The sequence below is a fragment of the Bacteroides sp. Marseille-P8574 genome (assembly GCF_902825465.1).
GTDB classification, from domain to species: Bacteria; Bacteroidota; Bacteroidia; order Bacteroidales; family Bacteroidaceae; genus Bacteroides; species Bacteroides uniformis.
In genome coordinates this window covers 1153433-1211103 of sequence record NZ_CADEBE010000001.1, presented here as the reverse complement: position 1 = coordinate 1211103, position 57671 = coordinate 1153433, and the positions used below count along the sequence as shown (strand labels likewise).

At 47.1% G+C, this 57671-nt stretch carries 44 protein-coding genes (2 of these 44 running past the window's edge); 33 read left to right on the top strand and 11 right to left on the bottom strand.

Going from position 1 to position 57671, the window contains the following annotated elements; translation table 11 throughout:
* The 11 genes from HUX74_RS05180 to HUX74_RS05130 form a co-directional block, all read left to right on the top strand.
* A protein-coding gene (locus HUX74_RS05180; protein ID WP_174646321.1) for a transglutaminase domain-containing protein crosses the window boundary here: on the top strand, nucleotides 1-1733 show its 3' portion. The gene continues 226 nt to the left of window position 1, outside the view; 1733 of the gene's 1959 nt are visible here — the last part of the coding sequence; its start codon lies off the left edge, out of view; its stop codon occupies nucleotides 1731-1733.
* A gap of 34 nt (nucleotides 1734-1767) precedes the next feature.
* Entirely contained in the window at nucleotides 1768-3450 is a 1683-nt protein-coding gene (locus HUX74_RS05175; RefSeq protein ID WP_174646320.1) for an O-antigen ligase family protein, read from the top strand.
* Between the two features lie 124 nt (nucleotides 3451-3574).
* Entirely contained in the window at nucleotides 3575-4648 is a 1074-nt protein-coding gene (locus HUX74_RS05170; protein WP_034529001.1) for an efflux RND transporter periplasmic adaptor subunit, read from the top strand.
* A gap of 36 nt (nucleotides 4649-4684) precedes the next feature.
* Nucleotides 4685-7756, top strand: a complete 3072-nt coding sequence (locus tag HUX74_RS05165; RefSeq protein ID WP_174646319.1) for an efflux RND transporter permease subunit — start codon at nucleotides 4685-4687, stop codon at nucleotides 7754-7756.
* Nucleotides 7753-9225, top strand: a complete 1473-nt coding sequence (locus HUX74_RS05160) for a TolC family protein (protein ID WP_174646318.1) — start codon at nucleotides 7753-7755, stop codon at nucleotides 9223-9225. The genes HUX74_RS05165 and HUX74_RS05160 overlap by 4 nt, the downstream gene beginning before the upstream one ends.
* Nucleotides 9225-12431 (top strand): efflux RND transporter permease subunit, encoded by a 3207-nt coding sequence (locus HUX74_RS05155; protein ID WP_174646317.1) that lies wholly within the window; start codon nucleotides 9225-9227, stop codon nucleotides 12429-12431. Before HUX74_RS05160 ends, HUX74_RS05155 begins: the two co-directional genes overlap by 1 nt.
* A gap of 48 nt (nucleotides 12432-12479) precedes the next feature.
* Entirely contained in the window at nucleotides 12480-13130 is a 651-nt protein-coding gene (locus HUX74_RS05150; RefSeq protein WP_005823861.1) for a hypothetical protein, read from the top strand.
* A gap of 526 nt (nucleotides 13131-13656) precedes the next feature.
* Entirely contained in the window at nucleotides 13657-13845 is a 189-nt protein-coding gene (locus tag HUX74_RS05145; protein WP_140403462.1) for a hypothetical protein, read from the top strand.
* The gene (locus HUX74_RS05140; protein WP_070100535.1) at nucleotides 13842-15593 is read left to right on the top strand and encodes a tetratricopeptide repeat protein; all 1752 of its coding nucleotides are present in this window, start codon (nucleotides 13842-13844) and stop codon (nucleotides 15591-15593) included. The genes HUX74_RS05145 and HUX74_RS05140 overlap by 4 nt, the downstream gene beginning before the upstream one ends.
* A gap of 115 nt (nucleotides 15594-15708) precedes the next feature.
* Complete coding sequence (locus HUX74_RS20665) at nucleotides 15709-15942, top strand: hypothetical protein (protein ID WP_254592830.1); 234 nt, start codon at nucleotides 15709-15711, stop codon at nucleotides 15940-15942.
* 466 nt (nucleotides 15943-16408) lie between these two features.
* The gene (locus HUX74_RS05130) at nucleotides 16409-17605 is read left to right on the top strand and encodes a 6-bladed beta-propeller (protein WP_254592829.1); all 1197 of its coding nucleotides are present in this window, start codon (nucleotides 16409-16411) and stop codon (nucleotides 17603-17605) included.
* A 4-nt stretch (nucleotides 17606-17609) separates the two neighbouring features.
* On the opposite strand, the gene HUX74_RS05125 is transcribed toward HUX74_RS05130, so the two are convergent.
* The 4 genes from HUX74_RS05125 to HUX74_RS05110 form a co-directional block, all read right to left on the bottom strand.
* The gene (locus tag HUX74_RS05125; protein WP_151852995.1) at nucleotides 17610-18632 is read right to left on the bottom strand and encodes an AI-2E family transporter; all 1023 of its coding nucleotides are present in this window, start codon (nucleotides 18630-18632) and stop codon (nucleotides 17610-17612) included.
* A 76-nt stretch (nucleotides 18633-18708) separates the two neighbouring features.
* The gene (locus tag HUX74_RS05120; protein ID WP_138345042.1) at nucleotides 18709-19323 is read right to left on the bottom strand and encodes an L-threonylcarbamoyladenylate synthase; all 615 of its coding nucleotides are present in this window, start codon (nucleotides 19321-19323) and stop codon (nucleotides 18709-18711) included.
* 68 nt (nucleotides 19324-19391) lie between these two features.
* Nucleotides 19392-21134, bottom strand: a complete 1743-nt coding sequence (locus tag HUX74_RS05115; protein WP_009037121.1) for an ATP-dependent RecD-like DNA helicase — start codon at nucleotides 21132-21134, stop codon at nucleotides 19392-19394.
* A gap of 12 nt (nucleotides 21135-21146) precedes the next feature.
* The gene (locus HUX74_RS05110; RefSeq protein ID WP_034525323.1) at nucleotides 21147-21947 is read right to left on the bottom strand and encodes a Cof-type HAD-IIB family hydrolase; all 801 of its coding nucleotides are present in this window, start codon (nucleotides 21945-21947) and stop codon (nucleotides 21147-21149) included.
* Between the two features lie 87 nt (nucleotides 21948-22034).
* Here HUX74_RS05110 and HUX74_RS05105 point away from each other — a divergent pair, with 87 nt between their 5' ends.
* From HUX74_RS05105 to ccsA, 17 genes are all read left to right on the top strand, one after another.
* Nucleotides 22035-22928 (top strand): prenyltransferase, encoded by an 894-nt coding sequence (locus HUX74_RS05105; RefSeq protein ID WP_034525322.1) that lies wholly within the window; start codon nucleotides 22035-22037, stop codon nucleotides 22926-22928.
* On the top strand, nucleotides 22925-23539 hold the full coding sequence (locus HUX74_RS05100) for a CPBP family intramembrane glutamic endopeptidase (protein ID WP_009037118.1): 615 nt from the start codon (nucleotides 22925-22927) through the stop codon (nucleotides 23537-23539). Before HUX74_RS05105 ends, HUX74_RS05100 begins: the two co-directional genes overlap by 4 nt.
* Before the next feature lie 85 nt (nucleotides 23540-23624).
* A complete protein-coding gene (locus tag HUX74_RS05095; protein ID WP_005835307.1) occupies nucleotides 23625-24794 on the top strand; it encodes a MalY/PatB family protein in 1170 nt (389 codons plus the stop codon).
* Between the two features lie 25 nt (nucleotides 24795-24819).
* Nucleotides 24820-26454 carry a hypothetical protein gene (locus HUX74_RS05090; RefSeq protein ID WP_174646316.1) on the top strand — a complete coding sequence of 545 codons (1635 nt, stop codon included), beginning with the start codon at nucleotides 24820-24822 and terminating at the stop codon, nucleotides 26452-26454.
* A 172-nt stretch (nucleotides 26455-26626) separates the two neighbouring features.
* Nucleotides 26627-29032, top strand: coding sequence for a TonB-dependent receptor domain-containing protein (locus tag HUX74_RS05085; protein WP_174646740.1), 2406 nt, complete (start codon nucleotides 26627-26629; stop codon nucleotides 29030-29032).
* Nucleotides 29033-29120: 88 nt separating this feature from the next.
* Nucleotides 29121-31715 (top strand): xylan 1,4-beta-xylosidase, encoded by a 2595-nt coding sequence (xyl3A, locus tag HUX74_RS05080; RefSeq protein ID WP_174646739.1) that lies wholly within the window; start codon nucleotides 29121-29123, stop codon nucleotides 31713-31715.
* Nucleotides 31716-31912: 197 nt separating this feature from the next.
* The gene (locus tag HUX74_RS05075) at nucleotides 31913-32869 is read left to right on the top strand and encodes an SPFH domain-containing protein (protein ID WP_174646315.1); all 957 of its coding nucleotides are present in this window, start codon (nucleotides 31913-31915) and stop codon (nucleotides 32867-32869) included.
* Nucleotides 32870-32881: 12 nt separating this feature from the next.
* Nucleotides 32882-34240, top strand: coding sequence for an alpha/beta fold hydrolase (locus tag HUX74_RS05070; protein WP_174646314.1), 1359 nt, complete (start codon nucleotides 32882-32884; stop codon nucleotides 34238-34240).
* Between the two features lie 66 nt (nucleotides 34241-34306).
* Complete coding sequence (locus HUX74_RS05065) at nucleotides 34307-34516, top strand: hypothetical protein (RefSeq protein WP_005835322.1); 210 nt, start codon at nucleotides 34307-34309, stop codon at nucleotides 34514-34516.
* 25 nt (nucleotides 34517-34541) lie between these two features.
* A complete protein-coding gene (locus HUX74_RS05060) occupies nucleotides 34542-35000 on the top strand; it encodes a hypothetical protein (protein WP_087332951.1) in 459 nt (152 codons plus the stop codon).
* Between the two features lie 179 nt (nucleotides 35001-35179).
* Nucleotides 35180-36562 (top strand): hypothetical protein, encoded by a 1383-nt coding sequence (locus HUX74_RS05055; RefSeq protein WP_174646313.1) that lies wholly within the window; start codon nucleotides 35180-35182, stop codon nucleotides 36560-36562.
* 29 nt (nucleotides 36563-36591) lie between these two features.
* A complete protein-coding gene (locus HUX74_RS05050; protein ID WP_174646312.1) occupies nucleotides 36592-37743 on the top strand; it encodes an imelysin family protein in 1152 nt (383 codons plus the stop codon).
* A 109-nt stretch (nucleotides 37744-37852) separates the two neighbouring features.
* The gene (locus tag HUX74_RS05045) at nucleotides 37853-39286 is read left to right on the top strand and encodes a di-heme oxidoredictase family protein (protein ID WP_034523352.1); all 1434 of its coding nucleotides are present in this window, start codon (nucleotides 37853-37855) and stop codon (nucleotides 39284-39286) included.
* Between the two features lie 29 nt (nucleotides 39287-39315).
* The gene (locus tag HUX74_RS05040; protein WP_087332953.1) at nucleotides 39316-40527 is read left to right on the top strand and encodes a porin; all 1212 of its coding nucleotides are present in this window, start codon (nucleotides 39316-39318) and stop codon (nucleotides 40525-40527) included.
* A gap of 24 nt (nucleotides 40528-40551) precedes the next feature.
* Nucleotides 40552-41268, top strand: coding sequence for a hypothetical protein (locus tag HUX74_RS05035; RefSeq protein WP_174646311.1), 717 nt, complete (start codon nucleotides 40552-40554; stop codon nucleotides 41266-41268).
* 65 nt (nucleotides 41269-41333) lie between these two features.
* Nucleotides 41334-42488, top strand: coding sequence for a Rid family hydrolase (locus tag HUX74_RS05030; protein ID WP_005835334.1), 1155 nt, complete (start codon nucleotides 41334-41336; stop codon nucleotides 42486-42488).
* Between the two features lie 28 nt (nucleotides 42489-42516).
* On the top strand, nucleotides 42517-44568 hold the full coding sequence (gene ccsA, locus HUX74_RS05025) for a cytochrome c biogenesis protein CcsA (protein WP_174646310.1): 2052 nt from the start codon (nucleotides 42517-42519) through the stop codon (nucleotides 44566-44568).
* 431 nt (nucleotides 44569-44999) lie between these two features.
* On the opposite strand, the gene HUX74_RS05020 is transcribed toward ccsA, so the two are convergent.
* Together HUX74_RS05020 and HUX74_RS05015 are read right to left on the bottom strand one after the other, a co-directional pair.
* Nucleotides 45000-45614: a response regulator transcription factor gene (locus HUX74_RS05020; RefSeq protein ID WP_174646309.1), complete on the bottom strand. Its 615-nt coding sequence runs from the start codon at nucleotides 45612-45614 to the stop codon at nucleotides 45000-45002.
* Entirely contained in the window at nucleotides 45604-46308 is a 705-nt protein-coding gene (locus tag HUX74_RS05015) for a hemerythrin domain-containing protein (RefSeq protein WP_008665531.1), read from the bottom strand. Before HUX74_RS05015 ends, HUX74_RS05020 begins: the two co-directional genes overlap by 11 nt.
* 210 nt (nucleotides 46309-46518) lie before the next feature.
* On the opposite strand from HUX74_RS05015, the gene HUX74_RS05010 reads away from it, so the two are divergent.
* The 5 genes from HUX74_RS05010 to HUX74_RS04990 all read left to right on the top strand — a co-directional run bounded on the left by HUX74_RS05010 (nucleotide 46519) and on the right by HUX74_RS04990 (nucleotide 53028).
* Nucleotides 46519-46881, top strand: coding sequence for a BlaI/MecI/CopY family transcriptional regulator (locus HUX74_RS05010; protein ID WP_117599411.1), 363 nt, complete (start codon nucleotides 46519-46521; stop codon nucleotides 46879-46881).
* 29 nt (nucleotides 46882-46910) lie between these two features.
* Entirely contained in the window at nucleotides 46911-48776 is a 1866-nt protein-coding gene (locus HUX74_RS05005; RefSeq protein ID WP_174646308.1) for a TlpA disulfide reductase family protein, read from the top strand.
* A gap of 43 nt (nucleotides 48777-48819) precedes the next feature.
* Complete coding sequence (locus HUX74_RS05000) at nucleotides 48820-50901, top strand: M56 family metallopeptidase (RefSeq protein ID WP_174646307.1); 2082 nt, start codon at nucleotides 48820-48822, stop codon at nucleotides 50899-50901.
* Nucleotides 50902-50913: 12 nt separating this feature from the next.
* Nucleotides 50914-51684, top strand: coding sequence for a TlpA disulfide reductase family protein (locus HUX74_RS04995; protein ID WP_174646306.1), 771 nt, complete (start codon nucleotides 50914-50916; stop codon nucleotides 51682-51684).
* A gap of 102 nt (nucleotides 51685-51786) precedes the next feature.
* On the top strand, nucleotides 51787-53028 hold the full coding sequence (locus tag HUX74_RS04990; RefSeq protein WP_174646305.1) for a carcinine hydrolase/isopenicillin-N N-acyltransferase family protein: 1242 nt from the start codon (nucleotides 51787-51789) through the stop codon (nucleotides 53026-53028).
* Here the strand turns inward: HUX74_RS04990 and miaA are convergent.
* The 5 genes from miaA to lpxD form a co-directional block, all read right to left on the bottom strand.
* Nucleotides 53004-53909 (bottom strand): tRNA (adenosine(37)-N6)-dimethylallyltransferase MiaA, encoded by a 906-nt coding sequence (gene miaA, locus HUX74_RS04985; RefSeq protein WP_117599416.1) that lies wholly within the window; start codon nucleotides 53907-53909, stop codon nucleotides 53004-53006. The genes HUX74_RS04990 and miaA overlap by 25 nt on opposite strands.
* A gap of 65 nt (nucleotides 53910-53974) precedes the next feature.
* A complete protein-coding gene (locus tag HUX74_RS04980) occupies nucleotides 53975-54529 on the bottom strand; it encodes a hypothetical protein (protein WP_057282010.1) in 555 nt (184 codons plus the stop codon).
* Between the two features lie 55 nt (nucleotides 54530-54584).
* Nucleotides 54585-55361 carry an acyl-ACP--UDP-N-acetylglucosamine O-acyltransferase gene (gene lpxA / locus HUX74_RS04975; protein WP_009037103.1) on the bottom strand — a complete coding sequence of 259 codons (777 nt, stop codon included), beginning with the start codon at nucleotides 55359-55361 and terminating at the stop codon, nucleotides 54585-54587.
* A gap of 137 nt (nucleotides 55362-55498) precedes the next feature.
* Nucleotides 55499-56884 carry a bifunctional UDP-3-O-[3-hydroxymyristoyl] N-acetylglucosamine deacetylase/3-hydroxyacyl-ACP dehydratase gene (locus tag HUX74_RS04970; protein WP_174646304.1) on the bottom strand — a complete coding sequence of 462 codons (1386 nt, stop codon included), beginning with the start codon at nucleotides 56882-56884 and terminating at the stop codon, nucleotides 55499-55501.
* A 3-nt stretch (nucleotides 56885-56887) separates the two neighbouring features.
* Nucleotides 56888-57671 carry the 3' portion of a UDP-3-O-(3-hydroxymyristoyl)glucosamine N-acyltransferase gene (gene lpxD, locus HUX74_RS04965; RefSeq protein ID WP_174646303.1) on the bottom strand. The gene runs 257 nt beyond the window's last position, so 784 of the gene's 1041 nt are visible here — the last part of the coding sequence; its start codon lies beyond the right edge, outside the window; its stop codon occupies nucleotides 56888-56890.

Here is a 57671-nt window from a genome sequence, read left to right as displayed (position 1 = left end):
AGAATTACAGGAAGTATTTCAGTGAATACGTTTCATTTCCTTATTCCAGGCATGTGCAAGAGTTGATTGATTCCTTGAAAAGAGCAGATGGAGAATTTTCTATAAATCAATTGACTTATAAGAGGGACATTATGACGGTGGATTCCGCTTTTTTGGTCAATCATATAGAATGGGCATTCAAAGTCTGGCGGGAGCAACCTTGGGGAAAGCATGTTGATTTTGATACTTTCTGCGAATATATATTGCCTTATAGAATAGGGGATGAGCCGCTTTCTCTCTGGCGCAAAGAAATTTATGAGTGCTATAGCCCGATTTTGGATGAATTCAGGAAGACAGATGAGGCTGATAATCCTAAGGTTGCCGCCCAGTTGTTGATGGATACGTTGCGGAAAGCGAACTACCGGAATACGGCTCTTTTTCCGGTGGGGCCTCATTTGGGACCGGATGTACTGAAATGGCATACGGGCAGTTGCCGAGAGTTTACGGATGCCATGATATATGTGTTGCGGGCATTGGGCATTCCGTGCGGAGTAGATAGGGTGATGGTATTAGGAGACAACAATGCCTCTCATTTCTGGAATTTTGTTTTGGATAAGGAAGGAAAGGCATACATTGCAAATCTTCCTTATGAAGAAGTATGGAGCAAAGCGGAAGAATATAGCATTTCGAGGGGAAAAATGTACCGGGCAACCTATAGTATTGATAAGGAGGCGGTACGGAAACTGGGGAAATATTCCGATGTTTACCTGGCATTCCGACGTCCGTTCTTCCGCGATGTCACTGCACTTTATACCGGTAGCAGGAATTGGACTGTAGCTCTTCCGGATTCTTTGCTTTCCGGACAGTTTCGTGAGGGGGATATGGTGTATTTGTGCCTTGCCAACAGACTACAATGGCAACCTATAGGATATACTTTCTTTAAAAAGCGGGAGGCTCGTTTTGAGGATGTGGGAGGCGGGGCGGTCTTTACGCTGGCTGCCTGGAACGGAAAGGAATACGCTGCAGTATCTTCTCCTTTTCTTCTGGAGCGTGAAACCGGAAAGATACGGTTCATTGTTCCGGAAGCTGAAAAGCAGGAATTGGTCTTGTATAGGAAGTGCCATCTTACTTTGAGTGTTCTTTTCAATGACCGGATGATTGGGGGAGTAGTGGAAGGAAGCGACCGGGCAGACTTTGGGTGGAAGGATACTCTACTTTTGATAAAGGAGGCTCCGTATCGGCTATATACTGTGGCCCGGTTGAAGTCTGATAAACCGTATCGGTATATGCGCTATAAGGGTGCTGACGGATGTTTCTGTAATATCTCGGAACTGGCTTTTTATGAGAATACGGAAGATACCATACCTCTATATGGGGAAATCATAGGTACTCCGGGAAGTTTTGAAGACAATACACATGAATATTTGAACGCATTTGACGGTAATCCGGATACTTCATTTGATTATATACATCCGGATGGAGGATGGACCGGGATGGACTTTGGAAGTCCCCATCGTGTGGAGAAGGTGGTGTATACTCCTCGTAATGAGGTGAATTTTATTTATAAAGGTAATTTGTATGAATTGTTTTATTGGGGTGGAGGAAAATGGAATTCTGTCGGGCGGCAAATGGCTGTGTCAGATTCTATTGTCTATTCAGGGTTTCAAGGTGCTTTATTTTATCTGAAGAATCACACAGCCGGTAAAGATGAACGGATTTTTGAATATAAAGACGGGAAACAAATCTTTTGGTGAATTATAGAATACTATTGAATATTTGATAGATAGAATGAATAATGTACGTAATCTATTGACTGGAAGTTTGGTCTACATTGCTTGTATAGTTTTATTGTCTTTGGCATGTAACGTTTCTTCCGGACTTCCTGTAGCTGATGTTATAGGGCAATGGCTCTATTTCGATAAAAGTGCATTGGTAGTTGCAGGATGTCTGTTGATGGCTGGATTGATGATGGAAAAAAGGTATTTTCTTTTTATACCGGTTTCGTGGGTATTGGTAATGCTGGGGGGCATTGAGGCTGTTTGGGGATTGAGGCAGCTTTATGGTTATGCTGTGTCCAACCATTCCTTGTATGTATTGACAGGTTCTTTCTTCAATCCGGGGCCTTATTCCGGCTATTTGGCCATGATACTTCCGGTCTGTCTGCATCAATGGCTGACCAAGAGGGGGGAGATTCTCTGCTCTGACCGGAATGACGGGAAAGGATGGAAAAAGGTGATGGATAAAGTTGGAGCTATGGTTGCCGGTGGCGTGATGCTGCTTATCTTTTGTGTGCTTCCGGCAGGAATGAGCCGTTCGGCATGGTTGGCGGCAGGAGTTTCCTGTCTGTGTGTATATGCTTGGCATATGGATTGGACGGATAAGTTCAGATTATTATGGCAGCAGCAAAGGCAGCGTGTGGTGATGGTAGTGGTCGGTGGATTCTGTGTCTTGCTATTGGCGGGCTATTTACTGTTTGTCTTGAAACCCGATTCTGTACGTGGCCGTCTTTTCATGTGGAAGATAACTTGTCGTGCCATTGCAGAAAAGCCGTTGACCGGATATGGGATTCATAATTTCGCAGCAGCCTATGGAAATGCGCAGGAAACTTATTTTGCAGCAGGTGATTATGAACCGTGGGAGGAACGTGTGGCGGGAAGTCCAGAATATGCATTCAATGAATATCTGCAGGCTGCGGTCGAACTGGGCATTCCTTTGGCTGTATGTCTATTGGTTGTGGTCGTGCTGTGTTTGTATAGGGGAGTCCGTAAAGGACGTTATGGTATCTGTGGGGCTATTCTTTCTTTGATGATATTCTCTTTTTCCTCCTATCCGCTACAACTTCCGGTATTTATCGTTACATTTGGAGGATTGCTTGTAGCGTGCTTGTTCGGTGCCGACCGTTGGCAATGGTTGGGGGTGGCTGTATTAGTAGGCATCATTGGCGGTTTTCGCCTGAAGAATGACTTGCGAGTGGAGCAGGCTTGCCGGGAGTGGATGAATGCGCGTGTGTTGTATAGTGCAGGTGCGTATCAATCGGCAGAGAAAGAGTACGGGCGCCTTTATCCTCTGTTGAGGGACCGGGCATCTTTCTTGTTCGAATATGGGCATGGATTGCACAAGCAGCAGCAGTTCGGTAAATCCAACCGTATTTTGAAAGAAGCTTTACTGCGTAGTTGTGACCCCATGATACTGAATGTGATAGGCAAGAACTATCAGCAGATGGGTGACTGCTTATCAGCGGAAGACTGGTTTATCCGTTCCACCCATCGTTTGCCGGGGCGTATTTACCCCTATTATCTGCTTGCGAAGCTTTATGCGGAACCAGGATTCAGACAATCGGACAAGTTTGAAAAAATGAAGCGGATGGTATTGACGAAAGAGCCGAAAGTGCATTCTACGGCAATACGACAGATGAGGGAGGAAATAAAAAAGATTCAGCTTATTTTTGTCCATATCAAAAAAAATGAATAAAAACGGAAAGTGTTAATAATGAGCGAACTAATTGCTAAAGTGCTATGAAAAAAGTGTCCACATGCAAATATCGGTTCGTTTTTTTGAAACGATTAATTTTATCAATTTATAATTGAGTATGAATATGAAGACACAGAACTATCGATACCTGCTATGCATGGCCGTTGCCCTGCTTGCCGCCTGCTCCGATGCCGGAAAGGGAAAAGAGTCCGAGGAAGGGGTGGCAACCGTCCTGCCAAGTGAAAGCAATGAAGTGACCGTGAAAGTCCTGAAGCGGGCGACCTTTGAGCATGAACTGGTGAGCAACGGAAAAGTTACCGCCGGTGCCATGGCGGATTTGCGTTTTGAGACCACCGGTGTAGTGGCACACATCTACGTGAAGAACGGTGACCCGGTGCGCAAAGGGCAGAAACTTGCCGAACTGGATAAGTTCCGCCTGAAGAACAAGACCGCGCAGGCCAAGGATGCCTTGGAAAAAGCGGAACTTGAGTTGCAGGATGTATTGATAGGGCAAGGCTATCCGGTGGGGGATGCCTCCAAAGTACCTGCTGACATCATGAAGCTGGCCCGCGTGAGGAGCGGTTACGACCAGAGCCTCGCCCAGTATGAGCTTGCCGCGTATGAAGAGGAACACGCCACGCTGGTTGCGCCTTTTGACGGGGTAGTGGCGAACCTGTTCTCCAAACCGTTCAACGAGGCAAGTACCTCGGAAGCCTTCTGCTCCATTATCGGTACTCAAGGTATGGAGGTGGACTTCACGGTGCTGGAAAGCGAACTGCCGTTGATAAAGAGTGGCGACAAGGTGATTGTTACCCCTTATTCGGATGCCGGCTTTAGGCAGGAGGGGCGCATCACCCAAATCAATCCTCTGGTGGATGACAAGGGGATGGTTAAGGTGAAGGCTGCCGTCAATGGCAAGGGACGGCTGTTCAGTGGGATGAACGTGAGGGTGAACGTGCACCGCTCTCTGGGCGGACAGCTTGTAATCCCGAAGAGTGCCGTGGTGTTGCGTTCGGGCAAGCAGGTGGTGTTTACCCTGAAAGACGGAAAGGCGCAGTGGAACTATGTGCAGACCGGTCTGGAGAATGCGGAAAGCTATAGTATGGCCGACGATGCCCTGAAAGAAGGCGATACGGTCATTGTGACGGGAAATGTGAATCTGGCACATGAAGCATCGGTGAAGGTGGTTGATAGATAATGAGTGATAAGTGGTAATTCAAAATTCATAGTTCAATTGATAAAGTTTTTGATACAGCGGCCTATTGCCGTACTGATGGCATTTATAGCATGCTTCATTGTCGGGCTGGTGACTTACTTCACCTTGCCGGTATCCTTGCTGCCCGATATTGCCATCCCGGAAATTACAGTGCAGGTGTCGGCGCAGAATACCTCGGCGCGTGAATTAGAGAATACGGTGGTGAAACCTCTGCGGCAGCAGCTCATCCAGGTGGCGAAACTGAAGGACATGGACAGCGAGACGCGCGATGGTGCAGGCATCATCCGCCTGGGCTTCGACTTCGGTACGAATACCGACCTTGCCTTCATAGAAGTGAACGAGAAGATTGACGCCGCCATGAACTATCTGCCCAAGGATGCCGAACGCCCGAAGGTGATAAAGGCAAGTGCGACGGACATTCCTGTCTTCTACCTCAACCTGACCCTAAAAAACGACAGTGCATACGGCAAGACGGACGAACGTGCGTTTCTTGATTTGTGCGAGTTTGCCGAAAATGTCATAAAGCGTCGCATCGAGCAGTTGGCAGAAGTGGCAATGGTGGATGTCACGGGTTTGGTCGAACGCCAGTTACAGATTGTGCCCGACCCGGATAAGCTTGCTGTGTTGGGGCTCTCCATTGAAGACATAGAAAACGTGCTGGCGCAAAACAACGTGGAGCCGGGCAGCATGACTGTGCGCGACGGCTACTACGAATACAACATTAAGTTCTCCACCCTGCTGCGGACAGAGGAGGACGTGAAGGGCATCCTGCTGCGAAAGGAAGGACGTATCATCCGCTTGGGAGACTTCTGCCGGGTAGAGATTGTTCCTGCCAAGGAGAAAGGTGTCTCCATGAGCAATGGCAAGCGTGCCGTTACCCTTGCCGTCATCAAGCAGGCGGACGAGAATATGGAAGACATGAAGCTTGCCATCAACAGCACGATGGACTACTTCAAGAAAGTATATCCCGACATTGATTTTAGCATCAGCCGTAACCAGACGGAGTTGCTGGACTATACCATCTCCAATCTGCAGCAGAACTTGTCGTTGGGTTTCCTGTTCATCTGCATTGTGGCGGTACTCTTCTTGGGTGACATCAAATCACCGTTCATCATCGGGTTGAGTATGGTGGTATCTATTGTCATCTGCTTCCTGTTCTTCTACTTGTTCAAGATGTCACTCAATATCATTTCTTTGTCGGGATTAATCCTGGCGTTGGGTATGATGATTGACAGCAGCATCATTGTGACGGAGAACATTTCGCAGTATCGCGAACGGGGCTATTCGTTGCGGCGGGCTTGCGTGACGGGAACGAGTGAGGTGATTACGCCCATGCTGAGTTCGTCGCTGACCACTATTGCCGTATTTGTGCCGCTGATATTCATGAGCGGCATTGCAGGGGCGTTGTTCTACGACCAGGCATTCTCTGTTACGGTGGGGTTGCTGGTTTCCTACTTCACGGGTATCATGCTGCTGCCGGTCCTCTATATGCTGGTCTACCGGACGGGGTTGCGCGGCAGGTCGTGGTTCTCCCGCATCCGTATCAACAATCCGTTGAAGGAACATACGCTGGACCGTTTTTATGATGCGGGCATCGACTGGGTATTCTCCCACAAGACGGTAAGTAGCGTATTCTGTGTGGTTTCTATTCCTCTTTGTGTCTTTCTGTTCTATTCCATAGCCAAGGAGCGTATGCCGCAGATAGACCAGAATGAACTGATAGTCCACGTGGAATGGAACGAAAATATACATGTGGACGAGAACCGGCATCGTGTGAATGTGCTGTTCGGACAGTTGTTGGACAAGACTGTGGAACAGACGGCTGCCATAGGCCAGCAGGACTATCTGCTGAACCGTGAGCAGGCTCTCTCTTCTTCGGAGGCAGAATTGTATTTCAAGACTTCCTCGCCTGACGGGATTGCTCCCTTGCAGAAGCAGGCGGGCGAGTGGCTGACACGGGAATATCCGTTGGCGACAGTCTCCTTTTCTCCACCCGAAACCGTGTTCGAGAAGCTTTTCGTGACCGGGGAGGCCGATGTGGTGGCGGAACTTTATGCCCGTAACAAGGAGAAGGCGCCGGCGGCGGAAGAATTGCGCGGACTGGAACAACAGTTTGCGGAGCTTACGGGGACAGCGCCCGTAGGTATCGCTTTCGAGAACCAGCTTGACATAAGCATTTTGCAGGAAAAGCTGTTGCTCTATGACGTTTCGTATGACGAGCTTTACCGTACGTTGCGGACAGCGTTCAAGGAGAACAGCGTAGCTATGCTCCATTCCTACCAGCAATACCTGCCTATCAGCATTGTGGGCGAGGAGCGGACAGTGAATGAGGTGCTGCAGCAGACATTGATACAGACCCGTCCGGACAGTAAGGGCGAAGTGGAGCATATTCCGCTTCGGGAGCTGGTAAAGGTGCGTCCGGCCGAGGATTTGAAAACGATTACGGCAGGACGCAACGGTGAATATATACCGTTCCGTTTCTATGAAGTGGACGATGCTCCGGAGTTGATGGAAAAGGTGAAGCGGGAGGCAGATGCCACGGGTGACTGGGATACGGCCTTCTCCGGCAGTTTCTTCTCCAACCGCCAGATGCTGGACGAGTTGGTGGTGATTCTTTTCATCTCTATCCTGCTGATGTATTTCATTCTTGCCGCCCAGTTCGAAAGCTTCGTGCAGCCGCTCATCGTGCTGCTGGAAATTCCGATAGATGTGGCGTTTGCCCTGCTTCTGTTGTGGATATGCGGACATACCCTGAACCTGATGTCCGCCATCGGACTGATTGTGACGTGCGGTATCATCATCAACGACTCCATCCTGAAGCTGGATGCCATTAATGAATTACGGAAAGAGGGGATGCCGTTGCTCGAGGCCATCCACGAGGCGGGACGGAGAAGGCTCCGGCCCATCATCATGACATCGCTCACCACGATATTTGCCATGGTTCCGCTGCTGTTCTCGTTCGATATGGGGTCTGAGTTGCAAAAGCCGCTTTCCATAGCGATGATTGGGGCGATGTTCGTGGGGACACTGGTCAGTCTGTTCATCATCCCGTTGATATATTGGTTTATTTATAGAAAAGAAAGAACATGAAGAAATTAAGTCTTATACTTTTGTTCAGTCTGGGAGCCCTTTCCGCTTTTGCCCAACAGCGGATAACGCTCGATTTGCAGCAGACCATTGCCCTGGCGAATGACAGTTCGCTGGAAGCCTTCCGCACCAAGAACATGTATCTGGTCGGTTATTGGGAATACCGCACCTATAAGGCAAACCGCCTTCCCAGCCTGACGCTGAACATGACTCCGGCACAGTACAACCGTGATATCACCAAGCGTTACGACTCCGAACAGGACCTTGACATCTATCGCAGCCAGCAATCCTTCTATGCATACGGCAATCTTGCCGTCAGACAGAATTTCGACTTGACGGGCGGTACGTTCTATCTGGATACGGAGCTGGGCTATATGCGGAGCTTCGGTGGAAACAAGTATACCCAGTTCACCAGTGTCCCGGTTCGTTTGGGCTACTCGCAGAGTCTGGTCGGTTACAATCCTTTCCGTTGGGAACGCAGGATTGAGCCGCTGAAGTACGAAAAGGTGAAGAAGGAGTATATTTACAATGCAGAGCGAGTATCCGAGCAGGCCACTACCTATTTCTTTGCGCTTGCCATGGCACAGGCGGAATATGACTTGGCCAAGGACAATGCCGTCTCCACCGATACCCTCTACCGCATCGGCATGCAGCGCCTGAAAATAGCCGCCATCAGCCGTGCCGACCTGCTGACGCTGAAACTCGACGTGGTGAACGCCCGCAATACTTTGCAGAATGCCGCCAGTGCCTTGAAGCGCGCCATGTTTTCGTTGGCATCTTTCCTGAATATGGAGAAGAACACGGATATCAGGGTGTCGCTTCCGGGACGTCCGAGGGCGCTGACCATACCGGTTGATGAGGCTTTGCTGGCCGCTCAAGCCAACAATCCGGAATTTCTGGGGCTTCGTCAGGAAGTGCTGGAAGCCGAGCAGACAGTAGACAAGACGAAGAAGGAATCGCGCTTCAACGCCAGCATCAACGCCAGCGTCGGCTTCAACCAGGTGGCAGAGAAATTCGGTGAAGCATACAGGCATCCCATGCAGCAGGAGATGGTGTCGGTCAGTGTCTCCATTCCACTGGTGGACTGGGGCGTGAGGAAAGGCAAATACAACATGGCGAGGAACAATCTGAACGTGGTGAAGACTTCTGCCCGGCAGAGTGAAATCAGCATTGAGGAGGAGGTTATCATGACCGTCAGCGACTTCAACGTCCAGCAAGCCCTCGTCGCCAGTGCCGAAGAGGCCCTCGACCTTGCCATCCTGGCGTATAACGAAACCCGCCAGCGCTTCATTATCGGCAAGGCAGACATCAACAGCCTGACCCTCTCGCTGAACCGCCAGCAGGAAGCGCAACGCAATTACATCTCCGCCTTGCAGGACTACTGGCTGAATTATTACAAGATACGGAAACTGACGTTGCACGACTTTGCCAGCGGATTTTCGCTGTCGGAAAAATTTGATTATAATAACTGATGAAACGAGTTTCTTCCTTCACCGTCATAGTGGCGTTTGTCTGCCTTGCTTTGGTAGGGGTGGCGTTGATACCGCTGCTCCCCGTCAAGCTGAATCCGTCACGCAGCCTGCCCGGCTTCACGGTGGGTTTCAGCATGCCTGGCACTTCGTCGCGGGTGGTGGAGATGGAAGTGACCAGCAAGCTGGAATCCATGCTGGCGCGTATCCGCGGAGTGAAGCGGCTGAACTCCACCTCGGGCAACGGCTACGGCAACATTACTGTGGAGCTGGACAAGCATGCCGATGTCGAGGCAGTCCGCTTCGAAGCTTCCACCATCATCCGGCAGACGTGGCCCCAATTGCCCGAAGGTGTCAGCTATCCCACCATTCACATGAAAGTGCCCGACGAGAACGCCTCACGCCCTTTCATGTCCTTCACACTGAATGCCCCTTCCACTCCGATATTGATTCAGCAGTATGCCGAGGAGCATATCAAGCCGCGGCTGGCAAATATTCCGGGTATCTATAAGGTGGAACTCAGCGGTGCCACGCCCATGGAGTGGAGACTGGAATATGACAGTGAACAGTTGCGCTTGCTGGGTGTGACCCTATCGGACATCAGCGAGGCAGTACAGCGGCATTACCGGAAGGAATTTCTGGGTACGCACAATGTGGATACAGGTAACGGTAGCCGGGAATGGATACGCCTGGCACTGGTGCCGGAGAGCAACTCCCTTGGTTTTAATCCTGCTGCCATCACCGTGACGGCTACCGACGGGAAACTGCTCCGCTTGGACGAACTGGTGTCGGCTGTCCGTATGGAGGAGGAGCCGCAAAGCTATTACCGCATCAATGGGCTGAATTCCGTCTATCTATCCATTACTGCGGAAGAAACTGCCAACCAGTTGCAACTGAACCGTGCCGTGATGGACGAGATGGAAGCTGTTCGGCAGGTACTTCCTGTCGGATATGAAGTGCATACCAGCTATGATGCGACCGAGTACATACGGGAAGAACTGGACAAGATTTACTTCCGTACCGGTTTGACGGTACTCATCCTGCTTGTATTCGTATGGCTCATTACTCGTAAGTTGAAATATCTTTTTCTGATAGTTACCAGCCTGGCTGTAAATATAGCGGTGGCACTTATCTTCTACTACCTCTTCGGACTTGAGATGCAGCTTTATTCGCTGGCGGGTATCACTGTCTCGCTGAATCTGGTGATAGACAGCACCATTGTCATGACCGACCACATTCTGCATCGGCGTAATCTCAAGGCCTTCCTGTCGGTGTTGGCGGCAACCCTCACTACGATGGGTGCGCTTGTTATCATTTTCTTCCTTGACGAGAAGATACGGCTCAACCTGCAGGACTTTGCAGCGGTAGTGATCATCAATCTGGCTGTTTCCTTGATGGTGGCATTGTTCTTTGTTCCGTCGATGATTGAGAAGATAGGACTGGTGAGGCGGATTACGGGGAAGAAGAGGCGTCTTGTCTTGCCGGGGCTGACGCAAACATTCAAAACAAGGTTGGGACGGATTTTCAGCCGTTTCCCCGTTTATTTCTCCTGCTGCTACTCTGCTCTCATCCGTTTTCTGTGCCGTTGGCGCTGGGCTGTATGCCTGCTGTTACTGTTGGGTTTCGGTCTGCCCGTTTTTCTGTTGCCCGACAAACTGGAAGGAGGGGGAAAATGGGAAGCTGCTTACAATAAGGTATTCGGTTCGAATACCTATAAGGAGTCGGTGAAACCCATTGTGGACAAGGCGCTGGGCGGCAGCTTGCGGCTTTTCATACAGAAGGTGTACGAAGGCAGTTACTTCACCCGTAATGAGGAGGTGGTGCTCTATGCCAACGCCAACCTTCCCAATGGCAGCACCCTCGAGCAGATGAACACTTTGATGAAACGTATGGAGACCTACCTCAGCCGGTTCAAGGAAATCAGGCAGTTTCATACTTCCATCTACAGCCCCCGGCGTGCCAGTATGCAGATTTATTTCAAGAAGGAAGCCCGGAACAGCGGTTTTCCCTATACACTGAAAGCCAATATGATAAGCAAGGCACTGGAACTGGGAGGCGGCAGCTGGGGCATCTACGGATTGCAGGACCAGGGGTTCAGTAATGACGTCCGCGAGAGTGCCGGCTCCTACCGCATCAGGATGTACGGCTACAACTACGACGAACTCTATGAGTGGGCGGAGAAGCTGAAGGCCAAGCTGCTGACGCACCGGCGTATCAAGGAAGTGCTCATCAATTCGGAGTTCTCCTGGTGGAAGGATGACTATCAGGAATTCTACTTCAACCTGAACAAGGAGCGCATGGCGCAAGAGGGCATCGACGCGCAAGTGCTTTTCTCTGCGGTGCGCCCCATCTTCGGCAAGAATCTGGAGATTGGCTCGGTAGCGGCCGAGCAGGGAACGGAGAAAATCAAGCTCTCTTCCCGCCAGTCTGCCGAATATGACATCTGGGCGATGCAGTTCTTTCCCTATGGAGTAGGAAACGGCAAGCATTACAAGCTTTCCGAACTGACTACTGTGGAAAAGGGACAGATGCCGCAGGAGATTGCCAAAGAAAACCAGCAGTACCGCCTCTGCCTGCAATACGAATATATCGGCTCCAATGAGATGGGCAACAAGATACAGAAACGTGACCTGGAGGAGTTCAACAAACTGTTGCCGATGGGTTATACAGCCGAGTCGGACAGCAACAGTTGGTCATGGGGCGAGAAGGACAACCGCCAATACCTGCTTCTGCTGGTGGTGATAGCCATCATCTTCTTTACGACCAGCGTTCTGTTCAACTCCCTGAAGCAGCCGCTTGCCATCATCTTTGTGATTCCGGTTTCTTATATCGGGGTATTTCTTACTTTCTATTGGTTCCGGCTGAACTTCGACCAGGGCGGTTTTGCCTCGTTCGTCCTGCTGTGCGGCATCACGGTGAATGCCAGCATCTATGTCCTGAACGAGTACAACAGCATCCGACGTCGTTTCCCCCGTCTTTCCGCTCTTCGTGCCTACGTCAAGGCGTGGAATGCGAAGGTCGTTCCTATTTTCCTCACGGTAGTTTCTACCATTCTGGGATTTATCCCTTTCATGATAGGTGAGGACAAGGAGGCTTTCTGGTTTCCATTGGCGGCGGGTACCATTGGCGGACTGGTGATGTCCGTCATCGGTATCTTCTTTTTCCTGCCGGTTTTTGTGCTGAAACAGCGTGATTTTCTTAGGAAATGATTACTTTTGCTCGATTTTGTTACCTGAATGGATACTTGAATTTTAAATATGGAAAGTGCGGAGTACTCTTTGGATGAGTTATTATGTCAGTCTCTTCTGTTGTTTCGTCAGTATCGGTTTTATGATGCTCCAGAATGTGGAGAAAAGGCATTCCGGATATTGGAGGAAGCCCATGTATGGATGGGGCGTACGCAAGAGTGTGTGGATATGGCGAAATGGGGGTGCGTGATAGAGTGTCTTGCGCAGAAATACTACATAGAAGATGATACGGATGCGATTCTGGAAGAAATTGATGCTGCCTTGGTTGCGCATTGGAAGAGGATAGAGAAAATCCATGCAGAAGTCACCACCGTTTATTTATGGCTGGGGTACTATTTCCTGCTACGTTTCAGAAACCGGGAATCCCGTTCCCATTCCCGTTGTAAACAGATAATGTCCAGCTTGTTGTGTGCTTTGGTCGAAATCTTCCGTAAGGTGGAGAAGGGGGGAGCCCCGACAGAAGTCTTGTCACATCTTTCGGTAGATGTTTGGGGAGAGACCGTCTGCTGGATGGAGCAGGTACATGATTCCCGTCTTTGCGAGAAGCAGTCGTCAGCTTTGCTGGCACAACTCTATAACCTGAAAAGTGTGGAGTTGGAAAAAGGTCCGGGAAAGCAGGATGCTTTGCTCCAGCAGATTCTGGAGTTTTATTGCTTTTAAGGGAAAATTATCTCTGCTTAGTTTTATCATTTCTGCTTCCACACTTCCACCTACTTCCTGCATCCCTTTATTCATCGGCATTACAAGTGCTGTGGAAGCAACTCAAAAAGGTGGAAGCAACTTTTGCTTCCACAGCGGAAATACGCCGGAAAGTAAGTTAATGTCTTGTTTGTTAGTGTATTAATAGAATGTACAGCATTTTGCAAATATCTTGTTTACACGATATGCGTTTCGTGTAAACACGGTATTAACTTCGTAACAACGGGCATGAGGCACCTTGTTGACGGTCGTTAGTCGAGTGGTTGACGGCCGTTGGCAGAGCGCATCACGGCCGATAGGCGCTGATAACTCCGTACAGAAAATGGAAAGGAAGCCTATGTAAGGGGAAACAAGCTCTGAGCTATTTGTTTTGTTTGCCACATTTATCTTGTTTTTGTACATTATTGAAGCGGTTTTTTGTATCTTTGAAGGGAGGGGCTGTAAAAAGCTTGTTCTCATCCAAAGTTTAATTATATATACATGAATTATGAAGCGATGTATAGTGCTGTTCATAAGATTCTGCTGTACAGTTGTTTCTAATGCACAGACAAATGGCATTGTGACTGATGGGGAAAAAGGATTGCCGTTGGCTGGTGTGAATATTTATCTCCAAAAGGATTCTGTGGGCATAGAAGTTATACGTAATGATAATCTGGTAAAGAACATGTTCATATGAAAAAACTGCTATATCTTGGGCTTTTGTCCGTTTGCGTACTGTTAGGTTCTTGCGTAGAGAAGAACGTATCCAATGTTTTTGATAAGGTAGAGAGGTATATGGATGTATATCCTGACAGTGCATTGCTGCTGTTGGAACAAATTCCTCATCCGGAGGAGCTTCGTGGGAAGCAGCGGGCAGACTATGCATTGCTGCTGACACAAGCGCGTGATAAAAACTATCTGGATAGTTTGCAGTCGGATTCGTTGATAAAAATTGCGGTAGATTATTATAAGGATGATGGTGTAAAAGCAGGAAAGGCATTGTTTTATTATGGTAAAGTGGCAGCTTTGCAAGATAATGATACATTGGCTATACAAGCTTATTTGAGCGCTTTGGCTAAATTGGAGAAAACAGAAGAGTATAAGATGATGGCTTTGGTGCACCAATATGTAGGTAGGCTGAATGATGACTCGGAAATGTATGATATGGCACTTGACAACTATCGAAAATCTATTTTTTATAATAAAAAAGTCGGTGATACCTTGAAAATGGTGTATAGCTATCGTAATATCGCCTGGATTTATGAGGTTCGGAAAGAGTATGTTAATGCTGCACGATATGCGAAGATGGGAATGTCTTTGTTAAAGCAGGATAGTTTGTCTCCGGTATATTCTTCTTTGGCGCACTTTTTGGGCGAACAAGAAAAACGACAAGGAAATTATGTGAAAGCAGTTGAATTTTTTCATTCAGCCTTAAAGAATGAGCAAGTTTCTACTCTTATTCCTTATTATAATTTGTCATTGGGAGATGCCTATTTGCAGTTAGGGCAATTGGAAAGGGCAGAAATGTATGTGAGGAATGCTTTGTCTTCGGAAGATTGCTATACACAATCCGGTGCTTATCATTATCTTTATTTGTTGGAAAAGAAACGTGCTGAGTATGCTAAGGCTCTGCTTTATAAAGAAAAGTCTGATTCGTTGCAAAAAATAGCACAGGAGATGAATTTGCAGCACAAAATCTTTGAAATACAGCAAAAAAATGAGGCAGATAAATTGGTGGTGGAGAATAAATTGCTTATGCAAGAAAAGCAGATTCAGCTATATTTTTGGCTGCTACTGTCTTTATCCTTTATAGTTGTGGGATTTGTAGCATATCAGGAAATAAAAAAACAATATAGAAAGAGTTATAGAAAACGCCTTAAAAGGTTTATGGAGAAGGAGCTCAAAACTTATCAAGAGAATGAAAAGATAATAGAACAGTATATTTGTCAAATAGAGGAATTGAAGAAATGTAATCAGCAAGCACAAAAGGGAATGTTGTCTGAGGTACTTGTTAAGGAACAAATAGGAATCCTGGCCCAGAAGATACAGGTTTTGAAAAATGAGAATAAAGAAATACGTGAACATTCTCAGCAAGGTGCTTTGTTTCTTTTAGGACAGCTAAAAGAAGGAAATTTGAATGTGAAAAAATTGAGTGAAGAGGAATGGCTGAACATCTTTGGCTATATAGATTTATTGTCTGGCAATTTTGTGACTAACTTGCGACAGAAGTATAAATTGAACGAGCATAACCTTATGTTGGCTGTGTTGATAAAGTTGGGATTTTCTACAGCAGAGTTGGTCGCAGCTTTTGTTTGTGAGGAAAATTCTATTTTTAAAAAGAAACAACGTTTGAAGGAAAAGCTCCATTTAGGAAAACAAGATGATTTGAATGCGTTCTTTAAAACAAATCCGTTGTATTTGTCCATCCAGAAAAACAAACTATAGTATTTATTTAGTTGATTATTATATGATTAATTGAATTAGATTTTGTCCATGAGTGTTTTGTGTAATACACTGTATTTTGCGCTATTTTTATGCCATAAAATCAAACATGGGTACTATGAAAATGAAAAACTTTTTTTGTCTTTTAAGTCTATATGGCTTCTTGTCGATGAATGCCATAGCTGCCGTTTTTAATATTCTAGTTGTTAATACAGAAATAGTGTTGTCTGTTAATGATAGGCCTTTTACAAAGCCTCAAGGAGCAGGTCAAGAACCTCGTTCTATACCAATGGATGTTCCTTTCTCTGCATTCTTAAATGATGACTATTCCATTGACTTGGAGTTCTATTAATCTATAGGTGAGATTGAAATTGTAATTTCTCAGAATGGGGATGTTGTTTACTCTTCTACTGAGAATATTGACTTTCCAATATTGAGAAAAGTACAATTACAAAAAGGCTTAGTTGGTGATTTTTTACTTGAGATAAAAGGTTTGGATGGAGCTTATGCATTCGGTAGATTTACTATTCATTAACAATGGCTATATAGCACTATGAAACAAATCTCATTTTGCATCACTTGTATGAATCGGCTTAAACATTTACAAGAAACTTTGGAGAAGAATATTCTTGATAATTTCTTTGTAGATGAGGTAGAGTTTGTTGTGCTGGATTATAATTCGCAAGAATAAATTCTATTGTCTAATAATTGACTTTAGCTTTGTTGCTGTATCTTAAACGAACCTTTTGAGTTTTTTTAGAATCTCAAAAGTTTTTTATTCTTTTGTAAAATATTTCAATGGTAATAAAATGAGATGTATGTGGAAATTCTTTTTATTATTGATGTTGGTTGTAACTTCGTGTTCCGAAAAGCAGATTGATGGCAATGTAATTAATGTTGCGGAAGCAATGAGTAGATTGTCAGAAGGACAATCTGTACAAAATTTGTTTTCCAGCATAAGTTATATTCCTTTGGAGACTAATGAGCAGGCTATTATAGGAAAATATCCGGAGTGCATAATTATGGATAGTGCGATATTGGTATCTTCTGTCCATCAGAATCTGAAGCTTTTTGACCGTACTAACGGGAAGTATATTCGGGATATTGGACATGTAGGTACTGATCCGGAAGGATATGCAAAGGATTCATGGGGAAAAGTGAGCTTTTGGGCTGATGCGGTTCGGAGAACCGTTTATCTATTGGGATGGAATAATGATTTCCTACTATATGGATTTGATGGGAAATATAAGGATAGAATTCGATTGCAAGATACAGTCAATTGTATTCTGTCCCAAAATTACTATTTGATGGATGCGGACAGAATTTGGGGACATAATAAAATGAAACTCTCTCCGGAGACGCCATCAGTCTTTTATATGGATAGAAATACGATGTCATTGACCGGTATTGCTACATGGAATTTAGCCCTGCTTCCCATGGATGAGGTTTTGTCGGTTTCAAATTTGTTGGGGGGCAATGTTGCTTATGGAGGTGACTTGGCAATGGCAGAATTTGTTGGTGACCGGAAATATTATACGGCAATCAATAGCCCTTCGTTATGGAAATCTAAGGATGCCATCCGAGTGAAACAAGCTTTTAATGATACTATCTATACTATTTCAGAGCAGGGACTTACTCCATATCTGGTTTTTGAACTGGGTGAGTGGCACTGGAATGAGCAGCAGCAATTGGATGTAGAAGGATGTGATAAAAAAATAGCCATAGACTATATTCTGGAGAATGCAGAGTACATCTATTTCCATTTTCATACAAGCTTATATTTAGAAGAAAGTCAGTCATATTGTGGATTTTACCATAAGGAAAAGAAAACTGTTGTTTGCCAAAAGGGTGATAGCTTATTTGATAAAATGAATAATCAGCATATCCAAATCAGGGGAGTCACTTCGGATGGACATTTTTTTGCTTTGTTACAACCGGATGAACTCAGTGATGATAATCAACGGAGAATGGGAGTAGAAGAGGAAGGTAACCCTATTATGGTCATGCTTTATTAAGTACTTATTCCGTCGTCTTCCCCCTTGTATCCAAATACCCTCTTTTAAACATATCCACGAACAGAAAGAATAGTGACAAGAGCAGTGGCCCGAAGATGACACCCATGAATCCGAAAAGGGACAAGCCGATTACAACTCCGAAGACAGTGATAAGCGGATGAATGTCTGCCATTTTCTTCTGGATGATGAAGCGTATCAGGTTGTCGAGCTGTGAAATGACTGCACCGCCATAGATGGCCAGCCCGATAGCTTGAACCCAGTTGCCTATCAATGCCATGTAGACAGCTATCGGAAACCATACCAGCGCTGTTCCTACCATTGGGATGATGCTGGCGAAGCAGGTCAGGAAACCGGCGAACAATATGTTGGGAGCACCGAAAATCCAGTAGCCTATCATGGCTACTCCTCCTTGTATGACGGCGAGTAAGGGGATGCCGATGGCATTGGAGCGGACAATCATGTTGATTTCGTGGATGACGTTTTGTGTATTGTCATCGTTGAACGGCAGTAGGTCGTTGACGTACTGTTCCATCTTTTTGCCCCCTATCAACATGAAGTAGAGTACAAAGACCAGTACGAAGATGTTGACGGCAAAACTGCTGATACCTCCCATGATGGCTTGCCCGATGCGGGGAAGAATTGAAATGACGTATGCCACTGTGTCTTTCCCCAAGATATAGTAGCCGGTTTTGGCTTTAATGATGTTGGCCGCTTCTTCGAAAGGAGCTATAATGGCTTGCGGGTCCAGATTGATGTTTTGAAGATTGACCACAGCCAACCATACCACCAGCCCAAGCGGAACCAGAAAGCAGAGAATGGCCTCTGCTGTAATGAGGGTGGCAGCTATGCTGCGCTTCATTTTCCGCTTGTCGGAAAGATACATCATCTGCTTTCTCACCAGGATATAGATAGTCAAGGCTCCCAGCAGACCGCCCATGAATGGGGCTATTTGTCTGAAAAGAATGATTCCCAGCCCGATAATGATAGCTATCAATGAATATTTCCAGTATTGTTCTTTTGTGCTCATAAAGTTCCTGTATTTCTTAGTAAAGAAACATAAAAGAAGTTGAAAAGGTTTGGAAATTGTGGCCGGAATTCAATATTTATCCTTCGTCCAGCCAGCCTACCCCCTGGCGTATGATTTCCGGCTCCCCATTGGTGCAATCCACTACGGTAGAGCCTTCCGTACCGCCGATACCGCCGTCTATTACCAAATCGACAATATCACCGAATTTCTCGTCAATCAGTTCCGGGTCTGTGCAGTATTCAATGTCCTCATTGTCATCATGCGGCAATGTAGTTGTCATGATGGGAGCATCCAGCAGGCGGGCTATTTCCTGAATGATGGAATTGTCCGGCATACGGATGCCGACCTCCTTACGGTTACGGAATATCTTGGGCAGGCGGGTGGTGCCGTTCAGAATGAAGGTGAAAGCTCCGGGCAGATTACGCTTCATCAACTTGAAGGTGCTGTTGTCCACTTTGGCGTATTCGCTGACCTTGCTCAAGTCGTAGCAGATGATGGAAAGATTGTTCTTCTTGGGGTCGATATTTTTAAGACGGCAGATACGTTCGATGGCTCGTTCCTTCAGTCCGTGGCAGCCGATGGCATACATGGTGTCGGTAGGGTAGATAAGGATACCTCCGTCATTCAGTAGGTCGACCACCTGCTGCAGGTCGGCGGGATTGTTATTTTTTTCATAAAGTTTCAGAAGCATGGCAGAAATGGATTTGAGTTTTATATTACATGCAAAAATAGATAATAATCGGCTTATAAACAAGCAATTCACCTTTTTAGCATCTCTTTCTCCAGTTTCTTTATCTTCTTCCAGGCCTCTTTGAATTTGGGACAGAGGGTGACGGCTTTCTCATAGTTTTTCATGGCCGCCTCCTTCATGTCATGCTTCAGGCATTCGTCACCCATAAGGATGTATTCGCGGGCATACTTCACGAGGGCTTTCTCTTTCTCCAATGCTGCTTGTTTCAGTGCACGGTTTTCCTCTTTCAGACGGTTGATGATGTTCAGCTTCCGGCGGATGAGGCGCTGCACGTTGGGCTTCTCGATGTCGTAGCGGGAATGGATGGCTTTGAAAAACTCATCCAGGAAAGTGCCGAAGTCCCCTTTGTCGAAGGCTTTGGCGGCGGCAACGTATTGAACGTCTGCCTGTGCTTGCTTCAAGGCACGGTCGATGGCGGTGCGGTTGTTGAAGCGTTCGGAGAAGCTGACAATCTCCGGACGCACGAATACATCGGCACGGCTGATGGGCTTTTTCAGCTGGATGCCTTCCAGCGAGGTGCAGCGGCTGAGGGCTACGTATGCCTGCCCACCGGCAAACACGCCGCCGGTAAAGTCGATGACTACCCGGCTGAAGGTCAGCCCTTGGCTCTTGTGTACGGTGATGGCCCATGCCAGGCGCACGGGATATTGTGTAAAGGTTCCCAGTTCTTCCTCTTCAATCTGTTTCTTTTCTTCGTTGTATTTGTAGCGGATGTTTCGCCACGACTCTCGTTTGACGTCACATTCCTTGCCGTCGTCGGTGATGACGTAGAGGGTCTCTTCAATAGGGTCGAAGCCGCTGATGACGCCGATGGTGCCGTTCACCCAGCGGCGGTCGAAGTCATTCTTGATGAAGATGATTTGTGCGCCCGGTTTCAGTACCAGTTCCTGCGAGGTGGGGAGGCTGCTTTCGGGAAAGTCTCCCATGATTTCGCCGTAGAAGGTGACCGGGTCACCGGGAAGTTCCGCCAGTTTCTTGTCGTTGATGTAGTCCACGTTGTCACGGCGGGTGGCGAGGGTGATGTACATGTCGGCTTCCGATTGCTCTATTTGGGTGCCATAGCGGGTGTTGAGCAGCTGAAGTTCGGTAGAGCCGACGGTATTGTTGCGGATGTGGTCCAGCACATGGATGAACTTGCTGTCCGTTTGCCGGTATACTTTCTGCAGTTCGATGGAGACAAGGTCTATCTGGCCGAATACCCTGGCAGAGAAGAAATAAGGGGTAGGGTAGAATCGGTTCAGTATCTCCCGTTCATCTCCTTTGACGACGGGTTCCAACTGGAACACATCGCCCACCAATAATATCTGTTTGCCACCGAAGGGTTCGCGCAGGTTGCGGGAATAGACGCGCAGGATGCGGTCTACGGCGTCGATGATGTCGGCGCGTACCATGGAAATCTCGTCGATGATGACCAGTTCCAGTTCTTCCAGTAGTTTGCGGTGGGGTTTGGTGTATTTGAAAAATTCGTGGATGCGTCCCCGTTGAAGGCTGAAGTTCGGGTCATCGGGCAGCAGGGGGTAGAAAGGCAGTTTGAAGAAGCTGTGCAGGGTACTGCCTCCGGCATTGATGGCGGCTATGCCGGTAGGGGCAAGCACTACATGCTTTTTCTTCGTATTCGCGCAGATATATTTCAGGAAGGTCGATTTGCCCGTACCTGCTTTGCCCGTCAGGAATACGGACTGACGGGTATACTGAATGAGGTTCAAGGCATCTTGAAACTCTTTGTTTTGTGTATCGGGAACGAAGCTCAAAAGATTTCAGATTTATGATGGATTCCCGACTATGCCGAAATATTTCAGGGCGTTGGCGATGCCGTCTTCATCAACAGAAGTGGTTGTGTAGTTACTGGCAGCTTTTACGTCGTTATTGGCATTGCCCATGGCTACACCGATACCGGCATGGCGCAACATGCTGATGTCATTTCCTCCGTCGCCGAAGGCCATGGTCTCTTCCAGCTTGATGCCGAAGTGGCGGATAATCTGGTCGATACCGTTCTGCTTGGTGTTTCCTTTGGCTGTCACGTCAACGAAGGCAGGATGCCAGCGGCCCATCTCGCAGTGAGGGACGGAGGGCAGGATGATTGCTTCTTCCTCGGCGTTGATAAAGGGAGTCAGCTGGAAGAAGGCTTTGTCGGCATGGCTGTCGGTATAGGGCTTTGCTTCGATGGGGTCCACTTTGAGTTGGCGGTGGAAGATTTCCTCCACTACTTCGCCGGGCTGGTTCACGCAGATGTCGTGCTCTCCCACCAGGATGCAGGGGATGTTGCGTTCGTGGCAGAAAGCTGTCAAGGCATCCACTTCCGCTGTCGGTATGGGGCTTTTGTAGATAACGGTGTCTTCTACAAAGCAATAGGCGCCGTTCATCGTGATGTAGCCGTCTATCAGATTCCGTTCCTGCAAGGCAGACAAGTTGTTGATGATGACGCGTGGACGTCCGGTAGAAATGAAGATATGTATGCCTTTGGCTTTGGCGGCAGTCAACGCTTCAATAGTGGAAACGGGAATTTCGTGGGTCTTGAAGCTGACCAAGGTTCCGTCGATGTCAAAAAACAGAGCTTTTATCATAAGGGGTTCTTTTATCTTGTGCGCGAAATTACTTAAAAAAGCGAAGATATTTCGTACTTTTGCGCACAAATAAATGATAAATAACAAATGAAGAAACATTCTTTGAAAGATTGGATGATAGCGGTGCGTCCGTGGTCATTCCCCGCCTCTTCGATGCCGGTGGTGGTGACGTTGGCATATCTGTATTGGATGCAGCAGGACATAAACTGGGTGAACGGCATCTGGGCATTGCTGAACATCGTCGTGTTTCACGCTGCCGGGAATACCTGGAGTGATTATTTTGACTACAAACATAAGGTCGATGCAAAGGACACCTTTGGCGCCAAGACCTTGACCGACGGGATGTTTGCTCCGCGCGAGATATATAGCTTGTCGATGGCATTGCTGGCAGTTGCCCTTGTTGCGGGTGTCGGCCTGCTGTGGCGTACGGGGTTGCCGTTGCTGTACATCGGTATAGGCGGTGCAGCTTGCTCGTTGCTTTATCCACCGCTCAAGTATCGTGCGTTGGGCGATGTCGTCATCTTTTTGGCGTATGCCTTGCTGCCGACGTTGGGCACCTGCTATGTGGCTACGGGAGTAGTTGACTGGAATGTCTTGTGGATAGCTCTGCCGGTGGGACTGATTACGGTGGCCATTCTGCATGCCAATAATACACGGGATATGCGTACCGATGCCCGTGCAGAGATTCAGACACTGGCCATGAAGTTGGGAGGAAAGGCGTCGATGTACGTTTATTGTGCCGAAGTCCTTTTTCCTTTTGGCTGGATAGCCGGCTTGATAGCTGCGGGAACTCTTCCTTTATGGACCCTGCTGGTGATGCCGGCACTGGTTCCTGCCATAGGCAATGTACGGGTGGTGTCCCGTTTTCCCGGAAAGGGAGAAAGTGCCATAGCCGGTCTGGATGAGATGACTGCAAAACTCCAGTTGTTGTTCAGTCTGCTGTTCACGTTGTCGTTCGTTGTAGCCGGTCTGCTGTCATGAAGAAGCTGATTTTTACCATTCTGCTGGCTGCCGTGCTGTGGACGGTCATGTTTTCGCCTTGGACGGCTCCTTTCGTGAATTTCTGGTGGATGATGACCGGTTCTGCGCTCACACTGTCCGTGTTTGCCACCTTGTTCAATCCCGGCTGGTGGCGGGAGGTGAAGTGGAGCTTGCCGAATGTCTTGCTGGGACTTGGCATTGCTGTTGCTTTGTGGGGCGTTTTCTGGTTGGGAGACAAGGTGTCATCTTGGATGTTCGATTTTGCCCGTCCGCAGGTGGACTCCATTTATGGGATGAAAGAGGGAGAGTCTCCTTGGCTGCTGGCAGCATTGCTGCTGTTGCTGATAGGGCCGGCGGAAGAGATTTTCTGGCGCGGCTATGTGCAACGCACGCTTTCCAAACGCTGGAATCCGAATGCGGGTTTTGTGGTGGCTACTTTGATTTATGCACTGGTGCATGCCGGTTCCTGCAACTTCATGCTGGTCATGGCGGCTCTGGTGGTGGGGGCGGCATGGGGGGCGCTTTACCGTTTCTTTCCGAACCGCTTTGCCGCTATTATCTTGTCTCATGCAGTGTGGGATGTGGCGGTATTTATATTTTTCCCGATATGATTATTGTTTACAAAAATAAGGTGGCGGTAATGGGTCGTATAAAAACAAGACAAATTGATGCGTTGAATTATAAAAAAGCAAGCATATGACTTACAATTTTGATGAAGTAATAGAGCGCCGTGGTACCGACTCCGTGAAATGGGACGGTGTGAAGAGTGTATGGGGACGCGATGACCTCCTCCCCATGTGGGTGGCGGATATGGATTTCCGCACGCCCCCGTTTGTGATGGAAGCCTTGCGGAAGCGTCTTGAACATGAAGTGCTGGGCTATACGTCTGCGTGTGAGGAATGGTATACTTCCATTTGTAGCTGGCTCAGTCGTCGCCATGGTTGGGACGTCACTCGCGAGATGCTGACTTTTGTACCCGGCATTGTCCGCGGTCAAGCCTTCGCATTGCAATGCTTCACCAATCCCGGCGACCGGGTAATGGTGATGACTCCCGTTTATCATCCCTTCTTCTTGGTGACGCAACGCATGAAGCGCGAAGTGGTTTACTCTCCGCTCGACCTGAAAGACGGACAGTATCAGATTGACTTTGAGCGTTTCCGTAAGGATATACAAGGATGCAAAGTATTGATTCTCTGCAATCCCCATAACCCGGGCGGGCGTGTATGGACGGTGGACGAATTACGCCGGATTGCTGATATTTGTACGGAAAGCCATACGTTTGTCATCTCCGATGAAATTCATGCCGACTTGACTCTGCCACCTTACAAACACCATCCTTTTGCTACTGTTTCGGGGGCTGCCGCGCAGAATTCCCTCACCTTCATGGCACCCAGCAAAACATTCAATATGCCGGGATTGGGAAGTTCGTACGCCATTATCCTCAATGAGGACATCCGCCACCGTTTTCAGGAGTTCATGGAAGCGGGCGAGTTCAGCGAAGGGCACATGTTGGCCTATATCGGTGCGGCTGCTGCCTATATGCATGGTGAGGAATGGTTGGAACAGCTGCTGGACTATATAAAGGGCAATATCGATTTCACGGAGAACTACCTGCGCGAGCATATTCCGGGCATCGGCATGATACGTCCGCAGGCTTCTTACCTGATTTATCTGGACTGCCGGGGATTGGGGCTGACTCAGGAGGAACTGGTGAGACTATTTGTGGACAAGGCACACCTGGCACTGAATGACGGCACCATGTTCGGTGAACCGGGTAAGGGATTTATGCGGCTGAATATCGGCTGCCCGCGTTCGGTGTTGGAGCAGGCGCTGAAGCAACTGGAAACTGCGGTTGCAGACAAATGATAGAAAAAACTATATCTCCTATATTATGAATAGATTACCTTTCCTTGGACTATTGTTTGCGTTGCTGTGCCTTGTTGCCTGCCGGCAGATGAATGAGGCACATCTGTTACATCTGGCAGAAAAGCAGGTGAATATGAATGTGGACAGCGTGTATGCCTTGCTGGTACAGATAGAGAGGCCATCGCAACTTTCGGATGAGGAGAGGCTGTTGTATGGATGGCTGAATGCTTATGTGCACTATAAGCGGCACAACTCGATGGCGGAAGATTCCTTGATATTGCCTGCTTCCGATTATTACGTCTTCCGCAACGACACGGCGAAGAATCTGTTTTCCTATCAGTTGAAAGCCTGGTACTGGTATTGGCTGAAAGAGCACGAACGGTGTATAGCTGCCATTGACAGCGGCGTAGCTTTGGCCAAGGCGCTGCAGGACACGGGAAGAATGGCTGATATGCTGATTGATAAGGCATACTGGTATGTGTATGTCTGGAAAGATTATGAGAAAGCGATAGAAACTTTCCGTACCGCCATAGCTTTGGACGCAAGAGCCGGAAGCTTCTTCTCTATGGGAATTGCCATGGGGCTGAACAAGAATGATTCTGCATCCTATTACATGGAGCGCAGCATAGAACTGGCAGTGGAGGCAGAAGATACCAGTAAGATAGTGCATTATTTGCGTAACTATGCCCAGATGCAGGCTTACTCTTTTGATGAACCTTCCGGTGCAATAGCTACTATTCGTCGTATGGAGCAGTATGTCATCGACCCGATACAGTTGCGTATGGGAGATCTGGTGAAAGTGGAAGTGTTCTTGAAAGAAGGGCTGCTTGATTCGGCGGAATACTATTTGAATAAGGAGAGGAAACGTGGCGAGGGCCGGAACCGGTTTCTGACGGAAGAGAATATGGTGGCGGTATATAGGGCATTGATAGATTATACACGTCACCGTACGTTTGATGTGCTGGACGTGGCGCGCTATAATGATTCTGTAGCCAATGCTCTTACTGCGTTGCAGAGTACCGTCCGGCGTAAGGACGAGTCGAAGGAGACGCTTTCGCAAGCCAACTTGATTCTGACGGTGGAACGGAAGCAGGCACAACTGAATTTGTTGCTGGCACTGTTGGTACTGGTGCTTGCAGGTGGCGGTGTGTCCCTTTATATCCGTAACCGGCGTAACCGGTTGATTGAAGCGGAAGAACGGGCGGAAACACTGACCCGGTTGCTGGAAGATGCGATCAGGAACCAGTCGAAAGGGGAAGACGGGCAGTTTTTCCGGAAAATACTGTTGCAGCAATTAGGCATGATACGGCTGGTGGCTAAACAACCTACCTCACAGAATCAGGAGCTGCTTCGCCGCATTTCGGGTATTACCAGCCATGAACTGCCGGTAGAGAGTTTGCTGGTATGGGAGGACTTGTATCCTATCATAGACCGGATTTATGATAACTTCTACACAAAGATGGACAGCTGTTTTGGCGATGTGCTCATTGACAAAGAAAAGCAGCTTTGCTGCCTGCTCTGTGCGGACTTCTCGACGAAGGAGATTAGTGTGGTGACACAACAGAGCATTCCTACCATTTACCAGCGAAAGACGAATATCCGCAAGAAACTGGGGATGGGGGAGAAGGAAGGCATCGTAGAGTTTATAGGCAGCATATAGACCGGAAAAGGCATAATATAGACTTTTGTAAAATTAAAGTGTTGATATGTAGTGATTTGTAGTTTTGGAATATAGACTTTTTATTCCCCGATATAGACCGTTTGAGGCATGTTTTACCCCTACCTTTGTATCAGCGAAATACAAGGTGTGAAATATTGAAATCAAACGCATGATGAAAGAAAAACTACTGAACAACGTTAGAAAAAGAGTGATGGTATGGGTGGCCTTGGCAAGTATGGCAACTCTGCTTCCTGCTCAGACTTACCGGCTTTCCGGTTGTGTGCAGGACGAGAACCGCCAACCGGTAGAGGTGGCGAATGTGCTGCTGAAGCAGGCAAAAGACAGTACCTATATTACCGGTATGCTGACCGACACACAAGGTTGTTTTTCCTTTGACCAGCCACTGGGAGAATACTTGTTGCATATTACCCTTATCGGCAGCGAAGACCTCTACGTTCCCGTTGTGCTGCAAAGAAACAAAAACGTTGGCGAATTGACATTGAAATCTTCTTCCGCCTTGCTGGACGAAGTGACCGTTACGGCCGCGCGTCCCGTTATCAAGCGTCTGGTGGATAGGGTAGTGTTCGATGCACATAATACCATAGCCTCTGCCGGAGGCAGTGCACTCGACCTTCTGCGTGAAGTGCCCGGTCTGCAGGTTGGACAAAACAGTATTGGTATTATAGGTAAAGGGGGTATCAAGGTTTATATCAACGACCGTGAGACGAAGCTGTCAGGAGATGAACTGATAGATTACCTCCGTTCCTATGACGCCTCCCAGATACTGAAGGTGGAGGTGATTACCACGCCTCCGTCCAAGTACGATGCCGCCGGAAATGCAGGCATCATCAATATTCGCTTGAAGTCACGTCCCAAAGATTACGTGGGTGGTACGGCTTCCGCTTCCTACAGCGCTGGTGAAAAGGACAATTACGGATATGGCGGGGTAAGCCTGAACCTCAGCAAGGGGCGCGTGTCATCCTTTCTCAACGGGGGTACTACGCAGGGCAACTATGAGACGCGTGAGAAGAATTACCGCTATTTTCCGCAGAACACCTGGAACAGCCGTGCCGACTACACCAATTACATGAATAGCTTCTACCTTCAGGGAGGTGTGGATGTATCGTTGGAACGGGACTGGAGTGCAGGTATGCAGGCCATCTATAATCACAGTGCTCCCAAACCGGGCAACGCCCTTTCATGGACGGAAGTTTACGATGCCTCTACCGCCGTACTGGATTCTCTGCTGTACTCCGACAGTGACAAGGATACCGGTTCCGACCGCCTCAATCTGAATTTTCATACCGATAAGGTCTGGGATGACAAAGGCAAGAAAATGACTTGGGATGTGGATTACCTGCGTGACAACCGGGACGAAAATATGGGCTTTCTCTCGAAAACCCTCCTGCCTGACGGTACGGAGATTCCGGGTACAAACTTCGACTACAACTATCTGCAACATCGCAAGGTGGATGTAGTCTCCTCCGCTCTTGATTTCATCCTTCCTTTTGAAAAGTACAAGATAACGGCAGGTGCCAAGGTCTCCTTTACCAACACTCGCAACGGTATCAATTACGATACGTCAGACCCTACGCTGGTGCAGGATGATTATTTCCGTTACAAGGAGCAAATCTATGCCTTATATGCTGATTATAGCCGTGAATATTCCGAACGTTTTTCCATGCAGTTGGGCTTGCGTATGGAGCACACCCGCACTACCGGTATTTCCGAAGCGAAGGATACGGAGGACAAGCACGACTATACGCGCTTGTTCCCTACTGTCTATCTGCTTTATTCGCCTACAGACGGGCATGCGCTGAACTTCAGTTTCTCCAACCGCATCTCCCGTCCGTCACAGAATATGGTCAATCCTTTTCCGTTCTATCAGAACAAGTACACTTACGCTTGCGGTCGTGAAGACTTGAAACCCAGTTATACTTACAATGCCGAACTGGGATATACGTTGAAGAATAACTTCAATGTTTCTGCCTATTATTCTTATTCGGACGATGTCTTCTTCCAGGTTGTGGACTTGGATGCCGAAACGAATGTGACTTCTTTCCTTTGGGAGAATTTCATGAAGACGCATGCTTTCGGGCTTAACAATTCGTACACTTTCCGTACCAAATGGCTGCAAGCTTACGCCCAGCATGGAGTGAGCTATCGCCGGACTACCTCCAGCGCTGCCACCACCTCTCCCGAGGAGAAAGGATGGGCTTATGACGCCAGTCTGCGCAACACTTTCTTCTTCAATGAAAAGAAGACTCTTCTGGCCACGTTGTCCGGTTCCTATTCTTCCCGTCAGTATCAGGGCATCTATCTGATGAGTCCCACTTACAGCGTCAGTGCAGGTATGCTTTACCGGTTGTTGGACAATAAGCTCAACCTCAGCCTGAATGTCAACAATCTGTTTGTCAGCCATTCCAAATTGGAAACCATGTCCAACGGGCTGAAGATAATTGCAGATAACCAGTTCTCCTTTACCAGTTTCCGTATCGGTGTATCCTATACTTTCGGTGGAGATATACGTAGCAAGGGGCAGCGGAACAGTAACGAGGATATTCAGAGAAGATTATAATAAGAAGTTTATTGCGTGTTGGCAATTGGGAGAAAATATTTATCTTTGTGATACAAGCGATTGTAACAACGATTAATATAAAACCATGATGAAACAGAAACTTCTTTACCTATTGCCACTCTTCCTATTGTCGGGATGCGGGCAGGCTACTTACAAGAATGCATCTCTGCCGGCAGAAGAGCGTGCCGGACTTTTGCTGAAGGAACTGACGCTCGAAGAGAAGGTGTCCTTGATGATGGACAGCTCCAAACCGGTGGAACGTCTGGGCATCAAGCCCTATAACTGGTGGAATGAAGCGTTGCATGGAGTGGCGCGTGCCGGGCTGGCCACAGTGTTTCCCCAACCGATTGGTATGGCGGCATCTTTCTCGCCGGAGACTGTATACGAGGTATTTACTGCCGTATCCGATGAGGCCCGTGCCAAGAATGCCTACTATGCATCTCAGGGAAGTCGTGAACGCTATCAAGGATTGACGATGTGGACGCCTACGGTGAACATCTACCGCGACCCCCGTTGGGGAAGGGGTATAGAGACTTATGGGGAAGACCCTTATCTGACCAGCCGTATGGGAGTGATGGTTGTAAAGGGGTTGCAGGGTACGAACGATGGAAAATATGACAAGCTGCATGCTTGTGCCAAGCACTTTGCCGTACACTCAGGTCCGGAATGGAACCGCCATGAGTTTAATGCGGAAAATATCAAGCCCCGTGATTTGTATGAAACTTATCTTCCTCCTTTCGAAGCTTTGGTGAAAGAAGGAAAAGTGAAGGAGGTGATGTGTGCCTACAACCGTTTTGAGGGCGATCCTTGTTGCGGTAGCGACCGCCTGCTGATGCAGATTTTGCGCGATGAGTGGGGATTTGACGGTATTGTCCTTTCGGACTGTGGAGCTATTGCCGATTTTTACAGAGATTATGGTCATAAGACGCATCCTGATGCAGAGTCCGCTTCGGCGGCTGCGGTGCTGAGTGGGACTGACTTGGAATGCGGTTCGAGTTACGAGGCCCTGGTAGAAGCGGTGAAGCAGGGAAAGATTGATGAAAAAGCAGTGGATGTAGCAGTCAAGCGCCTTTTGACGGCCCGCTTTGCCTTGGGTGAAATGGACGAGCCGGAGAAGGTGTCCTGGACCGGCATTCCTTTTTCTGTGGTGGCTTCTGCCGGACACGATTCTCTGGCGCTCGACATGGCGCGCAAGTCAATGACACTGCTTATGAACAAGGATAATACCTTGCCGTTGAAGCGTGGAGGTCTGACTATAGCCGTGATGGGTCCGAATGCCAATGATTCTGTGATGCAATGGGGAAATTATAACGGTATGCCTCCGCACACAGTTACCATTCTGGACGGAATTAGAAAAGCTTTGGGGAGTGATGACCGGCTTATTTATGAACAAGGCTGCGGATGGGTGGAGAGAGCTCAGATACAGAGCGTCTTCAACCGTTGCAAGACTGCCGACGGGAAACCCGGATTCAGTGCACGCTACTGGAATAACGTGACTCGTGACGGTGAGCCAGTCACTACTGCCCAAGTGACCACTCCTTTCCATTTCTGTACATCCGGTGCCACGGTTTTTGCTCCGGGTGTGAACCTTACCGACTTCTCGGCTACCTACAACAGCGTATTCACTCCCGACCAGTCGGGAGAGGTGGTCTTTGACATCTATGCTTATGGCTCAGGGAGATTGCGGATAAATGGGGAGGAAGTGAGAGGATTCTCCAATCAGCACGGTGGGCAGAAGAGTGCTTATACTTTGCAGGTACAAGCAGGAAAAATGTATGACGTTGAATTGGATTTTGAATATTTCCGTAGCGATGCACTGCTGAACTTCGACCTTGGATTTAAGAATGAAGTGGATGTGAGGAAATCTGTGGAGCGTGTAAAGGATGCTGATATCGTGGTCTTTGTGGGAGGAGTCTCTCCGAACCTCGAAGGCGAGGAGATGGGTGTTGAGCTTCCCGGATTCAGAGGAGGTGACCGTACCGATATCGAGTTGCCTGCTGTCCAACGGGAACTGATTGCCGCCTTGCACCGTGCCGGCAAAAAGGTGGTGTTGGTGAACTGTTCGGGTTCTCCCATCGGTCTGGAGCCGGAAACCGGGAGGTGTGGAGCCATTCTGCAGGCATGGTATCCCGGTCAGGCAGGCGGTACGGCTGTAGCCGAAGTATTGTTCGGCGATTACAATCCGGCAGGACGCTTGCCAGTGACCTTCTACCGCAATGTGTCTCAGCTCCCGGATTTTGAGGATTATAACATGACCGGCCGGACTTACCGTTACATGACCCAGGAACCGCTTTTTCCCTTCGGTCATGGATTGAGCTATACCTCTTTCAGCTATGGTGCTGTGGTGCTTGGTTCGGATAATATAAAGTCCGGTGAGAAATTGAGATTGAGTGTCCCCGTAACCAATACCGGCAAATGTGACGGTGAAGAGGTTGTGCAGGTCTATTTGAAGAAAAACGATGATGTAGAAGGACCGAGCAAGGCATTGCGTGCTTTCAAGCGGGTACATATCCCAGCAGGAAAGACGGTCGATGTAGAGTTTGATTTGGGTGATAAAGAGTTGGTGTGGTGGAATCCGCAAAGCAATACCATGTGCGTTTCCGAAGGCAGTTATGAACTGATGGTGGGTGGTAGCTCGCAAACTGCTGGTTTGCTGCGCCGGTCTTTTGTCATTCAGCCTTGATACATCACTGACAGAGTCAAAAAAAGCTTTCCGCTTGAGGGTGAGTTATGACCCTCAAGCGGAATTTTTATATACTGGGAATACATGTTCTTAATAATCCTTAATACTATATGTTAACTCCCTTGTTTCTTTGTACTTCTCTAATTTTAATTGATATATTTGTGATATCATTATGATATCAATTAAATTTATAGAATATGGAAACAAAAGAGTGTGGTTTCAGTGGTTTCAAGATGAATGGCTTTCTGGCCTTGTTCCTTCATTTGGTAGTGCTTACGGCGGTGATAATCTTTGGATTTCTCATTTCTGTGCCTACCTTGATCCTTTCGGTGTGTCTGTGTCTGGTATGGTTCATTATGTTTGCCGGCTATATGGAGCTGGAACCGAACGAGGCGCGTGCCATGGTGTTCTTTGGCAAATACAAGGGAACATTCAAAGAGACCGGTTTTTTCTGGGTAAACCCATTCCTTAATAAGAAGAAGCTTTCGCTTCGTGCACGCAACCTGGATGTGGAGCCGATAAAGGTGAACGATAAGATTGGTAATCCTATTCTCATAGGGCTGGTATTGGTGTGGAAGCTGAAGGACACTTATAAAGCCATGTTTGAGATTGATTCACAAACAATGGCTGCATCCGCTCCGACAGCGGGTAATACCAACCAGGTGAGCCTTGGCAATGCGGTGGCCAACCGTATGAATGCGTTCGAGAATTTCGTCATGATACAGAGTGATGCCGCTCTTCGCCAGGTTGCCGGTCAGTATGCCTATGATGATAATGAGGCTGATACGGAAGAGTTGACACTTCGTTCGGGCGGTGAGGAAATCAATGAACAGCTGGAGCAGAAATTGAATGAACGCCTGGCCATGGCAGGTATGGAAGTGGTGGAAGCGCGTATCAACTATCTGGCATATGCGCCCGAAATTGCCGCTGTGATGCTGCGTCGCCAGCAAGCATCTGCCATTATTACGGCACGCGAGAAGATTGTGGAAGGGGCAGTCTCTATGGTAAAAATGGCGCTCCATAAACTTTCTGAAGAAGAAATTGTTGAACTGGACGAAGACAAGAAAGCAGCAATGGTCAGCAATCTGTTGGTAGTGCTTTGTGCGGACGAGGCTGCCCAACCGGTAGTCAATACGGGAACGTTGAACCATTGATAAAGGATACGGATGAAAGAGATGGGGGTTATAGGACGATGGGCTCTTATACTGCTCTTGCTGGGCAATGTATATGGGGGCTTTGCACAAGATGCGAATACTGCGCGCGCGCAGCACATTTATGAATTGTTTGTGGCAGGGCAAGGGGACAGTATCCATGCGGCATTGAACCGGGAGTTGCAGGAGAAACTAGCTCCGGCACTCTTCAATGATTCTTTCCGGCAAGCAGAGAAAATGTTTGGTAAATCCATATCAAAAGGAGAATGGAAGACCGATTCTGCCCAGGGAATTACTATCTATTATTCCGATGTGGAATTTGAACGTTATAATCTCCGTTTTCTGGTGGCTTTTGATGCTGACGGGGCACTGAATACAATCCGGCTGGTCCCTGCACCTGCTGTTAGCACTGCCCAACCGGTAGCCTATGATAAGACAAAAATGGATGAAAGGGATATTACGCTGGGAGCCGACGGCTACAAGCTTCCCGGAACGTTGACTTTGCCCAAGCGGGCAGTCGGTCCGGATGCATGCAGGGTTCCTTGTGTTATTTTGGTACATGGTTCCGGTCCTCACGACCGTGACGAGACGATAGGTCCCAACAAGCCTTTCCGTGACCTTGCCTGGGGATTGGCGAAACGCGGCATTGCTGTCGTCCGCTATGAAAAACGGACAAAGGCATATGGTGCGGCTTGCGTTCCTGCCGGTCGCGAACTCGATTATGATACTGAGGCCGTGGACGATGCCGTTGCCATAGTGGAGCAGGTAAGGGCTTTGCCCGAGCTGGCTCCTGACAGTGTGTATGTGTTGGGGCACAGCCTGGGAGGTACATTGGCTCCCCGTATTGCCGGGCGTTCGAAAGGTTTGGCAGGTATCATTATCCTTGCCGGACTGGCAAGATCGCTTGAAGATGCTCTTGAGGAACAGTTTTATTATACCTCTTCTTTGACGGATTCTTCAGTCAATGTAAAGGTTCAACTTGATGAGCTGAAACAACAGTTGGCTAATGTCAAAAAGCTTGGTACGGAAGAGTTTGATGAAACGATTTCCTTGCCATTGGGGCAGCCCCGCTCATATTGGCTGTTTGCCAATGCTTACAAACCGGTGGAAGTTGCCGCTAAACTAAAGCTGCCTATATTTGTTCTTCAAGGGGAGAGAGATTATCAGGTGACTATGGAAGACTTCGGTTTATGGCGTTCCGGTTTGTTGCGCTGCAAGAATGCATATTTCAAATCTTATCCGAAATTGAATCACTTGTTGCAGGAAGGCAGCGGCAAGGCGACTCCGTTTGAGTATAGCCATGCTTCGCCCGTCCCAGCATATGTTATGGATGACATTGCCTCCTTCGTGCGGGGCAAGCAGAATACTCTTTGATTGGTACTTGGTTATATCAAAGTAACTTCAATCGTAAATCGTAAATTGTTAAATAGTAAATAAATAGTGGCTAAAAAAGAAACTTCAACCAAAAGCTTTGTCCTCCGTGTGGATGCTGCAACGATGGATGCCATTGAAAAATGGGCAGCCGACGAGTTCCGTAGTACCAATGGACAGCTTCAGTGGATTATCGCTGAAGCATTGCGGAAGAGTGGGCGGATGAAGAAGTCCAAGAATCCTCCTCCGTCTGAAGAGAAAGCAGAGGAGGATTCGTAATAACAGATTCTAAATCGCAGATAGTATGATTAATCTTGGTCCTTATTCCGGCAAGAATTGCCCTAATGTCCGTTTTCACCCCACTGTGATTGACCGTATTCTGGAAGGTACGGCCCTGCTTATCGTGCTCGTTACGTGGATTAGCATTTACTGGCTGTATACCCAAAGAGAAGGTGCCCTGCTGCCCGCCGTCTGGGTGATGGGTGGCTGTTCCATTTTCTGTTTCCTTTTGATGGGGGGATTGGCGTATCTTCCCGTCCGTTTCATCAATTTCCCTATTCGGGTCACCGAGCGCAATGCGGCTGTTCAATATTTGTTTGCCATACGCCTTACCCGGGTGATGAACATCATTCTGTTGTTAGTGCTTTTGGGCAGTGTTTGGGGCTTGTATTATGCATTCGGCAAACTCCTGCTCCTTGTCTCGTTTGTTTTGTTGGGGGTGGCATTTATAGGGTACTATATACTGGCGTTTAAATATAAGTAGCCTTACAGTCTGTTTAATAGTCCTTTTTACCACTTACCCTCCTTTCTCATCTTTATTTGTTGTTATAAATCTGCCATTACCTACTAATGGTTACTCCTTCTCTTCTTTTCGTAATTTTTAGGTATTGTTCTCCTTTTTAACTACCTCTACCTTTGCCCCAATAAAATTTAAGATAAAAGATGAGAAAATTAACAGGCTTATTCGTTTTATGTTTTCTGCTTTCTGCCAATGCTTTGCAGGCTGCTGAACCTGAAAAAGTTACTTCTGCAGCAGAGAGTACGGAAATTTCAACAGACAAAGAGAAAAAGGAAAAAGTAGCGAATGATGGCGACAACTACAAGAAATTCCGTTTCGGTGGATACGGAGAAATGGTTGCAAGTTTTAAGGATTATGGTATTAACCGTTTCTATGGTGCGCCTGAAGGCAATCCAGACAAACATAGGAATACAATTTCTATACCCCGTTTCGTGTTGGCTCTGGATTACAAGTTCAATTCCCAATGGATACTCGGTGCTGAAATCGAGTTTGAATCCGGTGGTACGGGTACTGCTTATGAACTTGAGAATACGGAAAACGGTGAGTATGAAACGGAGGTGGAAAAGGGTGGCGAAGTGGCTATCGAGCAATTCCACATTACCCGTTTAATTGTTCCACAATTCAACATACGTGTCGGTCACGTCATTGTCCCGGTAGGATTGACCAACGCCCATCATGAACCAATCAATTTCTTTGGAACTTATCGGCCGGAAGGAGAGACAACCATCCTTCCTTCTACGTGGCATGAAAACGGACTCGAGTTTTTTGGTTCTTTTGGAAAAGGATATGCCAGCTTTGATTATCAAGCCATGATAGTGGCCGGTCTGAATGCCAATGGTTTTGACCGTAACACCTGGATAGCAAGTGGCAAACAAGGCATCTTTGAAGAAGACAATTTTACTTCACCGGGCTATGTGGCTCGTCTGGACTACAAGGGGGTTCCGGGGTTGCGTATAGGCGCTTCGTTTTATTACTGCGCTGATGCCGGTTCCAATTCTGACAAAGCGGATACTTATTCGTCTACCGGTAAGGTTCCGGTAAGAATCTACACGGCAGATGCCCAATACCGTAATAAATATGTGATTGCCCGTGCCAATATGGTATACGGAAATTTGGGCAATTCAGCGAAGCTTAGTGAGGCAAATACCAAATTATCGAATAAATCTCCTTACAGCCGTATAACCCCCATTGCAAAGAATGTAGTCAGTTATGCAGCCGAGGCCGGTTTGAATATCAGCGCTTTCTTCAAAGGAAACAAGAAAGTTCCGGTTATCTACCCCTTTGCACGTTATGAATATTACAATCCGCAAGAAAAGGGAGAGGCTAGCCAGATAATGGAGAAACGTTGTCAAGTAAGCATGTGGACTGCTGGATTGAATTGGTATGCCTTGCCTAATCTGGTGGTAAAGGCTGATTACACCACCCGCCAAATCGGAACAAACAAGGTTTTCGGAACTGGTAAGTATAATAGTGAAAATGAGTTTTCGATCGGTATTGCCTATATCGGTTGGTTTGTCAAGAAGTAGATGAATAGTAATCAATTAATTTTATACAAATGAAGAAAAATTTCTTTTATGCGACAGCTTTGGTATTAGGGCTGGCATTTACGGCTACTGCTTGTAGCGATGATGATGACAACAGTACAGTTAATCCTGCTGACATTGAGTATAATTCGGAGAATGCAGCAAGTTGGCACAACTACATGAGAAATGTGGCGGCTTTGTTGAAGACAGATGCCACCAATCTTTATGATTCTTGGAATACGAGTTATAAGGGTGGGGCAAGTTTTGCAACTTCCTTCAAAGCTCATAATGGTGCCTATAACTTTTCAAGTGCCTGGAACTGTATAGAGCAGGTTATCGACGGTTGTGTTGAAATCTCCAATGAGGTAGGTGAGACGAAGATTGGTGATCCATATAATAAATATATGGCAAACAATGCTACAGAGGCCCTCTATGCTGTTGAGTCATGGTATAGCTGGCATTCCCGTGATGATTATACCAATAATATTTACTCAATCCGCAATGCCTATTACGGCTCTTTGGACGGTAAGGTGAGCGACAAGTCAATTTCAAAATTGGTGGCTGGAGCCAATGCGGAGTTGGATACGAAAGTGTCGGCAGCTATCACTACGGCAGCATCGGCTATTCAGGCTATTCCCCAACCTTTCCGTAATAATATCAACAGTCAGGAAACGGTAGCGGCTATCAAGGCTTGTGAAGAACTGGAAAGTGTATTGGATAAGGAGTTGAAACCTTATATCAGGGACAATAGCACCATTAACAGCAATGAAGCACTTGACCCGATTGTTGAAAATTATGTCAATGTTGTGGTTTTGCCTACCTATAAGGATTTGAAGGAGAAGAATAGTACGCTGTATGACGCTGTGGTGGCTCTTGCCAACAATCCCTCTAACAGTGCTTTTGAGACGGCATGCAATGCTTGGATAACAGCCCGTGAACCTTGGGAGGAAAGTGAGGCGTTCCTATTTGGGCCAGTGGATGAGCTGGGGCTTGACCCGAATATGGATAGTTGGCCTTTGGACCAGAACGCCATTGTCCAGATTCTGAATTCCCAGAAATGGGGCGATTTGGAATGGAGCGAGGGTGATGATGATGCAAAAGTTGAATCTGCCCAAAATGTACGCGGATTCCATACTTTAGAATTCCTGCTTTTCAAGGATGGCAAGCCTCGTACAGTTAAATAAGAATTATTTATAAACAATACTCAAGAAGTAAAGGGGGGGATTTGGAGAATCCTGCCTTTACTTCTTTGGCATGTTTGGATATGCCATTATTAAAAAGTAGATAAAGATGATGAATCATTTAATGAGATATTCATGTCTTCTCCTTTGTTTGTCGGCAGGTTTGACTGCTTGTGATGATGATGGGATTGACGTGTTGGATATAGAGATTCCTGAAGGATACGCTCTGTCTGCCGGAACGTCTACAATCTTCATGAATTCATCCAAGGCCTATGATTCACCGGCAGATTGGGTGTCGGGTGTTTACAACAGTCGCTTTAATGATGGTGACGGGCTTTACGATGATGTGCGTACGAGTAGCAATGGCATGGGAGGGGGGCTTGGCCCGGTCTATGCGGGGTATTCTTGTGGCAGTTGTCATCGTAATGCCGGCCGTACCAAACCGACGCTGTGGAGTGAAGGCGGATCGGGTAGTTACGGGTTTTCCTCGATGCTGGTTTATATAAGCCGCAAGAATGGTGCGTTTTTTCAGGATTATGGCCGTGTTCTCCATGACCAGGCCATTTATGGAGTGAAACCGGAGGGAAAGCTTTCTGTGGAGTATACTTATGAGACTTTTACCTTTCCCGACGGAGAGAAGTATGAACTTTGCAGACCGGCTTATTCCATATCCGAATGGTATGCTGACAGTATAAAGCCTGAAGATATGTTCTGTACGGTGCGTATCCCGTTGAGACATGTCGGTATGGGGCAAATGATGGCTTTGGAACCTACGGAGATTGAAGCGCTTGCTGCAAAAAGTAATTATCCGGAGTATGGTATAAGTGGCCGTTGCAATTACATTACCGAACGTGGTGTGAGAAGCTTGGGGCTGTCGGGAAATAAGGCTCAACATGCGGATTTGACTGTTGAACTTGGTTTTTCAAGTGATATGGGTGTTACCAATAGCCGCTATCCGGAAGAGATATGCGAGGGGCAGGCCCAGGTGAATCAAGGCAGCATGATGGGGCTTTCTTATGCCCAGTTGGATGTTTCTACAGAAGATATGGAAGATGTTGACTTGTATATGCAGAGTCTTGGTGTTCCTGCACGGCGTAATGTGAATGACCCGCAGGTGATAAGGGGAGAACAGAATTTCTATAAAGCCAAGTGCCATCTTTGCCATGTCACCACGTTGCATACCAAGCCTCGGGGCTCCGTGCTGTTGAACGGTACCCGTTTGCCATGGTTGGGAAGTCAGACAATTCACCCCTATTCGGATTTTTTGCTGCATGATATGGGCTCCGAAATTATGGGAGTCGGTCTGAATGATAACTATGTAAGTGGGTTGGCGCGTGGCAATGAATGGCGCACTACTCCGCTTTGGGGTATCGGGCTTCAGGAAAAGGTAAACGGACATACCTACTTCTTGCACGATGGCCGTGCCCGCAATCTTGTTGAAGCCATAATGTGGCATGGGGGAGAGGGAGAAGCATCGAAAAATCTCTTTAAGAACATGAGCAAGGATGACCGTGATGCCTTGATTGCATTTTTAAATTCACTTTAGAACTAATAAGCTTTATATAAAAAGTAATTATGAAGAAATTTTTATATGTCGCCATGCTGGCTGTTTTGCCTTTGACCGCTATGGCGCAACATGAGGAAGATACGGAGAATGGTGTAGTGTCATTGGCCGGAAGAGAAGGTTTTACCATTGAAACAAAGAAAGGTGACTTTGTTTTCAAGCCTTATCTGTTGGTACAAACGAGTGCTAATTTCAATTGGTATGATGATGAAGGCTTGGATAAGGCTTATAACCAAGATAATATTGCCAATTCGGGTTTTTCCATTCCTTATGCCGTACTTGGCTTTACTGGCAAGGCTTTTGGAAAAGTGGCTTTCAATCTGTCCATCAATGCTGCTGCAAGTGGAGGAGCGCTGTTACAGCAGGCGTGGTTCGATGTACAGCTGAAAAAACAATTTGCGATTCGTGTCGGAAAGTTCAAGACTCCATTCTCGCATGCCTATCTGACAACTCTTGGCGAAACACTGCTTCCCCAGTTGCCGGTTTCTCTGACGTCTTCTGTAATTTTGCCTTATTCGTTGAATGCCGTGACGCCTAATATCGGTACGGGATTTGACCTGGGTGTTGAAGTTCACGGTCTGGTGGCAGATAAGTTCGGTTATGAAGTCGGCTTGTTCAATGGAACCGGAGCTTCCGTGAATACAGCTTCAAAGACGATGAGTGATGACTGGCATATCCCTTCATTGCTGTATGCCGGACGTCTGACTTATATGCCCAAGGGGGTGATGCCTTCCACACAAGGTAATCCTAACCGTTTGAACGAGGATAAAATATTATTCGGTCTTTCGGGTTCTATCAATGTGGAGAGTGAAAATGAGAGTACCAATGATACCCGTGTGGGGTTGGAATTTGCCATGTTGAAGAACAAGCTCTATCTGGCGGCTGAAGCTTATTATATGAATGTAGGTTTCACCAAACGGCAAAAGATAAATGAATCGTATAGCTTTTTAGGCGGTTATGTGCAAGGTGGTTACTTTGTCGCTCCCCGCCTACAGCTTGCCGCACGCTACGATATCTTCAATCGTAACGGTACGGATGACGACGGTTTCCTGAATATGCCTGCTGTAGGTATGAACTACTTTTTCAGAGGATGCAACTTGAAATTGCAGGCAATGTATCAGTATGTAGCCCGTTGGGGACACGACACGCAGCTCGACCGTGATAATGATAATTTAGGTCTGGCCACTCACTCTGCCACGGTGATGCTTCAATATACATTCTAAATGAAGTCAGGAAAGGATTCGTCTATGAAAAAATACATTCTTTTCTTTTTTCTGCCCGTGCTTCTTATAGGTCTGCATGCATGCGATGAGGGGAGAATTTATGAGAATGCCGTTGTGGCCACGGGTGAAGGACGCACAGTGAAGATGACAGGCCGGATTAGTGGTGTGGATAAGTGGTCGGGCGACTATAGTGTGGTAGTGGCAGGATTTGATGATGAAAGCGATTATGCCATTGTTTCAAAGGTTGTTCCGGCATCCGAATCGGATAATGATGAAATCCAGTTGACAATGTCCGGCATAACGGATGAGGTGACAACTGTCGAGCTATGTGTAATCAATAAGTTGAGGAAGCGCATTGTCAGTTTGGTGGCAATGGAATGTACTGAAATCGCTGATACTATACTTATGGATGCAGGAACAGTTGATGCAAGTATGTACAATGCCATTCAACAAAAAATATTCAATGCCACTTGTACGGCTTGCCATGGTCTTAGCACCACTCCGGGTGGTGGCTTGAATCTGCTGGAAGGACATAGCCATGCTGATCTGGTCAACCGGACTTCAACGACGGTGGACGGTAAAATGAGGGTTATGCCCGGTAATGCGTCAGAAAGTGTCTTGCATCTCATATTGGGTACGGACATCAGCTCGGATTGGCGTATAGACCATTCTCAGATGATAACCTCATCTGATATGCAGTCTTTGATTGGCAACTGGATTGACGATGGTGCACAGCCGTAATAATGATGGGCCTTACTGGTAATACCGGTACTTTTTTGAACAACAACGACTAATTGATATTTAATATGAAAAATAAACAACAACAAACTAATCAATTGGAGAATACCTTAACCGAAATCTTTAAATATGAGGTAGAAGCGGGTGTTTCGGAATATCATGTAATGATTCATGCCACCAGACCGGAAGCGACTTATGAAGAACAGCTGAATGCGGTGGTCGACACTTACTGCCAACTGCGTGAAAGTGAACTACAAGGTGCTGTTGCCATCTTTAAACGCTACTTTCTAAGTGACGCCGCCAATCAAGCAGATATGCTACTGGCGCTTTCGGCAGAATGTTCGGATTGTGCACTCTCCGTGGTAGAGCAGCCGCCGTTGAACGGTACAAAGATTGCACTGTGGGTCTATCTGCAGAAAGGTGTAGAAACACAGGTGCTTCATAACGGATTGTTCGAAGTGAGACATGGCGCCTACCGTCACCTTTGGGGAGGCGGCTCTTTCAATCGTGCTGCCAATTCGGAATACCAGACCCGTCTGCTGTTGAATGACTATGTGATGCAGCTGATGGAACAGGGCTGTAAGCTGGCTGATAATTGCATACGTACCTGGTTCTTTGTACAGAACGTGGATGTGAATTATGCCGGAGTGGTGAAGGCGCGTAATGAGGTGTTTGTTACCCAGGACTTGACGGAGAAGACTCATTATATTTCCAGTACCGGTATCGGTGGCCGTCATGCCGACCCAAAAGTGACGGTTCAGATGGATACTTATGCTGTAGATGGTTTGAAATCTGAACAAATTCACTACCTTTACGCACCGACACATCTGAATCCCACATACGAATACGGTGTGAGTTTCGAGCGAGGTACGTATGTGGATTATGGCGACCGTCGCCAGGTGTTTATTTCGGGTACTGCGAGCATCAATAATAAAGGTGAGGTGGTATGTCCCGGAGACATTCGCAAGCAGACGGAACGTATGTGGGAGAATGTGGAGGCTTTGTTGAAAGAGGCTGGCTGTACGTTTGATGATTTAGGACAGATGATTGTTTATCTGCGGGATGTTGCAGACTATACCGTGGTCAAAGGAATGTATGACGAGCGTTTTCCGGATACTCCGAGAGTGTTTGTATATGCTCCCGTATGTCGTCCGGGTTGGCTGATAGAGATGGAATGTATGGGAGTCAAGTCTTTAGAAAACAAGGAGTTTGCTCCATATTGATTTTTTACTTTTAATTGATAGCTCTTAATTGAAAAAGTTTCTCATAGCTGTTTATGGTTGTTTGCTGCTCTTACTTGCTGCAACTACGTTTGTAGAGCAGACATACAGTACGGATTTTGTAGAAAAGCATGTTTATCATACGATTTGGTTCTGTTGTTTGTGGGGAGCCCTTGCTGCGATGACTGTTGTTGTGCTTGTAAGACAGCGGTTGTGGCGGCGTCTCCCGACGTTGTTGTTGCATGGCTCCTTCCTCGTGATTTTGGCGGGAGCCATGACTACGTTTCTTTGTGGCCGAAAAGGATATGTGCATCTTACTGTCGGCAGTGAGGTGAACTGCTTTTTGGAACAAGACGGCAGGCAGGTTGTAGAGTTACCGTTCACCTTACGTCTGGACAGTTTCCGGATTGAGTACTATCCGGGTACGGATGCTCCTGCAGATTATATCAGCTATATTCACGGTGAGACGCCCGTCTCCATGAACCGTATTCTTTCACGGCAGGGGTTCCGCTTTTATCAGTCTTCCTTTGATGAGGATATGCAGGGGAGCTGGCTGACAGTGAATTATGACCCGTGGGGGATAGGGATTACCTATAGTGGATACCTCTTGTTAGGTGTCTCCATGCTCTGGATGCTGGTCAGCCGGGGCGGAGAGTTCCGCAGGCTGCTGAGGCATCCGTTGTTGAAGAAGGGAGGAATGTTTGTTCTATTGTTGCTGTGTCTGGGAAGTGGGGTACATGCGCAGAAGAAAAGCCTTCCGGCACTGGCACGCAAGCAGGCGGATAGTCTCGCCCGTAAGCAGGTGATTTATAATGACCGTGTGGTTCCTTTCAATACCCTTGCGCGCGATTTTGTACTGAAACTGACGGGAAAAACGTCTTATGGAGGCATGACGCCGGAGCAGGTGATTGGTGGATGGCTTCTGCGTCCGGAAGTTTGGCAGAATGAGCCGATGATTTATATCAAAAACGAGGCACTCCGTCGCCTGCTTCATTTGGAGACACCCTATGCATGTCTGGCTGATTTGTTCGACGGTGAGAAGTATCGCTTGCAGAAGTTCTGGAAGGGGAAGCAAGACCATCATCAGAAAATGACTTCTCTGGAAAAGGCCATTGTAGAGGCGGATGAAAAGGTGGGACTGATTTTGATGCTCCAGAATGGTACATTGATTCGTCCTTTGCCGGAAGACGGGAGTGTGGAGCCTGTTTCCGATACTAAAATACAAGCCGAATTGCTGTATAACCGTATTCCTTTCAGCAAATTGCTGTTCATGTTCAACCTTACGGTGGGGATGCTGGCTTTCTTCCGTCTGCTGTATCGCGGCCTGCGTCGTTCGTCGGCATTGTCAGACTCTTCCGGTAGGATTGTAGCGCTCTCTTTCTCTTCGCGTTTGGCAGATACTTTTTTCCCGTTTTCTCTTTATGCGGCGTTTCTCTTTCAGCTCTTCGGGTATGGCCTGAGGTGGTACATCGGTGGGCGAATACCGTTGGGCAACGGATACGAAACGATGCAGTTCATGGCATTGTGTGCGCTGTTCCTGGCTTGTCTGTTTCGGCGGCGCTTCCCGTTTATGGTGCCTTTCGGCTTTTTGCTGTCCGGTTTTGCCTTGCTAGTGTCTTATTTGGGACAGATGAATCCCCAAATCACTCCCTTGATGCCCGTGCTTGTTTCTCCATGGCTCAGTACGCATGTGTCGTTGATAATGATGTCTTATGCTTTGTTTGCCTTTATGATGCTGAACGGCATACTGGCATTGTGTCTTCGCCGTTCAGCCCGGATGTTGATGCTGCTCAGCCGATTGCTGCTTTATCCCGCCGTTTTCTTTTTGGGAGCCGGTATTTTTCTGGGTGCGGTTTGGGCCAATGCTTCTTGGGGGCGATATTGGGCTTGGGACCCGAAGGAAGTATGGGCGCTGATTACCTTTATGGTTTATGGAGCGGCGTTCCATGCGCGCAGCCTACGCATTTTCCGCAGGCCGTTATTCTTCCACATCTATATGATTGTCGCCTTTCTGACAGTCCTGATGACCTATTTCGGGGTGAACTACATCCTTGGAGGAATGCACAGCTATGCCAATGCCTGATTTGTGGGTGGTTCTACCTATTTATGATGACTGACTTGTTTTATTATACCTAATTTAAGTGATTGCGTACTGTCTGCCGATGCCTTATCTTTGCAACATCAGATTTGAATGAATTAGTTAGTCATAATTACGTAACCACTTTTATGAAGATAAAAGGATCCCCGCTTCCCGATGTGATATCGTGAAGCGGGGATTTGTGTATGGCGTGACGGATACTGTGGGTAAGGTTGGATAAGGATACTTGTGGGGCATAAAGAGTCATAGGATGGGGAGGGATGACATAGGGGATGAGCTTTGTCTTCAGGCACAGGATAAACCTTAATCAATAGGCAGAGGGCTTTTCCCGTATGGAGGAGCATACTTTTGCAAGGGATTCATCCGGTTTTTCCCTATAGGCCGCAGCGGGTAGGGAGACAGTTGCCGGAAGAACCTTATAGAGAGTCCTTGATGTCGCCCAATTCCACCAGCTTGTTCACAATAGCGTAGATGGTAAGCCCTGCCGGAGAATGTATCTGCAGTTTGCGTGCAATGTTACGGCGATGGGTAATGACAGTATGAATGGAGAGGTAGAGTTTGTCGGCGATGGCTTTGTTGGTCATGCCCTTCACAACGCAGGTGATGATTTCTTTTTCGCGCTGGCTCAGGGTTTCTTGTTCGCCGTCTTTTTCCTCTTCCTCCTCGGTGTGCAGCAAGTGGTTGATTTTGGAGGTGATGACATCTATGTCATCGCACATGGCGAAGTTCTCGTCATATTCCTTCAATATGTTGTTGTCGATGACGGAGCATACCATAGCAATGTACTTGATGCCGGATTTTCCGTGTTCTGCCTTGAAGGCGGGCAGGTCGAACCAGCCACCGAAAGTGGGGTTGATGATGATAATGTCTGCCGGATGCATGTGAATATAGTTTTGCAGCGATTCCGGAGAAGAAACCTCAATAGGGTGTGCATTCAAGTTGGGAATACGCTTCAAAACAGCCGTCAGACCACTCCGGATGATGACCGAAGTTTCTGCAATGACAATCTTCAAAGAAGTATTATTGTTCATTTTTCAGTTTCCTTTCTATTTGCGCTACGGCGGGAACAAACATATAATCTTCTACCTGGCAGTGGGTGGCAAGGTCTTGTTCGCAGTTGAATATATCGAACAAGACCGCATTCAGGAGATTGTTGTTCTCCTTTTCCGGGTAGTATTTGATAATGATGTTCTTCAGCTCTTTCAGTTTGGTATCTATCTGATTATGTTTGCTGGCAAAAGTGGCGATGTTGTATTCGTCCGATAGGTTGCCTTGGAGTAATTGCTCTACATAGGTGAATACGGCCTGGTTTTCATATTCCATGTGGCGGCGTACTTCCTTGGCATATTCATCGAAGAACTTCAGGATGAGGTAGGCTACATCGTTTGTACTGGAACAATCGATGGCTTCGATGAGTTTGCGGCGGATGGCCGGCAGGTTGAAGTCGAGGAAATATGTGTGGGCACGCTTCAGATAATCCATAAGGGCGGGAATGGAAAAATCACTTTCATTGCCGCTGTAAGAGTATTGTTCTTCGCTGATAAAGTTGGCTACGGCGAGGAATGTGGGGCAATCGACGCCTTGCGCTTCGCAGACGTCCTTCACGCTCTTGTCTCCGAATCCTAATGACAGTCCGAAGCGGCTCATCACCATTAACAAGGAGTAATTGTCACAGATGAGGTCGCTCATTTTGTCCGTGGAGCGGTACTTATGTTGCTCATTCATTGTGTGTTATTGTTTTTAATTCTCTGATTCGTGCGCAAAGTAACGGCTTTTATCCGAGAACTGCAATCACTATTAGTAGGTATTTTGCTTGTCGGGAGATGGTTGGAGAGTGGTGTTTGCCGGATAAACTAAAAGCTTTAGTTTTATTTAACGAGAGAAATTAGTTTTTGAACTAAATAATTTAGTTATTTGCGGAAAACAAAGAATGTTATGAAAGGATTGACTGCAAAAGAAGAAGAAATCATGGGCTTTTTCTGGGGAAAAGGACCCTTGTTTGTGAAGGAAATGCTGGCATTCTATGAAGAGCCGAAACCCCATTTCAATACTTTGTCCACCATTGTGAGGGGATTGGAGGATAAGGGATTCCTAAGCCATCATGCATATGGTAACACCTATCAGTATTATGCGGTGGTCAGCGAGGAGGATTTTCGCAAGCGGACACTGAAGAATGTTATCAGTAAATATTTCAATAATTCCTATCTCAGTGCAGTGTCGTCTTTGGTGAGGGAAGAAGATATATCTTTGGAAGAACTGAAACTGTTGATACAAGAGGTGGAAAAGGGAAAGGATTGAGGTAATTGAAAATCTAATAACTCTTGCTTATGAAAAACATCGGATTGGTTTGTTGGTTGCTGGTGAGTATTTGCTGCGGATTGCAAGCAAAGAAAATTGTAAAGACTCCCTATTTCATGGCTTGTAATACGCGTAGCATCGAAGTGGAGCGAGTGATACTTGGAGAAGACACGACTTGGCTGGATGTGAAGGTATACGGTATGCAGGGTGATAAGGTCAGGATAGATTCGGCAGCCGTATTGCAGGCATCCGGAAAGCATTATGAATATTGGGGGGATACCGGTTTTTCCAGAGGGGAATGGACAAGTATTCCTGCTTCCGGTGAAATGACCGCTACTTTGAAGTTTAGGCCGCTTCCGATGGACACCGAGAGTTTTGACTTTCTGGAGATGCCTGGCAGTGATGAGGGATGGATAATCTACGGCATACAGCTCAACGGGCAGAAGCCTCAGGTGGATATTCCCGAAAGGCTACTGGACAAGAAGCCGGATGAAGTTTTACCCTTGCCCGCACCGGAACTGAATGCAGGAAAGGCTGTCATAAAAGGACGGATATTAGGGTATAAGCCGGAATATGGAGTGACGTTACGCTACTATGGCTCGCCTTGGTTCTTTATGTATTTCACCGGCAAGGACTTGGAGATTGCGGAGGATGGCACGTTCCGCTATGAGACGGAGGTGCTGTTGCCAAGCGGTGCTGCGTTGTGGATATCCCGTTCGAAGATAGAATTGTTCCTTGTGCCGGGTGGAGAACTGGATATTACAATCAATCTGCCCGAAATATTCTATTCGCAGAGCCGTCTTTTAAGCAGGAAAAGCGATGGGGAAGTGGAGAACCGCGTCTGGTTTGAAGGAGACTATGCCGGACTGAACACCGAGTTGTTGCGGTTCGGTGAAATGAAAAGCTTATCGGAAGCTGATGATTTTTATTCCGATATTTGTGGGATGACTCCGCAGGCATATAAGAAATATCTGTTCAGGCATTATGAAGATATGCTGGAGGAACTTGTGAAAAACAAGGATATGAGTCAGGCTTGCCGCACCTATATCCGGTCAAATCTGGATATGAATCTATTCAGCCTTATCTATAATTACAAGAGCAACCTTAGTTATGCCCCGATGCTTTCGGGCAGGAAGGGTGTGAAAAGGGCGGACATGACGGTGGACAGCACCTCATACTTCAAGGAAATACTGCAACTAGATATTCTGCATTCTCCCGAGCAGAAGTATTATGACTTTTATACGGATTTTGTGCGGACCGCCACTGGAGAACTTCGTGACAAGTTTGTGCAGGACACCCTTTGGCCGGACATGCTTCTTGCCAGGCGGGCTTCCCGTAATCTGAGCAAGTACATGCCTTTGACTGAGGAAGAGCATCGGACGGTAGATAGCATTGCTTCTCTCGACCTCAGGCAATTGTTCTTGATGAGAAACGAGAGGATTGAGGCTGAATTGAAGGCCGGGATGGAAGCTGTTAAGGACAAGACCGGATATACGGTTATTGAAGTAGGAAAGGAGATAGCGGCAGATAGCTTATTGAAAGTTATTACCCGTCCTTATCGTGGTAAGATGGTATTGGTCGATATGTGGAACACCTGGTGCGGTCCTTGTATGCGGGCAATGAAAAGTCTGAAACCTTTGAAGGAAGAGTTGAAAGAGGTGGTCTATTTATACATTGCGGATGAATCATCTCCTGAAGGGAAATGGAAATTGACGATACCGGATATACACGGCATCCATTGCCGCATCAGCAATGAGCAAAGTACAGCATTGGCAAAGCTGTATGAATATCCGGGCATCCCGACCTATTTCGTAGTGAACCGTGAAGGAGATATCTCCTACAAAGTAACCGGATTCCCCGGAGTGGAGATACTACGGAATGAACTGACCAAGTAACTGTAAATAGTAAATCGTAAATCCTTAAATAGTAAATAACTCCATGGGTCTGTTTTTTGTTTATATACTCAAATCTTCTGTTTGCCTGGCGATATTCTATCTGTTTTATCGCTTGTTGCTGGCACGCGAGACGTTTCATCGTTTCAACCGTTTTTCATTGTTGGGCATTTTGCTGTTGTCCTGCCTATTGCCTTTGGTAGAGGTAAGTGTGAAGCAGGAGACGGAAGTGCACCAGACGATGCTGACATTGGAACAGTTGCTGATGATGGCGGATGCAGTGAATGCCACTGAGGCCGGAGCAAGTGCTGAAACGGCAACAGTCACCTGGATACAAGTGGCGCTGCTTGTCTATCTGGCAGGAATCGTTTTCTTTGCCTTCCGCAACGTATGTTCGTTGGTACGGTTACTGATGTTGCTGAAATCGGGTAAAAAAGAGGATATCGGCAGCTACTTACCGAGCAGAAAGGAACGTGTCACTCTGATTGTGCACAATCGTGACATAGCTCCGTTCAGTTGGATGGGATATATTGTCATTTCACGGAAAGACTTGGAGGAGAACGGACGGGAAATCCTTATCCATGAGCTTGCTCATATCCATAACCGCCATTCCTGGGACTTGCTGGTAGCCGATGTCTGCATTTTCTTCCAGTGGTTCAATCCGGCATCATGGCTACTGAAGCAGGAGCTGCAGAATATCCATGAGTTTGAAGCGGATGAAACGGTAATAAAGGAAGGTGTGGACGCAAAACAGTATCAACTATTATTAATTAAAAAAGCTGTCGGCACAAGGCTCTACTCTATGGCCAACAGCTTTAATCACAGTAAACTTAAAAAACGTATCACTATGATGTTAAAAGAAAAATCAAGTCCGTGGGCACGTTTGAAGTATCTTTATGTACTTCCGGTAGCTGCTATTGCAGTAACAGCTTTTGCCCGTCCCGAAGTCTCCAATAAAGTGGAGGAGATTTCAAGCGTCAAAGTTAACGATTTGGCTGCAATTGTAGAAACAAAAATGACGGAAAGTGTAGGAGACACAATGAAACCTGCTGATGTGAAGTATGTACCGACGGAAGTCCGCAAGCAGTTGAAGGGGACTCCGGTCTTTGAAGTGGTAGAGGAGATGCCGGAATTTCCTGGAGGTGGAATGAGTGCTCTTATGAGTTATCTGAAAGACAATATGCGCTATCCGGTATCTGCCAAAGAGAAAGGTACGCAAGGGCGTGTGACTGTCCAATTTGTGGTGGATAAAGATGGAAGTATCAAGGAACCGAAACTTCTCCGTTCTGTAGATAAGGATATGGATGCTGAAGCGTTGCGTTTGATAAGTAATATGCCGAAGTGGAAACCAGGGAGACAGAAGGGGCAGCCGGTGGCGGTGAAATATACGGTTCCGGTGATGTTCAGTTTGGATGATGACAAACTTGAGAAAACTTCTTCTGCCAATGGTATTACAGTTGAAGGATATGCAGGTAATGGGAAAGAACCACTGTATATTGTGGATGGAAAAGAGGTGACGCCATCTGTCATGAGTGCATTGGATCCTAATAAGATAGAGCGTGTAACGGTTTTGAAAGATAAATCTGCCACGGAATTATATGGAGAAAAGGGAAAGAATGGTGTTCTTTTGATAACCCTGAAACAAGGAACTCCAGGTATAGTTATCCGTCGGGATAAAGAGGTGACAGAGAACGCTAAAGTACAGCATAACGGTAGTCTTGATTTAACGAAGACTATTTATATTGATGGAGAAAAGGTTGATTTGGGTACTAAAACTATCGATGATTTAATACCTGCGGAGAATATTGAGAGCATTGAGGTGAAGAAAGAGGCAGGTGGAAAAGGTGAGATTTACATTGCTACTAAAAAAACTAAAGCTGTGGAAAAGACTTCCGTTCAAGGTAATATGAAAGTGGAAGGCAAAGTGGTGGATGAGCAGGGCGAGCCTATTATTGGTGCGGCTGTTCTGATAGAAGGTACCACTACGGGAAGCGTTACCGATGTCAATGGTAATTTTGTCCTTTCTGTACCTTCTAAGGATGCTGTATTGGTTGCTTCGTATATAGGCATGGCTACCGGCAAAGTGAAGGCACGACCCAAGCTTACGATTACACTAAAAAATGAATAGTCTCTAACAACTATGACAAGTAAAATTCTTTCTTTGTTTCTGATTCTGATAGCTGTGGGGGCAGGGCTTTGCTCTGCCCAGACAGCAGGTAAGAAATATTATTTAGTGGATGGCCTTTTCTTCGAAGGCATGCCACCTTGTGTGGATTCGGATAATGTAGCAGCCTACGTTATACATAAGGACGGCGTAGGACACGAGGTTACAGAACTTCGTTTGTGCAGGGATTTTGTGCTGCCTGAAGATGTGAGAAAATACGCTACTCCTGCTGAAGAGGTGTCTGGTGCGGAAGCCTTTTTGATGAGTTATCGTGGAGGGATAGGGCAGAAGCTCCCGATAGTCTCTGTCGTACGGACTCTGAAGACAGAGGAATGGATAGGTAAACCCTTTCCAGAGTTCAAAGTAAAAGATACCGCAGGGAAGGAGTGGACTAATACCGATGTAGTGGGCCGTCCTATAGTCTTGAACTTCTGGTATACCGGCTGTGGCCCTTGTATCCGTGAAATGCCGGAGCTGAACAAATGGATGGAAGTCTATCCTGATGTAACCTATCTTGCTACGACTTTTGACAGTGCTGCACAAATAAAGAAAATTGTAGAGAGCCGTCCTTTTCTCTTTACCCAGATAGCCGATGACTTGTTTTTCTTCGAGACCTTTCATGTGAGCGGTATGCCGGTCACTATACTGGTGGATAAGAAAGGTATTATCCGCCATATAGAACAAGGTACTGGAACTGCGAAACTTCGGTATATGCAGGATAAGTTGCAGAAACTTGTCAGCGAATAATTCTTTCTTGATGAATAGGGGATAAGGATTTCAGAGGATTTCTTTTGCTCTTTCACAGATTATCATACCTTTGCGAATATAAATCTAAGGAAGGGGAAGGTTATGATAAAACATCTTTTTTTAATATTGGGACTGCTTGCTGCGCTCACTCTTGCCGAGCCGGTTCTGGCTTGTACATCTGCCGTCATTTCCGGAAAGGTTACTCTTGACGGCCGTCCGTTGCTATGGAAAAACCGTGATACGGACTATCTGCGAAATCATGTAGCTTATGTGAAAGGTGAGAAGTATGACTTCATTGCCGATGTGAATAGTGACAATTTCCCTGATTTGAAGGAGGCATGGGTCGGTACCAATTCCGCCGGCTTTGCCTTGATGAACACCCAATCCTACAATCTGGTGGAAGTGAAAGATGGGGAAGAACGGGGTGCCGCCAACGGGAGGATTATCTACCGTGCTTTGGAGGTTTGTGCCACGGTGGAGGACTTCTGCCATTTTCTTGATACCATCACCAAGCCCAGCCTGATAGAAGCCAATTTTGGCGTGATTGATGCCAAAGGCGGTGCCGCCATGTTTGAGGTGGATTACTATAAATATACGATGTATGATGCCAATGATCCGAAAGATGCTCCTTACGGTTACATTGCCCGTACGAACTTTTCTTTTGCCGGTGAGGTGAACCGGGGAGCGGGTTATGTACGCTATATGGAGGCAGACCGGGTATTGATGAAGGCTTCTGCAACGGGTGGGGTGACACCTCAGGGTATCTTCAATGACCTTTCACGTTCGTTCCGCAATTGCATGCTCGATATTGATTTGAGGAGCGGGAAGTTTAATCGCCCGCAAGGTTCCGGTTGGTTTGTCGACCAGGATTTTATTCCCCGTAACAGCACTTCTTGTTCCATTGTGGTGCAGGGCGTAAAACCGGGTGAGAAGGCGGAACTTACTACGATGTGGACAATGCTGGGATATTCTCCTACGGGCATTGCCGTGCCACTTTGGGTGAAGGATGCGGATAAATTTCTGCCTTCGATGGTATGTTGGGACAAGGCGTGTGCTGCCGCTCCGCTCAGTGATTGGTCACTCCGGCTTTCCAATAATGTCTTCTGTTACAATCAGGGGATGGGAACCAATCGTTATCTGAATTGGGAAAAACTGTACAATATGGAGAATAACGGCTATATGCAACAGCTTGTTCCGGTGGAGGCGGAGGTGTTTCGCCGTACATGCCCATTGTTGGACAGTTGGAGACAGCAAGGAAGCATTGATTCTCAAGAAATGCAGAAGCTTTATCAAGATGTGGAAGCACTTGTCCGAAAGGCTTATACGCCTTTGATGGAGCAATGACAGTATTCCAGTATTTCTCTTTCCTGCTCAGGGTGGAACCAGCGGATTTCCTCGTCCCGTTTGAACCAGGTCATTTGCTTACGGGAATAGATGCGTGAGTTCTGCTTTATCTTCTCAATGGCAAAGGGTAATGTCCATTCGCCGTCCAGGTACTTGAATATTTCTTTGTAGCCTACTGTATTTAGGGAATTTAGACTTTTATGCGGATAGACCATGCGCGCTTCTTCCACCAAACCCTCTTCCACCATTTGGTCCACCCGGCAGTTGATGCGTTCATAAAGCTCTTCCCGGTCACGCGTTAATCCTATTTTGATAATACGGAAGGGGCGTTCTTTCTTTTGTTGGGTGCGGAAGGAAGTGTAGGTCTTGCCCGTCATATAGCAGATTTCCAAAGCATGGACTACGCGTTTTGGGTTTTTCAAATCTACTATTTTGTAATATTCCGGGTCCAACAGCTTAAGTTCCGCACAAAGTCTTTCCAGACCTTCTGTTTCGTATTTGTACAGCATGAGTTGGCGTGTATCGGCATCTACGGTCGGAATGTCGTCAATGCCTTTACAGACTGCATCTACATACATCATTGAGCCTCCGGTCAGCAGTATGGTGTTATGCTTTGTAAACAAGTCTTCCAGCAGCTTCATTACTTCCGCTTCGTATTGGGCGGCACTGTAATAGTCTGTCAGCTTCAGGGTACCGACGAAGTGATGCTGTACCCGTTGCAGCTGCTCCGGTGTAGGGGCAGCCGTGCCTATCTTTAAATCTGCATAGAGTTGTCTCGAATCGGCCGAGACGATACAAGTATGGAAATGTTCTGCCAATCGGAGGCTTAATTCTGTTTTGCCTACTCCGGTGGGGCCGATAAGTACGATTAGGGTGTGCATGCGGGTATAAAATTTAGGCGCGAACCATAACAATCCGCGCCTTTCTGAAGGGGAATAATGTCTGTTTAATATTTCTCTTCTTCGAAGGAGTTCCCGGCTTCGTCCAAACCGCCGAAACCCTCTTTGTCGAAATCTTCCATATCGAAGTCTTGGTCGCCGTAAAAGTTTTCGTCCAAGTCCAGGGAACCGCCGGCAGCTGCCATTTCTTCAAAGTCAACGGTCTGCTTGGGAGCTTCACCCGCTTTCTTGGTGCATTTGGCGCCTTTCATTTCTTTTCCGGTAATGATTTCAGAAAGCTCGATGAAGAAGCAGCGTTCAGTCATATAATCGAATACATAGAGAAGTTTCTGCTTCTCGTCTTCAACCAGTTCGCTCAGCTGGGTCTCTTTCATCACCCAACTGTCCATTTCCGGATTGTCGTCCATTTCTTCCAGCGTAATTTCCTTTTCTTTTTCCCAGTCATCATCGCAAATGAAGAAAGAAGTCATCTGGTCGTTGGTGTAGCCTGCCGACTTTAGAATCGCCTCATGGAAGTCATAAAAGGTAGCTTCCGGGTCTATCTGTATTTCTCTGACAAAATCGTCCACCTCATCAGAGATGATTGTAAATCTGTAGATCATGATGATTTATAATTTATGATTTCTGACTTCTGATTTTGTGTAAATCATACGTTTTTCATTTTCCTGCGGGGATAATGCCGCGGGCTGATTCACGTATAAAGTTTACGATATAGCTTATTTCCGGTGTCATTTCCATTTCATCCTCGATTTTCTTCAAGGCATCCGTATTGTTCAGGCCGCCTTGATAGATGATGCGATAGGCATCATGGATTTTCTCGATGGTCTCGTTGGAGAAGCCGCGTCGGCGTAACCCTACCACATTGATTCCCGCATAGCAGATAGGCTCGCGTCCGGCAATGATGTACGGCGGGATGTCCTTGCTGAAACGGCAGCCGCCCTGTATCATGCCGTAACCACCTACATGGCAGAATTGGTGCATCAGTACATTGGCGCTGATGATGGAATAATCGTCGATGACAATTTCACCCGCCATTTTTGTAGAGTTGCCAATGATACAGCCGTTGCCTATTAGGGCATCATGCGCCACGTGTACACTTTCCATCAAGAGATTGTTGTTGCCGACGATGGTTCTGCCTTTGGCAGCTGTACCGCGGTTGACAGTTACGTTTTCACGTATGATATTGTTGTCTCCGATTTCAGCAGTGCTTTCCTCCCCTCTGAACTTTAAATCCTGGGGAATGGCACCGATAACGGCTCCCGGGAAAATGGTGTTTCCATTGCCGATGCGTGCACCGTACAGAATGTTGGCGTTTGCCATAATCTTGTTGTTATCACCGATTACCACATTCTTGTCAATGAAAACAAAAGGAGCAATTTCTACGTTTTCCCCGATTTTAGCTTCGGGATGAATATACGCTAAGGGACTTATCATATTATTTACGATTTAGCTATTTACAATTTACGATTGAGATTACTTGCGATTTACTGTATATACAATTTTACCCGAAGGTGATAATTCTTATGGGTAATATGAATCGTAAATCGTAAATCTTCTAATCGTAAATCTATTTATTTGTTCTTAACTATTTGTGCCATAAACTCTGCTTCGCAGACCACCTTTTCGCCTACGAACACATAACCTTTCATGGTGGAGACGCCGCGGCGTATGGGGGCCATCAGCTCTACACGGAAGATGAGCGTGTCTCCCGGTACCACTTTCTGGCGGAATTTCACACCGTCAATCTTCATGAAGTAGGTGGAGTAACGTTCCGGTTCATCCACCGAATTCAGTACAAGCAAACCTCCCGTCTGTGCCATTGCCTCTATCTGCAATACACCGGGCATTACGGGTTCCTGCGGGAAGTGTCCCTGGAAGAAAGGTTCGTTGGAAGTTACGTTCTTGACACCTACAATGTAGTTGGCACCTATTTCTATGACTTTGTCCACCAATTGCATCGGGTAACGGTGAGGCAGAAGTTCGCGGATGCGGTTTACATCCATAATCGGTTCGCGGTTGCAGTCGTAGGTAGGAGCCTGTATTTCGTGCAGGCGGATTTCCTTGCGCATCTGGCGAGCGAACTTATTGTTGATGGTGTGTCCCGGGCGGGTAGCGATGATACGGCCCTTGATGGGCTTGCCTATCAAAGCCAGGTCACCGATGACGTCGAGCAACTTGTGGCGGGCGCATTCATTGGGCCACACCAAAGGTTTGTGGTTGATATATCCCAATTGTTTGGCGTCCATGTGAGGAACACCCATCACATCGGCCAGCTTGTCATAGTTCTCCTGGGACATTTCGCGTTCGTAAATAACAATCGCATTGTCAAGGTCGCCGCCCTTGATAAGACCGGCTTGCAGCAACGGCTCAATTTCGCGTACAAACACGAAAGTACGGCTTGCGGCGATTTCATCCTTGAACTTCGTCATGTCTTCCAGCGTTGCAAACTGGTTGGGGAGGATGTTGGAGTCGTATGATACCAATACATTCAAACTGAAGTTCTCGTCCGGCAATACGATGATGGAAGAGCCGGTTGTTTCGTCACGGAATTCAATTTTGGACTTGATGATATAGAAATCTTTTACGGCATTTTGTTCTACAGTGCCTACGCGCTCTATTTCGTTGACATAATATTGGGCGCTTCCGTCCAGAATGGGAAATTCCGGTCCGTTTACCTGTATCAGGCAGTTATCGATACCCAATGCATAGAGGGCTGCCATACCATGCTCCACTGTGCTCACCTTTACTCCGTTTTTGGAGATTACAGTTCCACGGGTAGTTTCGGATACGTTGTCTGCAACGGCATCGAAGGTTGGCTGTCCTTCCAGGTCGATACGTTGGATTTTGTATCCATGGTTATCCGGAGCAGGATTGAAAGTAACGGTTAGGTCAAGTCCCGTATGAAGACCTTTTCCACTAAGCGAAAAGCTATCTTTCAGAGTCTTTTGTTTTAACATTGGTTACTTATTTAATTGTTGTTTAAGTTCATTCAATTCTTTGCGGAGCTGGCGTAGCTCCACTTGCATTTCCGGCAGACTTCTTTGTACGATGGATGCCTTGAAATATTGTTTCAGCTCCATAGGAGGGGTGCCGATAAGCTGGCTGCCGTCCTTTATGCTACTGGGAACACCAGACTGTGCGCCAAGGTTCACTTTATTACCGATATGTATATGGCCTGCAATGCCTACCTGACCGCCGAACATACACCATTCGCCTATCTTGGTAGAACCTGCCACACCTACTTGCGCTGCCATAACGGTGTGGGAGCCTATTTCATCATTGTGTGCCACTTGAATCAGATTGTCCAGTTTCACACCACTATGTACGATTGTAGCCCCCATAGTGGCACGGTCCACACAAGTATTGGCACCGATTTCCACATGATCTTCTAGAATAGTGATGCCGATTTGCGGAATTTTCTCATAACCTTCGGGAGTGGGAGCGAAGCCGAAACCGTCTGCACCAATGACACAACCGGAGTGCAGGATACAATGGTTTCCTACGCGGCAGTCGTGATAGACGGTTGCGTTGGCGTAAATTATACAGTCACTGCCTATTTGGGCACCGCTACCAATCGTGACATGCGGATGAATGACTGTATTATCTCCTACTTCTGCATGTTCGCCAATGCAGGCAAAAGGCGCAATGTAAACATCCTTGCCAATTTTAGCTGTTTCGGCAACAAATGCCAGAGAGTCAATTCCCACTCGCTTTGGTTTACTTTGCTCATAAAGATTTAGCAAT

What these genes read in the sequence shown, in the direction of transcription:
- HUX74_RS05175 (WP_174646320.1), top strand. Translation starts at nt 1,768, where the DNA reads ATGAATAATGTACGTAATCTATTGACTGGAAGTTTGGTCTACATTGCT.
- HUX74_RS05170 (WP_034529001.1), top strand. Translation starts at nt 3,575, where the DNA reads ATGAAGACACAGAACTATCGATACCTGCTATGCATGGCCGTTGCCCTG.
- HUX74_RS05160 (WP_174646318.1), top strand. Translation starts at nt 7,753, where the DNA reads ATGAAGAAATTAAGTCTTATACTTTTGTTCAGTCTGGGAGCCCTTTCC.
- HUX74_RS05155 (WP_174646317.1), top strand. Translation starts at nt 9,225, where the DNA reads ATGAAACGAGTTTCTTCCTTCACCGTCATAGTGGCGTTTGTCTGCCTT.
- HUX74_RS05150 (WP_005823861.1), top strand. Translation starts at nt 12,480, where the DNA reads ATGGAAAGTGCGGAGTACTCTTTGGATGAGTTATTATGTCAGTCTCTT.
- HUX74_RS05145 (WP_140403462.1), top strand. Translation starts at nt 13,657, where the DNA reads ATGAAGCGATGTATAGTGCTGTTCATAAGATTCTGCTGTACAGTTGTT.
- HUX74_RS05140 (WP_070100535.1), top strand. Translation starts at nt 13,842, where the DNA reads ATGAAAAAACTGCTATATCTTGGGCTTTTGTCCGTTTGCGTACTGTTA.
- HUX74_RS20665 (WP_254592830.1), top strand. Translation starts at nt 15,709, where the DNA reads ATGAAAATGAAAAACTTTTTTTGTCTTTTAAGTCTATATGGCTTCTTG.
- HUX74_RS05130 (WP_254592829.1), top strand. Translation starts at nt 16,409, where the DNA reads ATGTGGAAATTCTTTTTATTATTGATGTTGGTTGTAACTTCGTGTTCC.
- HUX74_RS05125 (WP_151852995.1), bottom strand. Translation starts at nt 18,632, where the DNA reads ATGAGCACAAAAGAACAATACTGGAAATATTCATTGATAGCTATCATT.
- HUX74_RS05120 (WP_138345042.1), bottom strand. Translation starts at nt 19,323, where the DNA reads ATGCTTCTGAAACTTTATGAAAAAAATAACAATCCCGCCGACCTGCAG.
- HUX74_RS05110 (WP_034525323.1), bottom strand. Translation starts at nt 21,947, where the DNA reads ATGATAAAAGCTCTGTTTTTTGACATCGACGGAACCTTGGTCAGCTTC.
- HUX74_RS05105 (WP_034525322.1), top strand. Translation starts at nt 22,035, where the DNA reads ATGAAGAAACATTCTTTGAAAGATTGGATGATAGCGGTGCGTCCGTGG.
- HUX74_RS05100 (WP_009037118.1), top strand. Translation starts at nt 22,925, where the DNA reads ATGAAGAAGCTGATTTTTACCATTCTGCTGGCTGCCGTGCTGTGGACG.
- HUX74_RS05095 (WP_005835307.1), top strand. Translation starts at nt 23,625, where the DNA reads ATGACTTACAATTTTGATGAAGTAATAGAGCGCCGTGGTACCGACTCC.
- HUX74_RS05090 (WP_174646316.1), top strand. Translation starts at nt 24,820, where the DNA reads ATGAATAGATTACCTTTCCTTGGACTATTGTTTGCGTTGCTGTGCCTT.
- HUX74_RS05085 (WP_174646740.1), top strand. Translation starts at nt 26,627, where the DNA reads ATGAAAGAAAAACTACTGAACAACGTTAGAAAAAGAGTGATGGTATGG.
- xyl3A (WP_174646739.1), top strand. Translation starts at nt 29,121, where the DNA reads ATGAAACAGAAACTTCTTTACCTATTGCCACTCTTCCTATTGTCGGGA.
- HUX74_RS05075 (WP_174646315.1), top strand. Translation starts at nt 31,913, where the DNA reads ATGGAAACAAAAGAGTGTGGTTTCAGTGGTTTCAAGATGAATGGCTTT.
- HUX74_RS05070 (WP_174646314.1), top strand. Translation starts at nt 32,882, where the DNA reads ATGAAAGAGATGGGGGTTATAGGACGATGGGCTCTTATACTGCTCTTG.
- HUX74_RS05060 (WP_087332951.1), top strand. Translation starts at nt 34,542, where the DNA reads ATGATTAATCTTGGTCCTTATTCCGGCAAGAATTGCCCTAATGTCCGT.
- HUX74_RS05055 (WP_174646313.1), top strand. Translation starts at nt 35,180, where the DNA reads ATGAGAAAATTAACAGGCTTATTCGTTTTATGTTTTCTGCTTTCTGCC.
- HUX74_RS05050 (WP_174646312.1), top strand. Translation starts at nt 36,592, where the DNA reads ATGAAGAAAAATTTCTTTTATGCGACAGCTTTGGTATTAGGGCTGGCA.
- HUX74_RS05045 (WP_034523352.1), top strand. Translation starts at nt 37,853, where the DNA reads ATGAATCATTTAATGAGATATTCATGTCTTCTCCTTTGTTTGTCGGCA.
- HUX74_RS05040 (WP_087332953.1), top strand. Translation starts at nt 39,316, where the DNA reads ATGAAGAAATTTTTATATGTCGCCATGCTGGCTGTTTTGCCTTTGACC.
- HUX74_RS05035 (WP_174646311.1), top strand. Translation starts at nt 40,552, where the DNA reads ATGAAAAAATACATTCTTTTCTTTTTTCTGCCCGTGCTTCTTATAGGT.
- HUX74_RS05030 (WP_005835334.1), top strand. Translation starts at nt 41,334, where the DNA reads ATGAAAAATAAACAACAACAAACTAATCAATTGGAGAATACCTTAACC.
- HUX74_RS05020 (WP_174646309.1), bottom strand. Translation starts at nt 45,614, where the DNA reads ATGAACAATAATACTTCTTTGAAGATTGTCATTGCAGAAACTTCGGTC.
- HUX74_RS05015 (WP_008665531.1), bottom strand. Translation starts at nt 46,308, where the DNA reads ATGAATGAGCAACATAAGTACCGCTCCACGGACAAAATGAGCGACCTC.
- HUX74_RS05010 (WP_117599411.1), top strand. Translation starts at nt 46,519, where the DNA reads ATGAAAGGATTGACTGCAAAAGAAGAAGAAATCATGGGCTTTTTCTGG.
- HUX74_RS05005 (WP_174646308.1), top strand. Translation starts at nt 46,911, where the DNA reads ATGAAAAACATCGGATTGGTTTGTTGGTTGCTGGTGAGTATTTGCTGC.
- HUX74_RS05000 (WP_174646307.1), top strand. Translation starts at nt 48,820, where the DNA reads ATGGGTCTGTTTTTTGTTTATATACTCAAATCTTCTGTTTGCCTGGCG.
- HUX74_RS04995 (WP_174646306.1), top strand. Translation starts at nt 50,914, where the DNA reads ATGACAAGTAAAATTCTTTCTTTGTTTCTGATTCTGATAGCTGTGGGG.
- HUX74_RS04990 (WP_174646305.1), top strand. Translation starts at nt 51,787, where the DNA reads ATGATAAAACATCTTTTTTTAATATTGGGACTGCTTGCTGCGCTCACT.
- miaA (WP_117599416.1), bottom strand. Translation starts at nt 53,909, where the DNA reads ATGCACACCCTAATCGTACTTATCGGCCCCACCGGAGTAGGCAAAACA.
- HUX74_RS04980 (WP_057282010.1), bottom strand. Translation starts at nt 54,529, where the DNA reads ATGATCTACAGATTTACAATCATCTCTGATGAGGTGGACGATTTTGTC.
- lpxA (WP_009037103.1), bottom strand. Translation starts at nt 55,361, where the DNA reads ATGATAAGTCCCTTAGCGTATATTCATCCCGAAGCTAAAATCGGGGAA.
- HUX74_RS04970 (WP_174646304.1), bottom strand. Translation starts at nt 56,884, where the DNA reads ATGTTAAAACAAAAGACTCTGAAAGATAGCTTTTCGCTTAGTGGAAAA.